Consider the following 56,955-nt stretch of genomic DNA (forward strand, 5'->3'; position numbering starts at 1 on the left):
GCACAACGACAAGACCGGCCGGCCCACCGCCCGATCCCTCACCGCCTACGACCATTGACGCTCAGCCGTACGGCTTGGAATCAGTCATCTAGACGGCGGGAACGGCCAGCCGCGCGCCGCGATCAGCCGCGCACTCCCGTCGGCAAGGTGGTAACCCAACCACACGACGGCAGCCCGGCTCGCCCTCACCCGCTCGGTCAGAACTGCGGCCGTTCAGCAGCAGATCGACGGTGTGCTCGACGTGTTCGGCCAAGATCTCCTCGGCCTGGAACCGCCCGGCCGCCCGCCGCCAACACGCTGGGAGTCACGCGTTCGACCACGTCCCGCACATAGCCGTCGGGAACCTGCCCCGCCGCGGTAGCCGTTCTCCGCGAACTCGAGGAGGGCGGTGGCGAGGATCCGCGTCCGCCGCGCGCGGAGCGCCGGTGGTCAGCTCGGGATTGCGCTGCCCTCGCAACCTTTGCCGATCCGGCCCGTCTCGAAGTACCGCACCACGTCGGCGGCGCACCTGGGCACCCGGATGGTCGACACGTGCACGTCGTCGGCGACCGTGTAGACGGTGCCGCCGATGGCGCGCCGCGTCTGCAGCGTCCAGTCGTAGACGGACATGAACTCGTGCAGGTGACCCGCCAGCACCAGTGACCCGCTGCTCCGCTTCAACGTGGCCTGCTGCACCGGCAGCGGCCAGCCGGGACACATGACAGGCAGTCCCCAGGACCGGCCGGTCGCCGGATGGCGCTTCACGAACTGCTCGTAGTCACGCCAGGCGGTGTCGAAACCGGCCCGGCTGCTGTCCTCGTTGCACGCGACGGCCCGGTTCATGGTCATGTTCAGTGTTTCGGGCGCGCCGGGCACGGGCGTCCCCATCATCGGAGCGCCGAGCAGCTCCTTGACGGTGGGCGGGGCGGTGGTGCCCGTCGCCGTCCGCAGTTCGGCCAGCGCCTTGCCCGCGCGCACCCACTCGGTCGAGTTGCGCCTGGCCAGGTCGGCCACGGCCGAGCCGTCGATGGGCCGCTGCAGGTCGGTGTAGATCTTGGGGCTCTTGTCGTACGTACTGACCAACTTCGCCACCTCCTCGCGCACCGTCCGTGCGGTGGCACCGAGACCGTAGGTCCCGTCGCGGCGGGCCAGCCAGGCGGCCATGCGCCCGAAGTTACGCTCGGCCGCCTCCGCGCTGTCCTTGGCGTGCTCGTCAATACGGGTCCACGGCGGCGCCACGCTGTCCAGGAAGGCCCGTCCGGTGTGCCCGGGGAACAGGCTGCGGTACACCATGCCCAGATAGGTGCCCCAGGAGAAGCCGAGCAGGTTGAGTTTGCTCTCACCCAGCGCGGTCCGTACCAGGTCCAGGTCCTTGGCCACGTGCTCGGTGGTGAGCTGTCCGAGGAAGGCGGGGTCAGAGCGTCCGCACTTCTGGTTGGCGGCGACCTGGGCATCGTATATCTTCCTGGCCGCCTCCTTGCTCAGCGTGCCGGGCTCCTGCGGGTCGTTTGGCGAGAAGGTGCAGGCGACCTTGGTGCTGTACCCGACCCCGCGCGGGTCGAAGCCGATGATGTCGTATCGCTCGTTGAGCCCCGCCATCTCCTCGTTCCTGAGCGAGGCCCGCAGGACCGGGTCCAGATATCCGCTGTTGCCCGGCCCGCCCGGCAGGACGGCGATGGCGCCGAGCCGGTGGGCCTCGTCCGTGGCGGCCAGCCGGGTCACCGCGAGGTCGATCTTCCGCCCGGCGGGGTCACGATGGTTCAGCGGGACGCTGACCGTGCCGCACTCCAGGCGCTTCATCAAGGAGCGGAACGCCGCAACCTTGTCCTCCGCCACGCCCAGACTGCGGATCACCTCATCGGAGTAGGCCGGGCAGGATGTCCACCGCACGGAAGACACGCCGGAGCTCGAGCTGGGGTTCGCGATGGCGCGAACGCTCGCGGCGACGGAAGCGGTGGCGCCCACCGCGGAAGGATGCGCCGCTAACCCCGCCAGCGCCAGGGCCAGCGCCGTCAGTGAAGTTCGGTACGTCATGTGGATCAGGAGTAGAGCAGCGGGTGTTTCCTAACCGTAAGGACCCGGGTTGGTGACCGCGGTGGGACGGTTGTCGTCCCTCAGCTTGTTCATCGCTCAGAAATTCCACCGGCACGAGCCGGACCATAGCCAGCCCCGGAGCAGGCCCGAAGGCGTTTCACCGAATCCCAGCGGCGAAGTGGATCACTGACGCGATCTCAGCGAATTGCCGGTAGGTAGTCGTGTTCGAAATGGGTGAGGACAAGTGCGGCGCGGGCGATGTCGCCGATTCTGCTGGGGCTGACCGTGATGTGCTGGAGGGTCCGCCAGCGGCCTTTGAGCAGGGCGAACCCGCGCTCGCCGAGGCAGCGCAGGGCGCGTAGGAGCCGGTTGTAGGTGCGGTTGTCCGGGCTGAGAACCTGGTTTCTGTCGGGTTGCTTGATCGGCGTGTGAATACCGATCCCGGCGCCGTCGTAGCCGCTGTCGGCGAGGGTGGGCAGGCCGGTTGCGGCTGCGGCGTACAGCGCGCCCAGCACCTGTGCGCGGGCGGCGGTGAGGTCGTGGACGGAGCCGGGCTCGACCTCGCCGATCCACAACGGCAGCCCACTGGGTGCCGACAGTGCTTGGAGGTTGCCGGCATGCTGGTGGGCCTTGCCGGAGTACCAGGCGTCGATGGGTTCGCCTTTGACGCTGATGGTCTGCTCGGCGCAGCGATCGATCGGGATCAGGGTGCCGTCCAGGATCACGTACGCCAGTCCCTCGGCGTGGGCGCGGTCAAGGGCTTGATGCAGATCTGGTGCTTGAGCTGCGAGAACGGCGATGCCTTCGTGGATGTAGCGTTAGGCGGTGGCCCGGGAGATGCGATGGTCACGGCCGAGCTTGGGCACGTCGTGCTCGCCGCGGAACCAGCGCACCACCATGACCGCCTGCCGGAAGGGGCTCAGAGCCCGGCTGCCTTGCGGGGTGCCACGCAGTCGGCGTTCTTGGTGCAGGAGTCGCGCGACGTATTGAACGAGTGCGCGGGAGACGTCGAGCGTGGCACGATGAGCAATCACGTGGAGCCTTTCGGCCTTGAGCGTTCTTGTGGTGAGAGCTCTTCTACCGGGGGCTCCACGTCTGTTTCCGGCCTTCGGCGACTCCTCTCGAAAGGCCTGGAACGCCCTCAGCGGCGTCCAAAAATCCCAATCGCCCGAACTATTTCGCTGAGATCACCTCACTGAACTACCGAAGTGGCTCTCGGCGTTCGGCGGCGTCGTTCGCCTGCCCTCGCGGGCAAGCAGGGTTAGCTTCTACGCAAGTATGCGAGCGATATCATTCGCCAGCTCTGCCTTGATCGCCTGCATGGCCTTCAGTTCCAGTTCGGACGACTCGGAAAGTATCGCCTCGTGAACTAGCGAAATATGGCCTGGCCAACGTTTGTTGGAAACTTCCACTGCACGTCTGTCCCACCACGTCAGGTGCTCCCAGCTTTTTTCCCAGGTGAGCACTACTACGAACGAGATGTGGAACATGGGTTTCAAACTCGTGCCTGGCTCTACGAACCCTATGTACTGCGCCCTACCGGTACGATATGCACGCTTTGCCGGTGGAGTAGGCAACAGCAAGCAGCCGTGGAAAACATAATTCCTGTGGTCGTAATCAAGCCCCCAAGGATAGGGTGTCTGTCTGAGGGGATCAAATCTAGATGGCCTCCACTCCGACTTGAGCCCGAAGTCTACGCTCCTTACCTCTTTGAGGGTGGATACACTTCCGGCACCTTTGTGTAGAATACTATTTGCGCCCTCTAGCATGGACCGGACTTCGCCGATAATACGGTCGGCAATAACCTGCATCCTCGCCATGGCGGCGTCGCTCTCCGCTTTCTGTTTGGCGAGCCGGGCGCTTTCGATACTCACGAGTGCCCGCAGTTCATCTTCGCGGTTCCTGTCGGCACACATATTTACATAATATGTGCGCCCACTTAGCCAATATAGCTAAATTGTGCAAAAAGGGTGCAGCGGTTTACCCGGGCGACCGGCACCAGTGCTCGGCTGTCTCCGATTGTCAGGCGCCGGGCGTCTGCCGGTAGAGCGGGATGCCGTGCTTGAGCAGCCATGCCCTGAGGGCGGTCTCCACCATGTCCTGCGGGCCGGTGGCGGTGCTCAGGCACGCGACGGTGAGCCGGTCGTCCGTTTGGCGGGTGATGCGCGGGCCGATGGGCACGTCGTCGACGTCTTCTTGCGACCGGCGGGTGCGTCTTTTCACGCTGCGTTCCCGCTTGGGGCGGCTGCCATCTGGGTTGAGGGGAAGTTGTGCATCGCGGGGGATGCCGAGGAAGTCGAGGTAGTCGACGAGGGCGGCTTCGACGATGCAGGAGACGCCGAGGCCGGTCTCCTCGTTGGCGTGGCTGAGGCGTTCGTTGGTGTGCTAGCTGATGCGGACGGCGAGGGTGGGTTTGTCCTGGCGGCTTTTGGTGCGCACGCGAGATGCCGCTTGCTGTTCCGCTTGCTTGACCTGCACGAGTTCCGCCACTCCTCCCTCACGCACCTGGGTGAGGCAGGGGCGAGCCTGCTGATGCTCATGGCCAAGTCCCGGCACAAGAAGCGGCCTCGCGCAAGATCCCAGGCCAGGGCGAGCGAGTCGTCTCCGCGCTCCCGGCGGCCTGTCATGCTCTGAACCTGCCGGGCATCGCGCGGCACCTGCTTGGTGGCTCGCTTCAGCATGCCGCCACCTCCAGGCTCGCCATCCGGGCCGCGATCGCCTCAGCGCCAGGGCCCGCGGGTGAGCTCGCCCACCACCCGCCGTCGGCCAGGAACAGCACCCGGTGCGCGAACGCGGCCGCGACCGGATCATGCGTCACCATGATCACCGTCTGACCCTGGTGATCCATGAGCCCACGCAGCAGCTTCAGCACCGACCGGGAGCTCGTGGTGTCCAGAGCGCCGGTCGGCTCGTCGGCGAAGATCACCGCAGGTTTGGAGACGAGCGCCCTGGCGATCGCCACGCGCTGCTGCTGGCCGCCGGACAGCTCCCCGGGCCGGTGCCGGGCCCGCTCGGCCAGCCCGACCTCGGCCAGCGCCGCACGCACCTGCGCCGCATCGGGCCGGCGCCCCGCCAGGCGTAGCGGAGGGCGACGTTCTGCTCCGCGGTCAGGGCGGAGACCAGGTTGAAGGACTGAAAGACGAACCCGACCCGCTCGCGGCGCAGCAGCGTCAGCTCGTTCTGCGTCAGCGGGCCGAGGTCGGTGCCGTCAATGACGACTTTGCCGTCGCTGGCCGATCCAGCCCGGCGGCGCAGTGCAGCAATGTGGACTTGCCCGAACCGGACGGGCCCATCACCGCGGTGAAGGTGCCTGGCGCGAACCCGTACTCACGTCGTCCAACGCTGCCACCGCCTGGTCTCCGGAGCCGTACACCCTGCTCACGCGCAGGTCACAGCGCAACTCCTGGACCGCTTCGACGTCCGACACCCCGTACAGGGCCTGCAGGACCAGCGCCGCGGCCAGCACCTGCGGTGGCATACTCGGCCGCCCGTTGGACGAGGGATACATGTCGGCGAACATCGCTGCCGGAAACAGTTCCTGGCGATGCTCAGCCAAGAACGCGAACACACTCCCTGACGGGATCAGCTCCCGGCAGGTCTGCCACACGTCTGGACCGACCAGTTCTCCAGCCCATTCACCCTGCACACAAGTGAGTCTGGCCTCGCATCATCTGAGGCGAGGCCACAACGCAAGATCTTCAGTGGTCTTCTAGGCCATGCTGTTCGAATTCATCTCCGACGAGCAGGTTGCTCGCTCCGGCCGCTTCCCCGAGGAGCCGTCGGTGGCCGAGCTCGAACAGTTCATCCGCCTGGAATCTGCGGCCCTGGACACCGGGGCCGACAAGCGCTCGCCCGCCACGCGGCTGGGCTGGGCGCCGCAGTGGGGCACGGTGCGCATGCTCGGGGTGTTCCTGACCGAGGCGCTACCCAGGGCCGTTGGGCCGAGAATCACGCAACGCCGCCATAGGCGCGCACCACTGATCGATCACAATATCGTGATCCATTACCAGGGGCAGCTCGATGCGGCGCGAAGGGTCCGCACGATAATCGACCTACACCCTTATGTCAAGACACGAGTTTTCGTGTCATGACGCTGCCCTCGTCATCTGGCTTACTTAGTACATGACTCGCTGGAACAAGTGAGCGGCCTTGGAATGCACGAATCACATGGAGCGATCTCCCGTGATCAACATCAAACGTACTCTTGTCCCTACCGCAATCGCCGCCAAGGGGATTTTCGCTGCGGTTGTTAAGTCGGAGGCGGCGGCGCGCTTTTCCTGCCCGCTTCACCGGAGGGCGGCACAGGTTTCGGCGCCGCGTTCGCGCACAGTGTCCTGCGATCGGGTAGGTCAATGCCGGTAGTTGTGGTCTACGACCAGGGCGCCGTCGGCCCGGCCGGAATTTTGCGGGTGGCCGAGGTGCGGCCCGTTGTCATCGTCCTGGCGCCGTCCGATCACGCGCAGCGAATGCGTCCGCTGTTCAATGAATCATGTGCCGCGGTCTATGGCCTGAATGACATGGGCCTCGTTCAGTCGCTCCTTCGCCACGATGTCACAGGAGTCGTCACGTTCAGCGAACCCATGCTGCGTTCGACGTCCGAACTCGCGACGGCGCTCAGCCTGCCATCTCATGACGCGACGGTGGTGGAGCGACTGACCCGCAAGGATATGCAGCGACGCGCACTGCGCGCGGCCGGTGTGGACGCCACCGCGACAGTGACGATCAGGTCTGTCCACGAGTGGGAAGCGGCCGTGCGGCGGGTTGGGTTGCCCGCCGTCGCCAAGCCGATCATGGGTGTGAGCAGCCGGAACACTGTCCTGATCGAGGACCTGGAGGCCGGCTGCGCGCTGCTGCCCAGGCTGCTCCGTGACGAGGGCGGCCTTGTGGTCGAGGAGTACCTGAGGGGCGCCGCCGTCCCGGAGCCCTTCGGGGATTATGTCTCGGTCGAGACAGTGGTGCACCGCGGCGCGTGCTGCCATTTCGCGGTGACGGGGAAGCTACGGCTCGCGCCGCCGTTCCGTGAATGCGGCCAGTTCTGGCCCGCCAGGCTCGATCCAGCCGCTCGGGAGAGCGTCCTGAAGCTGGCCGACAATGCCGTCAAGGCGTTGGACGTCAGGTCGGGAATCCTGCACACCGAAATGAAGCTGACCTCTGATGGGCCGCGCATTATCGAGGTTAACGGCCGAGTCGGAGGTTGGATTCCGGAACTCGCCCGAGAAGCGGCTCGGATCGATCTCGCGGACATTGCGATTGGAATCGCCAGGAACGAACGGATAGAGATGTCGCCGCTTGACTTGGATCGGGTCTTCTTTCAATTCACGACGCCCGCGCCAGTCGAATTCGGGATCGTAACCGCGATTACCGGCATGCTCAATGACGTTCCGGGCGTGACCCGTTACACCCCTCTGGTGCGGCCAGGCGCCGTGGTCGGCGGGGTGCATACGTACGACCTTGACCTGGTGGCGGGAGAGGCGCCGGATCATGAGTCTCTTGCGGAGATAGTCGAGTCCCTCATGGACCGAATTTCCTACCAATTCCAGGTTGCCGGACGGCGGATCGATCGCACTGCGCGCGATCTCGTCTATACCGATGGAGGCAAGTAATTGCGCAAGTCCTTCGACAACCCCTCCGGCGTGCCGCAGCCACCGGCGGGGCGCTACTCTCACATCGCCCGCTTGGAGATCGGTGACAGTGTCATCCTGCTGCTGTCGGGCCAGGTGGCCGTCGACGACGACCTCAACGTCGTCGCCCCTGGGGACATGCACGGCCAGTCCGCGTACATCTTCGACGTCATCGGCAAGATCCTCGACGCGCACGGCGCCACCTTCGGCGACATCGTCAACATCCGGACCTACCTGACCGACATGGATCGGCTCGCCGAGTACGGCGAGATCCGTCGCACATTCATGGCCGGCGACCAGCCGCCGACCAGCACCACGGTCGAGGTCTCACGCCTCTTCCTGCCTGAGGCGGTCATCGAGGTTGAGGTCGCGGCCGTCGTGCCGCGCCCGGCCCTGGGCGAAGGGGCGGGGGGTAACGGTGCACACCGCGGATGAGGGATTCCGCGCAGTCGTCGAGGCCCTGCGGGTCCCCGTGATGGGGACCGAGGCGGTCGCTCCGCTGCTTGCCGCGCTGCTCAAGGTGGTGCGCCCGCAGCGGGTGCTGGAGGTCGGCATGGGCTACACCACCCCGTTCCTGGCCAGGGCGCTCGCCGAGATCGCCGACGAGATCCGGGCCGAGTCGTCGGCGCTGGCTGCGAAGTCCAGGCCGTACCTCGATGGCGGCGCGCCGCTGGATGACGCGTGGCTGGAGGCCGACCCTGCGCTCTTGGCTCCCGGGTTCTACACCGAGTCGTACCGGCCGAGGCTCGTCGCCGTCGACGACCTGTCGGTTCCCGAGTCGTCCTCGGCAAAGGTCTGGGACGTCTTGTGCGATCTGGGGCTTGACCCTCTGGTGACGGTCGTCAACGCGGACCTGCGCGACTGCGTGGGGCATTTCCCCGCGGATTTCCGGCCCATCGACTTCGCCTGGGTCGACGCCTGGGAGTGCCTCTACTTCGTCGACAACTTCTGGGATCTGATCAACCCGGACGGCGGGCTGATCGTCATGCACTACCTGATGACCTACCCAGAGGGCGAGGCGTTCCTGAGCTACCTAGCGCACCGGCAGCCCGGGGAGTTCGAGCTGGTGAACCTGCTGGAGCCCCAGAAGCTCACCCAGAACAGTGTCACCATCCTGCGCCGGACCAGCGGCGTCGTGCCGCGCCGCTACGCCGAGCTGGGCGGCGGAATGATCTTCGATGAGTCGCTGCGGGCGCAGGCCGCCGCCCACGCCGCGACGGTATCCGAGCCGCAGCAACTGAGAAGAAGGAGCGAATTCTCATGACTGTCATGCATGACGATCTTGTGTTGCGGGTCCGTGAGGCCTGGGCCGACGTCCTGCGCAGCGATTCCGCCGAGAGTGTGCCGGTGGACGCCAACTTCCTTGAGGTGGGCGGCAACTCGCTCCTGCTTGTCATGCTGTGGGAGCAGCTACAGCCGCTGGCCGCGCATCCGCTCCGCCTGTCCGAGCTGTTCCAGCACGGAACGGTCCTGTCCCAGGCCGGCCTGCTGAGCCGTACGGCTGAGCAGGCGAGCGCCCACCCGGCGGAGCAGCGGCGATCTTTGCTGGGGCAGCGGCGGGCCGCCGCTCAGCCCGAGGGAACGGCATGAGCGAGACCGCGATCGCCGTCGTCGGCGTCGGCTGCCGCTTCCCGGACGCATGGACGCCCGAGACGTTCTGGTCCAACATCGACCATGGCGTGATCTCGCTCCGCCCGCTGCCGGAGGACGTGCTCCGCGCTTCCGGCGTCGCTGACACGACGCTCCACGGGGACGACTACGTTCGCATCGGCACCCGGCTGCCCGGCGTGGCCGAGTTCGCCGCCGACTTCTTCGGCTACACGCCGCGCGAGGCCGGGCTGATCGACCCACAGCACCGCGTCTTCCTGGAGGTCTGCTGGGAGGCACTGGAACGGGCCGGGCACATCGCCAGCACGGACACCGCGACGGTCGGTGTATTCGCGGGCAGCGGCAGCGGACCCTACTCCGCCGCGCTCTTCGTGGCGAAGGCCCGCGCCGAAGGGGTCGCCGCGGCGGTCGCCGACCTCGACCTGACCCTGGGCGGTGAAGTCGACTTCATGCCCTCCCGTACCGCCTATAAGCTCGGCCTGCGCGGGCCCGCACTGAGCGTCCAGTCGGGCTGCTCGTCGTCGCTGTACGCGCTGCACTACGCGGCGCTCAGCCTGCTGGCGGGCGAATGCGACATCGCTCTCGCTGGAGGCGCCGCCGTACAGGAGCCCTTGCTCGGTTACCGGCACATACCTGGCCACGCGCTCTCCACTGACGGGCAGTGCCGCTCCTTCGACCACCGGGCCGGCGGCACCAACCACGGCTCCGGCGTGGGCGTCGTCGTGCTCCGGCGACTGGCCGACGCGCTCGGTGATGGAGATCAGGTACTCGCCGTACTGCACGGCACCGCCGTCGGCAACGACGGCACCGACAAGATCGGGTACGTGGCACCGAGCCCCGCCGGCATCTCCCGGGTCGTGCGCACGGCGCTGCGGGTCGCCGGGGTCCGGGGGGACCGTCTGCGCTACGTTGAGGCCCACGGCACGGCCACCCCGCTCGGTGACCAAGTCGAGCTGGCGGCGCTGACGGAGGCGCTCCGGGAGACCGGCTCCGGCACCGGATACTGCCGTCTGGGCTCCGTCATGTCGAACATCGGGCACACCGGTCCGACCGCGGGCATCGCGGGATTCATCAAGGCCGTGCACATCGCCCGTACCGGAGCGCTGCCGCCGCACCCGTCGTTCGAACGGCCGCGCGATCCGGGCATGCTAATCGAGAGCCCGTTCACGATCTCGGCGGAGCCCGGCCTTAGCGCAGACGAGTGTTTCGTACTGATCAACTCGGTTGGCATGGGCGGCGCCAACGCGGCGGCCGTGTTGGGCCCGCCACCCGCGCCCACCCGGCCGGCCGCCGTACGCGAGGGGAGGCAGGTCCGGCTGCTGTTGTCAGCGCGGAACCGCACCGAGCTCGACAGGCTCTCCGGCAGCCTCGCCGACGCCCTGGAACGGGGTGACCTACCGGTGGCGGATGTGGCCCACACGCTCCGAGTCGGCCGGCGGAGCTTCCAGGAGCGCCGCGTGGTGACCGCCGAGCCGGGCCGCTTGGCCGCCGCGCTACGGTTGCCCCGCCCGCCCCTGGCCAGGACCGCCCGGGTGGATGGCGAACGGAAGGCCGTGCTCGTCATGCCGACCGACCTTGCCGTCCCGGAGGACATGCGGGCGCTGCTACGGGCTGCTCTGCCCGGCGCCGAGGTGTTCCCCGACGCCAGGCCGGTAGGCGAGGGTCGTTACATCGTCAATATCGGCGGGCCGGAGTTGGATGACTCACAGCTGCGGGACGCTGACCTTCACGAGCAGGTGAACGCGGCGCTCGCTGAAGCGTGGCTGCACGGAGTGAGGGTCGACTGGACGGCGCTCTGGCCGGACTCCGGCCGCCGGGTCGCCCTCCCGACCTACCCGTTCACCCGCCAGCGCTACTGGGCGCTCGACCGCCTCTCCCTCGCCGCTGAGGACAGCCCCACCGAGAAGGCAGTATCGGCGCCGGCGGGGCAGACCGAGGAGCCGACCGGGGACACCGTCGAGGTGGCGCTGCTCGCCATGTGGCGCGACCTGTTCGGGACCTCCGCGATCGGCCCGGACGACCAGTTCGGCGCGCTGGGCGGCACATCACTGCTGGCCGTACAGCTGGCCATGCAGATCAGCGACCGATTCGGTTGCACGGTCAACGTGCACCGCGCCGGCGGAAGCCAGGTCACCGTCCGCCGCCTGGCCGAGCTGATCCGAGCCGGCACCGGTACGCCGGACGCCGTCGACGACGCCCTCGACGTCGGCGACGACGCGCTCATCGACGCGGATCTGAGACTCCCCTTGGGTACGCCCGCCCGCGTGCGCTCGCGGGGGAAGGACGTGCTGCTGACCGGTGCGACCGGGTTCCTCGGCGCCTTCCTGCTTGCCGAGCTGCTGGAGCGGACCACGGGCCGGGTCTACTGCCCCGTCCGGGCCGAAGACGAGGCATCCGGCCTGGAACGGCTACGGGCGGCGGCCCGAAAGTTCTACCTGCCCGAGCCCGACCCGGAGCGGGTCTGCGCCGTCCCTGGCGACCTGCGGGACCTACCCAAGATGACGGCGGAGTTCCGCGACGGCGAGCTGGGCCGCAGGGTCGGTCATATCGTGCACTGCGCCGCGAAGGTGGTCTTCACCGAGTCCTACCGCACGCTCCGCGAGGAGAACGTCCGGCCCATGGCCAGGCTGCTGACCTGGGCCAGGGAACACGGCATCCGCGACTTCTCCTACGTGTCCTCGATCGCGGCGGCCGGGCCCGCGATGGGCGCCGGCAACCGCTACCTGGAGACCAGGGAGCAGGCGCTCGACCCGCAGGCGGGCAGCTACGGTGTGAGCAAATGGGTCTGTGAGCGGCTGCTCGCCCGGGCCGAGGAGGACGGCCTGCGGGTCCGCGTGTTCCGGCCCGGTCTGATCATGGCGTCCAGCCGGACCGGGGCCGGGAACGACAAGGACCTGATTTACTTCGCGCTGATCAGCGGCCTGGCGGTGGGCGCGCACCCCGAGGACGACCGGACGCTGATCATGGCGCCCGTCGACCTGGTGGCGCGGGCCATCGCCGAGCTGGCGCTCATCCCCGGCTCGGTGGGCCGCGCCTACCACCTGGTCGCAGAGCGGGGGATCAGCCTACGTGGCCTCTTCGGGCTGCTCAGCGCGGCAGGCCTGCCCACCGATCCGGTGCCGTTGCCGCAGTGGCAGGAACGGGTCCGCACGCTCGCCCTCGCCAAGGGCAACCCGATCCTGTCCGCGGCCGCCCTATTGGAGCTCGAAGGACACGACGACTCGCATGCCGTACAGGCCGCCGGCTGGCAACCATGGTTGCGCCGTACCGCGTTGGACCCGCAGCTGACGGGCGAGACGCTGCGCCGGGGCGTCGAGTTCCTGGCCGGTCGTGACGACCTGGCCCGGGATCTGATCGGTCACCTGATGGGGGAGGGGCGATGATCACCGTTCTGGGTGCCGGGGTGATGGGCACCGGCATCGCCGCGCTGGCCGCCGGCTGCGGCTTCCCGGTCGTCCTGGTCGACGTCGACGAGGAGGTACTCGCCGCCGCCCGGGCAGGCGTCGCCCAGCAGGTACGGCTCGGCAGGCTCATGGGGTCGCTGCCGAACGACACCCCGGCAGGGGAGCTGGAGACCACCACGGGGCTGGACCGGGTCGCGGGCGCGACCGCCCTGGTCGAGGCGGTTCCCGAACACCTCGACATGAAGGCCAGGGCACTGGCCGCGGCGACCGGCCGGGTCCCCCCGGGGACGCTGATCGTTTCCAACACTTCGGCTATTCCCATCGACGAGTTGGCCGGGTACGTCGCCCGCCCCGAGGACCTCGTCGGCATCCATTTCATGAACCCGCCCTACCTGATCCGCACGGTCGAGCTGATCCGCGGCCCGCGCACGGGCGACGCGGCGATCCACGCGGCGGAGCGGCTCCTCGCCGACCTGGGCCAGACCCCGGTGCTGGTTGGCGACGGCCCCGGGTTCGTGATCAACCGCATCCTGCAGCGGGCGATCAACGAGGCTGGCCGGATCGTCCAGGACGGCGTCGCCACCCCCGCTGCCGTCGACGCCGCGTTCACCGGCTGTCTCGGTCACCGGACCGGCCCGCTGGCCACCGCCGACCTGATCGGCCTGGACAACGTCGCCGACTCGCTGCGGGTGCTCTGGGAGCGTACAGGCGACGACGGTTACCGCCCCTGCGAGCTGCTGCTGGAGAAGGTGAAGGCCGGCGAGTTCGGCCGCAAGTCCGGTCGAGGGTTCTTCGACTACGAGGGAGCACGATGAACACGTCAGCCTTCGCCGAGGCGATCCGCGCCGATCTCGCGGAGGTCATCCGGAGGCAGACCAGGGCGGAGGTCTCGGCCGACCTCGACCTGTTCGAGTCCGGCCTGGTCTCCTCGCTGTTCGCGCTGGAGCTCGTAGTGCACGTGGAGAGCACGTTCGGGGTCACTGTGGAAGGCCCGGATCTCACGCTCGGCAACTTCCGCACCATCGACGCCATCGCCGCCCTCGTCCTACGGCTCAGCGGAGGCGGCGATGGCTGATCGTTTCGCGATCGCCGCGGAGGCGGTCACCGACGCCGTGGGAGACCGCGCCGACGCGTGGGACCGGGCCGGGCGCATGCCGGCGGACGTGGTGCGGCGGCTTGCATCGAGCGGCGTGCTCTGCCCCGACGTCCCAGCCGAGTTCGGCGGGCTTGACCTGGCCGGTGTCGAGGTGGGGGCCCTGACCGCGCACACCGGCAGCCTCTGCTCCTCGCTGCGAAGCCTGATGACCTCGCAGGGCATGGCGGCCTGGGCCGTACGCCGGTTCGGCGACCGGCTGCAGCAGGAGGCCTGGCTGCCGCAGCTGACCTCGGGGATGACGGCGGCGGTCGCGTTCAGTGAGCCGCAGGCCGGCAGCGACCTGGCCGCCATGTCGACGAAGATCACCCGGGAGGGCGACCAGGTCACTGTCTCCGGGACGAAGGTCTGGGTCACCGGCGCCGCCTACGCCGGGCTCATCGTCGTGTTCGGCCGGTACGGCGAAGGCCGCCTCGCTGAGGGCGGTGCGGCGCTTCTCGTCCCGACGGACGCGCCGGGTGTCACGGTCAGCCCGGTCACCGACCTGCTCGGCTGCCGGGCCGCCGGGCACGCCAGGGTCGAGCTGGACGGCGTGACGCTCCCCGCCGGGCATCTGCTCGGCGGGGCGGGCCTGCCGCTCGACTGGCTTGTCACCGCGATCCTCACGCACGGGCGGCTCTCGGTCGCCTGGGGCTGCGTCGGCATCCTGCGGGCCTGCGTGGCCGCCGCCGTACGGTATGCGAGCTCCCGGGAGCAGTTCGGACAGCCGCTCGCCGAGCATCAGCTGGTGGCGCGGCGCCTGGCCGAGCTGCACGTCGCGGAGCAGGCGGCGACGCGGATGTGCGAACACGCGAGCCGCGCCTGGGCGGACGGATCGCGTGGGCACGCCGGCGCGGCGGTCGCGGCCAAGCACTTCGCGGCCACCCAAGCGGCCGCGGGAGCCGCCAGCGCCGTCCAGGTCCTCGCGTCCGCGGCCGCCCGCGACGGACACGTCGTGGCACGCGCCTACCGGGACGCCAAGCTGATGGAGATCATCGAGGGCAGCAGTGAGATCAGCCAGCTCCTGCTGGCCCGGCACGCCCGGGAGAGATGGACATGAGCCCGGATATCGGCATCGGCGCGATCCGCTGCGTGCTGCCGCCGCAGCGGCGGGAGGTCGCAGCGCTGCCTGAGGTGGAGCTGCTCGGCCACGAGGAGGCCGCCTTCGCCCGGGAGTGCGGCATTCGGACGATCAGTGTCTTCCCGAAGGGCTCGTCGAACGCCGCGCCGGCTGCCCAGGCCTGCCGCGAGCTGCTCGACCGAGTCCCGGGCGAGCCTGATGTGCTGCTGATGGTCGGGCCGCGAGCCCCTGACGTGCTGCTCGGCTCCGACGTGTGCCAGGTGCAGGCGGAGATCGAGCTGCCGTCGGCGTTCGCGTTCACCGTGGACGGCCTGGGCTGCGCCGGGTCAAGCGCGGCCTGGGGGCTCGCCCGCGACCTCCTGCTGGCGGACCCGCGCCGGGACAGCGTGCTGATCACGCACGCCAGCCTCCCGGTCGGGGTGGACCGGGTTCGATACCCGGTCACGGTCATCGGCGACGGCGCCTACGCGATGACGATCGTCCGCGGCGGGCGGCCGGTACTGCGGGCGCACCGGATGGAGACCAACGGCGGCTTTCACGATCTGTTCCGGGTCGACTACCGCACCGCGCCCTGGTACGAGTGGCGCGAAGTCTGCGCCTCGCCCGACCGGTACCGGTTCGAGCTCGCTCTGCACAGCCGGGAGCGGCTCGGGCGCATGGTTGGCGAAGTCCTCGCCGAGGCCGGCATCGGCAAGGAGCAGGTCGCTGCCACGCTGATGCAGAACGTCACCGCGTCGGCCTACCGGTTCTACGAGACCCTGCTTGGTCTCCCCGTCCACCCGGTGTGCGGCGCCCATCTGGCCGGCCTCGGACACCTGGGCGCGATGGACGTGGTCCTCAATCTGGACCGCCTGCTCACGGGTGGTGACGTGAAATCCGGTGACCACGTGCTGGTCCTCAACAACAGCCCGGTCGCTGCCTGGGCCGCGACCCTCTGGGAGGTCTGACCATGATCCCTACGACGATCAAATGTCTGGTCTGGGACCTGGACGACACCCTCTGGCAGGGCGTACTGCTCGAAGACCGGGAGGTACGGCTCGGCGACGACATCCGGCGGGTCATCGCCGCGCTGGACGAGCGGGGCATCCTGCAGTCGGTGGCCAGCCGCAACGATCACGACTACGCGTGGGAGCGGCTGGAGAAGCTCGGTGTCGCCAAGTACTTCGTGCTGCCGCAGATCGGCTGGGGCGCGAAGTCCGCCTCGGTCGCGGCGATCGCCGACCGGCTCCAGTTCGCCCACCGCGCCATCGCCTTCATCGACGACCAGCCCGCCGAGCGCGCGGAAGTCGCCCACCATCTGCCCGAGGTCCGCTGCTACCCAGCCGAGCAGGCCGCCCGCCTGCTCGACCTGCCTGAGTTCTCCCCCGCCACCGTGACCGAGGACTCCAGGAACCGACGCGTGATGTATCAGGCAGGGTTCGCCCGCGACACCGCGCGCGCCGGGTTCGCGGGGCCGGAGGAGGAGTTTCTGCGCGGTCTCGGCATGGAGATGCGGGTCGTCAGGGCGAACGAGACCGACCTGCGCCGGGTCGAGGAGCTCACCCTGCGCACCAGCCAGATGAACGCGACTGGCGTGCACTACCCGGACGCGGCGCTACGGGCGCTGCTGACCGACCCCGGGCACGAGGTGCTGGTGGTCTCGATGAGCGACCGGTTCGGCCCGCACGGCGCGATCGGTGTCGTGCTGCTCGCACGGCACGCGGATGTGTGGTATCTCAAGCTGCTCGCGACCTCGTGCCGGGTGGTCGCCTTCGGCGCGGGCGCGGTGCTGCTGCGCTGGCTCTCCGGACAGACCGCCGCGGCCGGGGCGCACCTGGTGGCGGATCTCCGGCGCACCGCGCGCAACCGCATGATGGAGGTCGCCTACCGGTTCGCCGGGTTCACCGAGACATGCTGCCCGTGCGCGGCGGTGCTTCCCCCGGCGGAGGGTGGCGTGGACCGCCTCCACCTGGTCCCGGAGCGCCAGGCGCCACCCACCACGATGCGGGTCCACGCCGTCGACCTGGCCGCCTCGGGCAGCAGGGAGGCGTCGTGATGCCCACGCTGTACGACTGGTTCGCGCGATCCGCCCAGCGATTCCCGGATACGCCGGCGCTCCAGGTCGCCGGCGAGGTGCTGAGCTACCGGGAGCTTCACCGCCGCGCCGAGGCGCTCGCCGCGATCGTCCTTGCGGCCCACGGCGTCCCACCCGCCCGCGTGGCGCTCCTGGCCGACCGCAGCGTGACGGCGTTCACCGGATACCTGGCCGCGCTCCGGCTCGGGGCCGCGGTCGTGCCGCTCAATCCTGGCCACCCCGTCTACCGCAACGAGCTGATCTGCCGTGCCGTCCGCTGCGACGTGCTGCTCGCCGACGAGTACGGCACGGCGCAGCTGGCGAGCACGGGACATCCCGGCGTTGACGCCCCGACGGTGTTGCGGCTCCGCGACGCCGACGTGGCCTGCCCGCGCCCGGGCATGTTGCCCGAGATGCTGCCCGAGCCCACGGCCGGTGACGTTGCCTACATCCTGTTCACCTCCGGCTCGACCGGCACACCCAAGGGCGTGCCGATCACCCACGGCAACGCCGCGCCGTACGTCGCCCGGAACATCGCCCGGTTCGGCATCGGCCCGGGGTGCCGAGCCTCCCACACCTTCGACCTGACCTTCGACCCGTCGATCTTCGACCTCTTCGTCACCTGGGGCGGCGGCGGAACACTGATCTCGCCGAGCCGTACGGAGCTGCTCAGCCCGGTGGACTACCTGAGCGACAACGCCATCACGCACTGGTTCTCTGTGCCGTCGATCGTGTCGGTCAGCGAGAACCTCGGCAGCCTGCGAGCGGGCCGGCCGTTGGCGCTGCGGCAGAGCGTCTTCATCGGAGAGCAGCTCACCTATCGGCAGGCCGCCGCCTGGCGCGCCGTCGCGCCGAACGCGCGCATCGACAACGTGTACGGCCCGACGGAGCTGACCGTGGCGTGCACGGAGTACCGCCTGCCCGCCGACCCGCGCGCGTGGCCGGAGACGTCCAACGACACGGTGCCGATCGGGCCGGTCTACGAGAACCTCGACCATGTGATCGCCGGCGAGAGCGGACGGCCCGCCGCCGAGGGAGAGCTGTGCGTTCGGGGCGTGCAGCGCTTCGCCGGCTACCTCAACCCGGAGGACAACAGAGGCCGGTTCCTGGTCTGGGCGGACGACGGGCTCGTGCCGTACGACGGGGTGGTACCGGGACCGGAGGCGTTCTACCGGACGGGAGACCGGGTGCGGTGGGAGGGAGGCCAGCTCGTCCACCTTGGCAGACTCGATCACCAGCTGAAGATCTGGGGCTACCGGGTGGAGTTGGGCGAGATCGAGGCCGTCATGGCGCGCCACCCCCGTGTGACCCAAGCCGTGGTCGTCGCCGTGGGGGAGGCCCCGGAGCTGGTCGGCTTCTACACGGGCACACCCGTGCCGGAGCGGGAATTCGTCGGGTGGCTGCGGGCCTACCTGCCGCTGCACATGGTGCCGCGGAGACTGCACCACCGCAGCGCGCTGCCGCTCAATCCCAACGGCAAGATCGACCGGCCCGCCTTGCTCGCGGCTCAGGGGAACGCACATGTCGTTTCTCCGTGACATCATCCCGCCTGCCGGCATCATCCGACTGCTGGCGCTCAGCAACCTGGCCAAGACCACGGCCCACGGCATCGTCATGACCATCAGCGTGCTCTACTTCACCCGGGTGATCGGCATCGCGCCCGAACGGGTGGGGCTCGCGCTCACGATCGGGGCCGCCGTCGGGATGTGGGCGGGCGTCCCGGCCGGGCGGCTCGCCGACGTCAGGGGAGCGCGCCAGGTGACCATCGTGCTGCTCGTCCTCCTAGGCGTCGCAGCCTGCGGATACGCGCTGGTCACCGGGTTCCCCGGGCTGCTCGGCGCGACCGTCGTGGTGCTCGGGGCCGAGTCCGCGGCGCATGCGGCGCGCGGCGCGCTGCTGGGCGGTCTGTTGCCGTCCGGGGAGCGGTCGCGCGCGCTGGCGCACATGCGCTCCACCGCCAACATCGGCGTCGCCCTCGGCGCCCTCGCGGGCGGGCTCGGTCTGCTGCTCGACACGCACGCCGCCTACCTCACCCTGATCCTCGTGGCCGGTGCGCTGTTCGCCGCGTCCGGGCTGGCCTTCCTGAGGGTCCCGGCGGTGCCCGCCGTGCCATCGACAGGGGACGGGCCGCGCTGGACGGTGCTGCGCGACCTGCCGTACGCGGCGGTAGCGCTGGTCAACAGCGTCCTGGTACTGAGCGACGCCGTACTCATCGTCGCCATGCCGGTCTGGATCAGCACACACACCACGGCCCCACCTGCCTTCTTCACGGTGCTGCTGCTGGTCAACACCGTGACCGTGATCCTTTTCCAGGTCCGGGTCAGCCGGGGCAGCGAGGACGTCGCCGGGGGAGCGCGCGCCTGGCGCCGGGCCGGACTGGCCCTCGCCGCTTGCTGCGCGATCTCCGCCATCTCAGCCGGGCAACCGCTCTGGGCGGCCTGTGGAATTCTTCTGGCCGGGACGCTCGTCCACGTGCTCGGCGAGATGTTGCACAGCGCCGGCGCCTGGTCGCTCAGCTACGGCCTCGCCCCCGACGGCGCCCAGGGCCAGTACCAGGGTTTGTTCGAGACGTCGACCCAGCTCGGCACCGTGCTCGCGCCGCTGGCCATCACCACGGTGCTCGCGGCCCTCGGCGGCGCGGGCTGGATCATCTGGGGCGCCGTCTTCCTGGCGGCGGCCATCGTCGCGCAGCCGCTCACCCGCTGGGCGGAGCGCACCCGAAAGCCGGTCGGCCCCGCCGTACCGGCCGATTCCTAAGTGAGGTCAACAGTGGACTTCAGCGTGTTCTACTTCGCCGACGACAGCGCCGCCGGCCGGGACAGCCGCTACCGGCTGCTGCTGGAGGGCGCCCGGTTCGCCGACGCGAACGGATTCACCGCCGTCTGGACCCCTGAGCGGCACTTCCACCCGTTCGGCGGCCTCTACCCCAACCCCGCCGTGACCGGCGCGGCGATCGCGGCCATCACGGAGCGGGTGCAGATCCGCGCCGGCAGCGTCGTCGCGCCGCTGCACCACCCGATCCGCATCGCCGAGGAATGGTCGGTGGTCGACAACCTCTCCGGCGGCCGGGCCGGCGTCTCGTTCGCCTCCGGCTGGCATGCCGGCGACTTCGCGCTCCGGCCGGAGAACTACCCCGACCGCAGGCGGCTGCTCGGGGAGTATGTGGAGACCGTCCGGGCACTCTGGCGTGGCGACTCCGTGCCGGCGACTAACGGCGTCGGGCAGACCCAGCAGGTGCGGATCTATCCGCCGCCGGTCCAGGGGGAGCTTCCGATCTGGGTCACCAGCGCGGGCGGGGCTGAGACCTTCCGCCTGGCCGGACGGCTCGGCGCCGGGGTCCTCACCCACCTGCTCGACCAGGACCTCGACGGCCTCGCCGAGAAGATCGCCGAATATCGGGTGGCGCTGCCGACCGGGACGCAGGGCCACGTGGCCCTGATGATTCACACCTATCTGGACGAGGACGAGGAGACCGCACGGGAGCTGGTCCGCGCGCCCCTCACCGGATACATGCGCAGCTCACTCGAGCTGTTCCTGGGGGCACACCTGGACGGGCGGGCACTCACGCAGCTGCCGGAGGAGGACATCGAGTTCCTCGTCGGCCGGGCCTTCGACGACTACTTCGGCTTCGGCCTGCTCGGCACCGTGACCAAGGCCAAGGACACGGTCGAGCGGTTCCGCGCCATCGGGGTTGACGAGGTGGCCTGCCTCATTGACTTCGGCGTCCCAGCCGACGCCGTGCTCTCCGGCCTGGCCAGGCTGAACCAGGTGCGGCAGGGGGTGGGATGACCATGGCCGGACTCATCGACTTCGAGGTCGTGTTCCCCCCAGGCCGGATCACCGTCGAGCAGATTCACCAGACGTCCGGTGTCTCTGTGCCGGAGATCCTGGGGATCACCCACTGCCGGGAGTTCCCCGCGCTGGGCCCCGGCGAACAGGCGTGGGAACTGGCCGTTGACGCCGCCATCACCGTCCTGGACCGCACCGGCACCGACCCCGACGACATCACCAGGGTGATCTACGCGGGCGCAGGCTTCTGGGACGCACCCGCCTGGTCGCCCGCCGCCAAGGTCGCCGACGAGCTGGGAATCACGCAGGCGCACTGCTTCGAGGTCGCCAACTTTTGCAACGCGCTCACTCTCGGCATCCGGCTCGCCATCGAAGGGCTGGCGCCCGGATCGATGGAAAAGGCGCTGGTGATTGCCGCAGAGCAGTTCGCCCGGGCCGTGGACCGCCGCGACCCCGATGCCAAAGCTCTGTTCAACTTCGGTGACGCCGGCGCCGCCGTACTCGTTGGCGCCGACAGCTTGTTCGCCTACCTGGACGGGACGGCCAGAACCGATCCAGTCTGGTGTGACTACTTCGTCGGCGATTATCACGAGACCGGCGTCCACATGCGGCGGCGAGGCCGCCGCAAAGGCCTCGGCGAGGCGTACGTCGAGAACCTGGTGGCGCTCACCGAGCAGACCCTGGGCAAGATCGGCCGGAAGCTGCCCGACGTACGCTTCCTGCTCTTCAACCAGAACGACAAGAACATCCAGGACCGGGTCCTGGCCGCGCTCGGCCTCTCGGTCGAACGTAGCGTCTATCAGCATGCCCAGCTCGGCCACATGGGTTGCGCGGACACCCTGATCGCTCTGCGCAGGCTTCAGGACGAGCGGGTGCTCGTGGACGGGGACCTGGTGCTGCTCGCCGGCAGCGGCGCCGGGTTCAGCTGGTCGGTCACCGCGCTCGAATACCACGCTCTCGAACAGGGGGGCCGGTGATGGCACTCACGGTGCGGCTGACCGAGAGCCTCGACGGCGTCGGGGAAGATGAAGTCTTCGACCTCGACCCCCACCTAGGCGCGCTTGGCTGCCACGGTCGGCTGACGCAGCACTCGGTCGATCCCCGCTGGGAGCCACGCTACGTCGTCGTTCGCGACGGCGCCCGGCTCCGCGCCGCCGTACCGGTCTTCCTGGGGCACGGCACCCAGTGGTCGGACCAGATCCACTCGCCCCGGGACTGGGGTCTTCCGGTGGCGCCGGACCCGGATCGGAGTGCCCTGGTGGGCGGGCGGCTGGAGATCCGGGGCAGCCTGCGCTGCGCCGGTGATCCGGACGTGGTGGCCGCGGTCGCCGACGTGCTGGTGCCCGAGCTGCGCGGCCGGGACGTCTTCCTCGGCTTCCTCGGCGAGCGGCAGCAGCGACTCGCCGAGGCCATCTTCGGGCCGGTCCGGTGGCTGGCCGAGTTCGAGGACTTCGCCTACCCGGAGCAGGTCGTCCTCGGTTCGCTCGACTCGCTGACCCGACCCGTGCGGCAGACGATCCGGCAGGGTGAGCGCCAGATCGACGCCCACGCAATCAAGGCGGAGACCGTGCGCTGGCGCGAGTACCGCGGTGCCGGGCCGGACCTGATCGCCGCGCACAACCGGCGCATGGGCATGGTGGATCACTCGGAACTCGTCCGTTACCGGATGGATCAGTGGGAAGCTCTGCCGGACGTGACGGTGCTGGTCGCGCACGCGGTCACCAGTGACGGGGTCGAGGGCGCGGTCACCCTGCTGGCCTACCGGGACGAGCTGGAGGTCTACGAGATCGGCCTTCCGGACGGCGAGAGCCCCGCACGCCGGGCGCTCTACGCCTGCCTGACCTTCCACCAGCCCCGGCGGCTCGCACAGGCCCACGGACTGACAACGATCCGGGCGGGCCTTGGCTCCGCCCGGCCGAAACGCCTCCGCGGCGCCGAGGCCACGATCCGCCGCTGCGGCGTCGCATGGACACCATGAGGTCAGAGGTGACACTCCTGATCGAGCGGCTGTTGCCCGCCGGCCGCCGGCGAACTTGTTCTAGGTAGGCGCGGGCGGCGGCCTGGTCGAAAGAGGCGCGTAGTGGTGTCCAGCGTTCGACGTCGCCGCGACCTAACCCGCAGTCGGGGAATTCTTGCGCCTTGCGCGAGCAAGCCTTCAGCGCCTAAGTTTGCAACTAACTAATTACTTTCATTTTCAGGAGGAACACCATGGCGAGACCCAGGCGACCTCACGACTCGGCCGCGACCCGGCAGGCCATCCTGGCGGCGGCCGCGCAGGAGTTCGCCGAGCACGGTTTCGACGGAGCCCGCATCGACCTGATCGCCGAGGCATCCGACTGCAACAAGGCCCTGATCTTCCGGTACTTCGGCGACAAGCTCGGCCTGTACACCGAGGTGCTGCAGCGCATGGACCAGGACGTCGCCGAGCTCAGCAGCCAGGTAATGCCGCCTCCCGGCGAGCTCGAGGCATCTGCGGCGGATCGCGAGCGGCTGTCGATGTTGCTGCGGTCGGTGCTGGGCACGTTGGTCGATCACATGCTGGCCCGTCCCCAGATGGCGCGGATGCTGTGCTGGGAGCAGGCCGAAGGCTGGCAGACCTACGCCAAGATCGCAGGCCGCTTCGACACCGACGACCTGGCCCGGTTGACCGCCGTGCTGGCAGCCGCACGCCAGGCGGGCACCGTCCGGCCGGACCTCGAGGCCGGCCTGGTCGCCGTCCTGGCCCTGCAAATGTGCTGGTCGGCGCCCTCGGCCCTGGCCCTGCACCAACAGCTGACCGGTGCCGAGCCCGCCCTTGACCGGACGCGCGATCAGGTGGTCGCCTTCCTGCTCGCCGCGATCATGCACGATCCCCACTACGAGAGGCAGACAACCCCGTGAACAATCGCGACATCCTCATCTGCGGCGCCGGCGTCGCCGGCCCGACCTTGGCCTACTGGCTGTCCGCCTACGGCTTTCGCCCCACCCTGGTCGAACGCGCGCCCGCTTTGCGCACCGGCGGCTACCTGCTGGACTTCTCCGGCGCCGGATACGACGTCGCCAAGCGCATGGATCTGCTGCCCGCGCTGTCCCGGCACGCCGTGCGCGTCGATGAGACGCAGCTGATCGGCCAGGACGGCCAGGTCAAGCAGCGCATCGACATGCGCCGTACGCTCGGTGCCTCCAGCGACCGGTACATGACCATCGCCCGCAGCGACCTGGCCAAGGTGATCTACGAGGCGCTGGATGACCGCGTGGAGACCCTTTTCGACGACCGGGTCCTTGCCCTGCGGCAGGACCACGACGGCGTCGAGGTCGACTTCGCGCGCTCGCCCAGCCGACGCTTCGACCTGGTGATCGGTTGCGATGGGCTGCATTCGCACACCCGGCGGCTGGTGTTCGGCGATGAGCAGCCGTTCATCCGCTACCTCGGCTATTGCGTGGCCGCGTTCATCGTGCCGGACTACCCCGACAGCAGCAACGGCGTTTACCTCGGCTACCTCGAGCCTGGCCGGCAGATCTGGTGCTACGGCCTGGACGACGGCCGGACCGCCTTCTCAATGATCTTCGCCGCCTCACTCGCCCCGCGCTTCCAATCCCGCGACAAAGCGGCTGCGCGACCAGCTGGACCAGATCCACCGGCAGGCCGCCGAACAGACCACCGCCGCGGCGGTCGCGCTCGCCCGCGCCGAGGCCGAACGCGACGCCGCCCGACGCGAGGCAGGGGCCGCCCGCGCCGAACTCGCGGCCATCCGACAGGAGCTGGCCCGGAGGCCAGTCGAGAGTTCGGGGGACGACGCCTAACGCAGGACCATTCTGCGAGAGGCGTTTGCGAGAGGCAGAGAGAACTAAGCTGCGAGAGAAATCGGACACGCGGCGGACACGGGGGTCAGAGAGATTTGGAACGGAATCCGGCGTTAACGGGGTTCCCGCTGGTCAGCGAGCCCTTGTCGTTACGGTTCTCCGCACGTGGTTAACGCCGGATTCCGTTCCATCGCACAGAAGGCTGGCGCCGATAATGATCACGGCGTGGGAGGCAGTTCAGGGTCTCGATGTGGTGAGGGTGCAGCGGGCGGCTGGTGGGGGTCTGGGCCGATCTGAGGCATGGCGCGTGGTGATGGTGGCGGCAGGGGCGAGCCCGAGTGGCGGCCGATGATCGACGTGGACATGATGACCGCGGTCGTCCTGGAGCAGCTGGGTGCCAACCGTGATCAGTTGCGGACTCTGGAGCCGGCGCGGCGCGCTCGGCATCTGCTGGACGACCACACCGTCGGGCGGATCAAGCAGGGTGTTCGGGGAGCAGCGCGATGACCTGTGGCTGTGGGTCGAGACCGGCGAGCGCTGGCATGCCCAGGACCTGACCAGGGTTACGACTGGTGGGAGTCGTTGATCAAGTGGTCTGTATTCGAGCCACTCGCGTTGAGGACGTTCACTGTGAGTGGTCGTTCGGGGTGTAGCGGTTCCAGGTGTCCCTGCGTCAGCAGCGATTCGGGTGGTGGTCTTGTTGTGGAAGCCGATGGCCCTGGCAATGACGGGTGTGGGGCCTGGAGGCCACGTACAGCTTCGATCTGACCGGGGCGCCACCCACCCCGGCATTGTCGGGAATGCGCGCCGGGCGCGGGGCTTGAGTAGCGCGGCCATCGCCGCCAAAAAGGTCCTGGCGGGTACCGCCGTCGGGATGATGAGGTGGCACGGTGATCAACTACGATGAGGCGGCGGTCCGACCGTTGACACTGGCCTGGGTGAGCCGGCACCTGGAGGTCGGCGAACGGATCGTCAGAACCGAGGTGCTGCACGGCGGCATCACGGCCGAGATGCGGAAGCTGAGCATCGGCACGCAGGAAGGAGACACCCGTGACCTGGTGCTGCGGAGCTTCGTCGACCCGTTCTACGTGAGGGGCGCCGAGGACGGGCTGAACGGGGAGGCCGGCGCTCTGTCCCTGCTCGCCGGGACCGGCGTGCCGGCTCCTGAGCTGGTCGCGGTTGATCCGACCGCCGCGCATTGCGAGTATCCATCGCTCCTGATGACACATCTGGCAGGCCGGACGGTCCTCGACGATGAGGGATTGGAGACGCGCCTCCCACTGCTGGCCCGTCAACTCGTGGCCATCCATGCGCTGCGGCCCGCCGAGCGGCCCCGGAAGTATGTGACGCTGACGACCGCCGACACCGTCGTGACTCCGAAGGGCGCCGACGCGGCGGCCTGGGCCGCGGCGATCGACGTGATCCGCAAGCCCGCGCCGCCCTATGAAGGGCGGTGCCTGCACCGGGACTTCCAACCCGGCAACGTGTTGTTCGACGTGCCGCCCTCAACGCCGGCAGGCGCCCGGATCACCGGCGTCGTCGACTGGGCGGCGGCCTGTTGGGGCCCGGCGGACCTCGATGTGGCGCACTGCTCCACCAACCTCGCGCTGCTGCACGGACCGGCGTGGGGTCTGCGGTTCGCTGAGGCGTACGAGGAGGCCGGCGGGGTGCTGGCCGCGGCCGCGAGCGAGCGGCTGTACTGGCAGGTGCGGGACGCGCTGGCCTGCTCAGAAGAAGTAACGTTCGTGTCGCAGCCATGGCGTGAGGCAGGCAGGACAGAGCTGACGACGCGAGCCGTGGAGGAGCGGCTGGATGCCTATGTCACCGCCCTGATGGACGCGCTGGGCTGAGCCCAGGAGAGGTCCGGGTGCCGGCGTCAGACTGGTACTGGGAACAGCCGTTGGCGCCCCGCGCCGAGATTGATCTTGGTTGTGTGTAGTGACGTGTGGAGCAGTGCAGGTCAGCGGCGGTCGCGGCGTCGGCGGGCGGCTCGGATCTCGGTGTCTGCGACGTCGTCGGCGAGGAGGGTGTACAGCTGGGTGGTTTCGGTGGAGGCGTGGCCGAGCCGCCGGCGGACGACCTCGATGGAGACGTCGGCGTTGATGAGTTCGGTGGCGTGGGCGTGCCGTAGCTGGTGGATCTCGATGTCGACTCCGGCCGCCTCGCAGTAGCCCTGCCACCGGTGGTGGGCGGCGTCGTAGGACAGCGGTCCGCCGGTCCCGTTGATGCTGGCGCGGAAGACGGGGCAGAACCGGTAGCCGGCGCGACTCAGGTTGAGCTTGAGGAGGGCGACGTAGCCGTGGTCGTCCAGCAGGACGGTGCGGACGGTGCCGCCCTTGCCGTGGATGCGGACGTGCTCGTCGTCTTGGTCACCATTGTCACGCAGAGCTACTTTGCCTCTGATGGCGCCGACCCGAGTGGGGAGCCTCCATCGGTGCGGAGCTCGGTCGTTAGGGGCGAGTTTCCAGCCCTGGATGACTACGGCTCTGTCTCAAGCTGCGGGAACTGGTCGTATTCACATCGATCGAGCGCGCGATCTCGTTCCCAGGAAGCAATCTCAACTCTGCCGAGCCGATAGGGGGTTCTGCCGCATCGAATTCAAGGCGGCAACCAAGGCGGACCGGTAGCTTTACCTGTCCAAAAAGCCGATCATCCAGATCTTTGAGCTCGATCTCCCGCTGCCCGCCAGCATCCTTCAGGTAGGGCCGCGGGGCGGGAGAGCCGTCCACCAAAGCCGCCGCGCCGGCCGGTGAGCGCCACCAGCTCCCGGCGCAGAGTGACGGCTTCCTCGCTGACCCCCACCGCCTCGCCCCGCAGCCCCACCTCCGCCAGCCGGATCGCGTGGTTGTTCACCGAGGCGGCCAGGTCGGGCAGGTAGGCGTCCCGGTTGAGCACGGCGAGGCGGCGCCAGAGCTGGAGGGCGTCGCGGCTTTCGTCCAGGGCGGCTGCAATCCGGCGTAAGACAGGCGGGTAGCCAGGGCGTCGTGGATGCGGGCGCGTTTACAAGCGAAATGATCCGTGCCGGCTCCCATCCAAGTGTGTCAGCGAGCACCCGTTGGCGCGGACGGAACAGGACTTGCTGAAGACTCTGCCCCCTTCCCGGAAGAAGCTGGCCGAGTCTCGCCCTACGGCGAATCGTTGCCCTGCTCTTCTGCGTAGGCGAACTTCTCTACAGTCCAGTCTTCACTTGGGCTGTTTCTCCAGGCCATGTACCCGAGAGGAAGAGACGCCGTCGCCTCAATAGAGGGGTCTTGGTCAACAATGTGGCGCAAGTGAAAAAGGCCAGAAGCTTCGTAAGAATTTGGATCATTCACACCGTCACCGATCAACCAGTCGTTGTCGGCATCGTGGATCACAATAAGCGCTGGAAGTTCTCCGCTTGCAACAGTGCGCTGTACCACGCCGCCCAAACCTTCCGGAAAACGGTCACCGGGGAAAGGGTGTGGCAAGTCACGCAGAAGCTCGCCCATATACTGGCACTCCTCTTTATCTTTGATCGCTAGTCACTGAGGCGGCTCGGCCGCTACCAGGCTATCTTAGCAGTCGCATGCAAACGCTACTTTTCGGAAGTTGCGGACGGTCCACGTGTGACATTTTGACATATTTCCGATCGGGCGGGATCGGAAGAATGTGCATAGACTCAAAATTCTTCATGGCTGGGGAGTGGGGCGGGCCCCGCATCGCTCACACCGGAAGACCCGCCCCAAAGCCGTATTACTCTCTCAGTGCCGCGAAGCAGGAGCTAAAAATGCGACCAAGCTCGCCGCTCGGCACCGTCGCTTGACACTCTAAACTGCACGCTGTTGATGGCTATTTGGTGAAGTGTTCCTATTCTTTGAGCTCCTGGTTGTTGACGTCGACTTCGTGGTCGGCGTCTTGTTGCTTTTGTTGCGATTGCAGACTCGACAGAGCACCTGACCGTTTTCTGGCGTTCCTGACCCGTTCTTGCTCTTTGGGTGCTTGTGGTCGATCTGAGATTCATTCTTTGGCGGAGTTACGCCGGTGCTACTCTTCTTGGGCTTTACGGTTTCCACATTGCATTGTTCGCACCTATTAACCCCTCCGTTTTTGGCGGCGTTCTTTTCGTAAACCTCTTGTTTTCCCCTGGGGGTGAAATTCTTACCGGGGCGGCTACCCGGCTCTTGCGACCAGGCGAAGGTGGGCGGATTCCTGCGGTAGTGGTCGGCGGCAGCGATGATCAGAAGCCCGCAGATGATCACCGCTCCGATGATCAGATCGTCAACTAGGACGACCTGTCCGTCCAGATCGGTGTTGTTGACGGGATCGGCTCCCGCGTACTCATAGTCGTTGGCGCTTCCGCCCTTCTGGGGATCGGTTTGGAGGAAGCGGCCAGTGGCGGGGTTGTACAGGCGGGCGCCCATGAGTAGGACACCGGCGAGGGGGTCGGTGGCGCGTTGTTCGCTGCCAAGCCAGCCATATCGGGGGGCATTGCCGCCCGAGCTTCTGGCGATGCCGTACTCGGTCTGCTCGGAATAGTTGTCTATTCCGCTGGTAGTCGCTGCATCGGCAGTGGCGACCACATCACCGTGCGGGTTGGCGAGTTGGAGGCTGACTCTGCCGGTGGAGGATTGCAGCGCCGCCAGATCGCCGGTCAGGCCATCGATGTTGCGGGTCCACCCGCCGTCGGCCTCTGCGGTCCAGATAGGCCGATCACTGTCATCGCCATAGTGGTGGACCGTGGTGCCCGGGGCGCTGCCGCCAGCTTGTGTGATGGTTCGGACCCGAAGCTTGGGGTCAACCGCGAACGTGCGGCTGATGCCGCCAGCCGTCATGGAGGAGACCAGGTCGTTGGCGTAGTAGCCGATCGTGAGATCGGCCGTGCCTGCGGTGTCGACAGCGGGCAGGACGGCTGTGCGGCCGAAGGCGTCGTAGGTGTACCCGGAGCTAGTCAGTCGGTCAGCTTGGTCATAGCTGTAGGTTCGGCTGGTGGGGGTGCTTGAAGTGGTGCATCTGCCATCGCCTGCATCCTTGTAGGAATCGAGGCGGCTGCGGTTGCTGTTGAGTGTGAAGCTGTAAACCCGTGTGATGCAGGTTCCGTTGACGAGATCGGCCACCTTGAGCAAGCGGCCCGCATTGTCGTAGGTGTAATCCTGCTGGCTGCCTGGCCCTCGTGCCTGGGCGACACCGCCGGCAGCCGCGGGTAGCGTCGTGAAGGACAGCCACGATGTGTCCGCTTTGGCGTACGACAGCCCAATGAGGGCGTTGTTGTTGTCGTAGCGCCACCTAGCCGTAAGGCCGCCGGGGTAGATCTGGGCGATCAGAGCAGCGTCGGCGTCGTAGGCGCCGACCATCGTGCCGACTCCGGATACGTCGATCCTGGTGAGCAAGCCGCGCCGTTCGGCCTTGCCGTTCGCGTCGACGCCGTCGTAGGTGTAGGTCGTGGTGCCCTTGCCGTCGGCGACGGTGGCAATGTTGCCGTCAAGGTCATAGGTGTAGGTCGAGGTATTGGCGTCAGCGTCGGTATAGGTGAGGGCGCGGCCGAAGGTGTCGTAGCCGACGCTAATGCTCGTCTGGCCTGCGCTGTTCTTGGTGAGCAGGCCGGTGGCCGGGTCGTAGTCAGCGGTGAACTCGGGCAGGGCAGTCCCGCCTTCGGCGGCCGGAGTGACCGTCGTGCTTTCGCCCACACGGCGGGCAGCTGCGTCGTAGCGCGACGTTGTGGTGCGAACGACTGAACCGGCGGTGTCGGTCGTGACCAGCGGCTGGCCCATCTGGGTGTAGCTGGTGATCTCTACGGCAGATAGCGGTTTGCCGGTGCCTGGTTGCGCTTTGGGCTCGGTGCGGCAGGGCAGACCTGCCCAAGCAGGTCGACGGCACTGCTCGGGTCCGCTGGCCTCGGCGGTGTAGTACCAGTTGACCGTGGTTCCGGCATCACTGCCGCTGCTTTCCGGCATGCGTGATTCGATCACTCGGCCGGACGCGTCGTAGCGGGTTTTCCTGGTGATGTCGACGGCGCCGTCGAGCACGGTGGTGATGCTGGTGGGGACGCGCAGTTCCCAGCCGGAGTGGTCACCGCTGGCGATCGGGTCATAGCCGGTCTTGACAGTGCGTCGATCGGCGGCATCGGGTGTGGCGGTGCCATCAACTACGGTCGGTGCTGTCACCGTGGTGGTGGCCAGGTGGTAGTTCACGCCGGCGAGCGGCTTGCCCTCGTCGTATGTCGTTCTGATGGTGCTGCGGGCGGAGGCCACCGTGCCCGCGTTCAGCTTGACGGTGTGGGTAGGGCCTTGGCGGCTGATCAGGTCACTATCAGCGTTGTAGGTGCTGGTGGTCGCCAGCAGCTCGGCTCGTTCGGCGGTGTCAGCGCGGGCCGCGACGTAGGGATCGGTATCGGCCGTTGGCGTCAGTGCCTGGGCGCGGTTGTCGGCTGTCAGTGCCCAAACGACATTGCCCTTGGCGTCATGGCGTGCTGCGCCGAACTGCCAGGCGCCCGCACCGAAATCAGCTCTATTGACTGGACGCCCGTTGATGTCGAGGTAGGTGAGCTCCCCGTAGGGCCAATCGGCGGTGATTGGGTGATAGGCGCCATCGCCGCCTCGCGCGGGAACATGGGAAGCCGGGAAGATGGCAGTGCCGGTGACGGGCAGGTCAGTCGTTTGCCCCCACTTGGCGGTCTGTGCTGCGGTGAGGTCGACTGGTGCGTCGCTGCCCCCGATCGGCACGTCGTAGGCGATAGGCCAAGTGGGATCAGTGTCCCCACCCTCACGTTGGACATGGGCCAGACGGCCGAGGGCGTCGTATTCCATCCGCCACGGGGCAAGTCCGGGTGGGGTGACCTGGGAGATCCGGCCCTGTCCGTTGTAGTAGTACAGCGTGGCCAGGTTGGTGCGCGGATCGCTGACTTGCCGCAGATGGCCGGTGGAGTCATAGGCGTAAGTTGCCAGCACGGTCGACTTCATCGCGTTCGACCCTGGGTCGAACGCGGTGACCGATATGGTTTTCACCTGCCCGGTGAAGTCACCCCACCCGGAGGCCTGACCGGTGGCCGTAGTCCGCGCCCGCGCCGACGCCGAGCGCATCCAGCGCGAGACCGAGACCCGCGTGGTGGCCGCCGAACGCCGCCAGGCCGCCGCCGAGGTCGCCCGTCAGGCCGCCGAAGACGTTCGCGACCGCCAGGCCGACGAGCTGCGCACCCTGCGCCGCCAGCTCGCCGACCAGGCCGAGCTCGCCGAGGCCCAGGCCACCGCGCTGGGCAAGACGCAGACCCGGCTCGGCGAGGCCGAGACGAAGCTGGCCGCCGAACGCGCCGAGGCCCGCCGCCTGTCCGACCAGCTGACCGGCTCCCGCCAGCGTCTGGCCGAGGCCGCCGAGCAGATCGGCGCGCTGAAGGCGGCCGTGGCCGAGGCGCGCGCCGAGACAGCCGGCGTACGCGAGGAGCTCACCGCCGAACGCCACCGCCACGAGCGCGACGTGGGGCGGCTGCGCGAGGACCTGACCCAGACACGCCGGCAGGCCACCGAGGGCGCGACCGCCGCGGCGGTCGCGCTCGCTCGCACCGAGGCCGAACGCGACGCCGCGCGGCGCGAAGCGGAGACAACCCGCGCCGAACTCGTGGCCATCAGACAGGAGCCTGCGCATCGGCTCGCCGAGGGCGCCGGGGAGGAGCCGGGCTCGGCCACCGCCGATACGGAGCGTCCGTCATGAGCCCGGCAGCGGGGCCGGGCAGCAGGCGGTGATGACGGTGGGGTGTTCACGAGTGCTTCCACCTGCGACGTGACGTAGGTAGTGGAGATCGCTTCCCACCGTCAGGATGATCGTTTCCCAGACGTCCTCTGTTCAGAAGATGAGCGCGATCTTCCCGTTCAGGCTCCCCCGCTGGAAATGCTCATGTGCGGTTTTCACGTTCTGCACGCCGTATTGCGCGTCGACCCGGATCTTCAGTCGCCCGCCGTCCACGGCTGCGGCGAGTTCGGCGAGTCCGCGACCGTCTTCGCGTACCTGGTTGACCGTGGTGCGCACCCGACGATGCGACAGGTCGGGTACGGGCCCGGCTTGAGTAGCGATCGAGGCGTACCTGCCGCCATCGGCCACGGCGTCGGTGACAAAGGCGCCGAAGGTGTCGAAGATGGCGTCGTAGCCGCCCGCCCGCAGCGTGGTCCGGTCGATGGTGGCGTGGTCGGCTCCCAGTTCTTGCACCACCTGGATCTGCGCCTGCCTGGACACCAGCGCGTCCACCTGCGCCCCGCGAGCTGCACTGCGAGGCCGCCGACGGCTCCTGCCGCGCCTGCCACCAGCAGCTTGTCTCCCTGGCCGACCTGCAACCAGTCCAGGGTCTGCAACGCGGTCAGTCCCGGCAGGGGCAGGGCCGCCGCCTCCGCCAGGCTGACCGACGTGGGCGCCTGGGCGATAGAGGCAGCCGGGATGGCGACGAGGTCGGCCCATGAGCCGCGCCCGGTCGCCAACTGATGCGACATGCCGAACACCCGCTCGCCGACGGGCAACCCACTCGTGCCTGAGTTGACGACGATCCCCGCCAGTTCCCAGCCCAGCGTCATCGGCAACGGCGGCGCGCCCTCACCGATGGCCCCCTCCCGGGTCTTGTCATCAACCGGGTTGATGGCCGAGGCGATGACCCGCACCAGCACCTCGCCATCGGCAGGATGCGGTTCCGGCACGTCGACCAGCGCCAGCACATCAAGATCTCCAAAGTGGTCGATCTGTAGAGCACGCATACCCAACTCCCAAAATATTCGATGAGCGTCCAACATTAACGGTGGCCCACTTCGTGCCGGTCAGCCGGTCAGCCGGTCGCAGTGACCGCTTCTCCGGGCGGCCGGTCCGTAAGCGCTGTCGCGCTGCCAGCCCGATGCAACTGGAGATGCCTGCTGGCCGGGCAGTTGTCGCGCGGCATCGGCGTCAGCCGACAAGGTGAACGATCAGCGGATGACCTTCTACCGGCGGGAGGCGGTAGACCGGCGCCCCGTCTGGTGGGGACTCGAGGGCTGCGTGTGACCGGCCAGCCCCGGCAGAGCGCGTCCGGCTCTGCGCGTTAGCGAGCCGGCCTGGCAAGCGCCTACACGCATGTGTTGATCTTGATTGTGGTAGTGACTGCCAGCACTTCCCCGCTTACAGTGTGGAGTTGTTGGACCACATGGCGTGAAGCGGATCGGATGGGCGCGTCCGCGCTCTTTCGTGAAGGGCGACGTGACGTCACTGCTGGAACGTTTGGCCCAGGCCGAGGCGGCTGCCACCGAGAAAGCGGCCGAACTGCGTGAGCAACTGGCCGCGTCGGAGGACCAGCTCCGGCGCCTGTCCATTACCCGCGAGACGCTGGTGGCCTTGTCGGCCCAGAACGAGCAGGTGGGGGGTGTTCACGAGTGGTCCTGACCTGCGGACGAGTCAGGGAATCGTTGATTGCTTCCCAGGATGGGAATGATCGTTTCCCGGCCAATCCTGCATTCAAGGTCTGGGTGGGTGCCAGGAGGGGTCGCCGATGCGCGAGTGCCGCGCCTGGAACCAATCGGCGGCGATGTCGGTTTCGGTGATCCGTCCGATCAGCGCCAAGGCTGAGCTAACGCCCTCGTCCGCTTCCACAGGGTCAACGTCGTCATCGGTGACCTGGAAGCGCAGTCCCTCCATCAGGTGATCGAGCGCGTGCGGATCGTCACCGAACCTCCGATCAGGCTTGGACACGAAAGAGACGATCATGCGCCCGTCACGGGCGTACTTGAAGTACTCCCTGCCGTGGATGTCCATGCTGAAGCTGAGGGCCTGACGGCCGCCCTGGGTGACGGACATCAGGGACGCGTCATCGTCGAAGAGCGCCGGCACGATGCCGATCCAGCCGTTGACCTCGGCCACCCAGCGGGAGCCGTCGTCGAGGTGGTGGTCGAGGATCTCGCTCAGGTAGCAGGGGGTGCGGGTGGCGAGGTCCAGGTGGAAGGCCGGGGCGAGGGTGTCGAGGTTCGTACCCTTGATCCACAGGGCGTTGAATCCCAGCGCCCACAGGTCGTCCTCATCGAGTCCCTCGGTGAAGATCGTCGAGACCAGAAGGTCGTACAGGTAGGTCCGTGACTGCATGGCCGCCTCTCGGAGAGAGGGGGCATCCCGCAAGAGGCCCCCTTTGGGGTCTTCGCAAATAGGGCTTGCCTGGGGTGCAAGAGGGATTGAGGAGATCGCTTCCCGAGAAGAGGATGATCACTTCCCGCCTGCACAACCCGGGCGCTGGCCGTTCAGGGATCAGCGGACCGCGTCCGGCATGCGGACCGTCACGTAGGGATGCGGCTGCTTCAGCCACTCGCCGGTCAGCCGCGCCCCCGTGGTCTGGTCGATGACCGCGAGCATGGCGGCTTGCCAGTCGTAGTCGGCGCGGCTGTCCAGGTCGTCCTCGTCCTCGTCCTCATCGAGATCCTCGGGCGCGGGTTCGGCGAAGAAGTCCGTCATCGCCTGCAGCTCAGGCCAGCGGGCCAGGCCGGCATGGTCTTCCTGCTGCCCGGGGAAGAGCCCGTTGATCGCCAGGACGTGCTCGCCTCCGGCCGCGAAGCTCAGCAGATTGTTGACGTTGACGTTCCACCAGGCGCTGTAGACGCGTGCTCCCTGACTGAGCCGTTGGAGCACGGTGGGGCTCGTCCCGAGGTAGTCCCACTCGAAGAGAACGGTGGTCGAGCCGTACCAATCGACGAGCACGGGGTAGGCGTCTTGTTCGAGCGGCCCGATGGCCTCGAACGGCGCCGGTTCGTGCAGCCGGTACGGCGTGTTCCCGGCGAGCCGGGCGGCGACCTGGTCCAGGGTGAGCGCTCGTCCATCGTCGGGGACCACCGCCGTCCAGCACATGCCCACGTCGAGCCACTGCGTGCTGTTCATCAGTCGCCGGTAGTACTCGCGCAGGTCGGCGGTCGGCGGCTGTCCGGTGTTCAAGCTGGACCCTTTCGCTCGGCGGGAACAGATCGTCGAGATCATCCCAGAGATGCGGCGGAACCGGCCAGGCCATGCGCACCCATGGCTTTCCACTGACTCTGCGGGGCCCAGTAAAGGATCTTGCAGTCTTGGGGTCAGCAATGCCATTGCTGGCTACAGTATGGATTTGCATATACGCGGTTAGTGATGACGCCGGTTCCATGGCTGCTACGAAGGAGGAGATGGTGGCGGCGCTGCTGGCAAGGCTGGAGGGAGCCGAGGAGGCCGCACGGCAGCAATGCGCCGAGCTGTCCAGGCAGCTGGAGGAGCTGCAGGAGCGGCTGACCGCCGCACAGCGGCGCATGGAGCGGCTGTCCATCGCGCGTGAGGAACTGGCCGCGTTGGCGGCCGACGACGAGCCGGACGATGCAAAGCCCGGCGATTCCGTCGGCTCCGGCGGCCGCCACAACGACGTCGCCGCGCACAGTGCCGGGCACGGAGAGGCTCCCGGACCGACTCGTCCAGCCCTGCGGGGGTTGCGCAAGGAAACGGTGGTGTTGCTGGCCAGTTCCGACAAGCCGCTGCGGGCGCGCGATGTGGTGCGGGCGCTGGGCCAGCAGGACGTCCGCGGTCGAGTTGAGGGGATGCGCGCGCGGCTCAAGCGGCTGGTGAGCGATGGCTGGCTGGTCGAGCGTGAGCAGGGCCTGTTCACGATCGCATCCGGAGTGAACGGGTTCGCCGGCGAGGGGAACACCGCCACGGACTGAACCGACGTGCCGGTCTGGTGACCGGATCGAAAAGTGGTGCCGCCGAGTAGCAGCTCGACGGCACCGGGTTGCATGAGCGCCCAGAAGACCTAACTCTTTGAAGGCTCGCGCCTTCCGAGCGTAACGCGCTAGGCGATCGCTTGGAGGCTGTCGAGCCAAACGACGGCCGCTTATGCCCGGATGTCCGGGTTTCCGGGGCGGCGGAGGGAAGGCTCGACCATGCCGTCGAGGTCATCACGGCGTTCGACGCCGTCATCGGGGCGCCGAGATGCCCTCCGGCCACAGCCGGACCGCGAGCGCGGTCTCCAGCAGGGCGATGGTGGCCACGTCCGGCCAGGACCGCCCGGCCAGCAGGTCGGCGATGGCCTGGCGATTGACACCGGAGGCGGCGGCCAGGCCGCGCAGGCTCAGTCGGCGTTCGGCCAGAATGCCGGCCAGGGTGGCGGCGATGGCCTGAACAACGGCGGCGGCGGGATGAGGGGTCAGGTCCGCATGGGGCCAGGCCTGCGGGTCCTCGGCCAACTCCCGCGGAGCCGCCGAGCGCGCATGTCCTCCGACCATCACGAAGTTCTCCTATCGGTGAATGTCACCCGCGACTGTAACGGCTGCTTGTCCAGCCACTATGGATGGAGTGTGACCTTCGACCCCGACACCTCGGCGAAGATCACGAGCTATCGGCCACGCCATGCCCCGCCCGGCTGGGAGGCGGTGGCCGACCAGGTCCGCGCCACCGTCGCCGCGTCCGCGCCGTGGGTCGGCTACCGCATCGAGCGGCTGCTGCACGTGGTCGGCCGATTGGCGATCTGGTGCCACGGGCGCGGGCTGCCCGCTGACCCGGAGGTGTGGCTGCGGCACGAGACGATCGACGCGTTCGTGCTGGCCGGATGCGCCGACCTGGCCCCGCGCACCGCACAGACCTACCGGTCCTGGCTGCGGCAGGTACGCGCCGCGCTCGCCTGGGCACAGCGTGGGGAAAGCACCCCGGTCGCACTCAGCGCCCCCAATGAGCGCACCGCCCCCTACACACCGACCGAACTGGCCCGGCTGCGCGGGTGGGCCGCCCACCTTCGCAGCCAGGCCCGCAGCGATGCCCTCGCGCTGATCGCCCTGGCCGCCGGGTGCGGACTGACCTCGGCCGAACTCGCCGCCGTCCGCGGCAGCCACGTGCGCGTCCTCGATGACGGAACGGTCATCGTCGCCGCGCCGGGCACGACCCGGCTGATCGTCGCCCGCGCGGCCTTCGAACACGACCTGGCCGTCGCCGCGGACACCGCGCTCACCGGCGGGGACCGGTATCTGTTCCGGCCCGGCCGGACGGCCGCCTACGCCAAGAACCTCGTGGCCTCGTGGACCTGGACGCACCGCCCGACCGGGACCCTTCCCCCGCTGTCGGCGCGGCGGCTGCGCGCCGGCTGGATCGTCGAGTTGCTGAGTGCGCGGATCGACCTGACCGTGGTCGCCGCGGCGGCCGGGCTCGCCCCGAGCGCGCTGGCCCGCTGCCGAGCAGCACGGTGTGGACCGGCATCCCGGGCGGCCCGGGCCGATGCGCGAGCTCGGCTTCGATCACCTCGATGAGCCCGGTGTCGGTGAGCAGGTCATCGAGGTGGGCCGCCATCGCGTCCGGGATCAGCAGGGGCGCTTCGCTGACCGGCCGGGGACGGCAGGCGGCCACCCGCGCCGTGCGGGGACGCGCCCCGTCCGGCATCAGCGGCCGCGCAGCAGCTCGGTGGCGGTGCGGGTATCCAGAGGCGGGACGAAATGGCTGCCCACCGGCACACTCGCTGTCGACCGCGCCTACACCGACCAGACCGCCGACCACTTCGCGCGGCCCGCCCGAGGTCGCGGCTACCGACTCGCCCTGGATTACAAAGCCGAGCAGCGCCGCCTGCAAGGCTCCGTGCACGGCGCACTCCTGGTCGACGGCACCTTGGCCTGTCCCCTGATGCCCGCCCCGCTCCTGCACGCCACGACCGGCCTCGACGACGCCGCCATCCGCGCTCCCGACGACGAGCTCACCGCGTTGATCCACGCGCGCCAGCCGTACTTCCTCAAGGTCAAGCAGACCCCCGACGCCGAGGGGAAGCTCCGCCTGCAGTGCCCGGTGCCGCCGGGACCGCCCCGTCGGTGAACTGCCCTCGTTTCAACCAGGCCAGAGCAGCAGCACGTGGCCCGCGGACCCGGGTCGACCTCACCGACGCACGGCAGCGGGCCGCGCACGCCGCCGCCAAGCCCACCGTCCTGCTGCCGAAGACCAGCAGCGACGACGGGTGTCTGCCGACGATCTGCACCCAGCAGACCATCACCCTGCACCCGGGCGACCTCGGCCACAAGGACAAGCTCCGCCAGGACCTGCCCTACCTGAGCCCGGCCTGGAAATGCGCATTCAAGGCCATCCGGGCCAATACCGAAGGGATTAACGGCAGGTTGAAGGGCCAGGTCATCGACCTGGCCGACCCGACCAACCGGCTCGCCCACGGCCGCGTCGCCCAAACCATCCTGGTCGCCCTCATGGTCTGCATCGCCAACCAGAAGATCCTGCTGTCCTGGCGCCAGATCCACGACCACGAACCCCGGCCGTCGTCCACCACCGGGGACGACCTCCCGACCGAGCCGGACATCGACGACACCACCAGCAACAGCGGAAGACCCCCGCCCGCCCGGCCCTGAACAGATCGTTACCCCGGCCCGTCCCGACAGCACATCCCCACAAGTCGGCGCGAGCATGCCCACCGGCCGGTTCGCCCTGCCCTCGACGCGACCGGACACCACCCGAGCCCTTCGCCACAACCGCCGCACCGGCCTCGAACCGCCCGGCGAGCACGGTTACGAGCCCGGAAACGAAGAGAGCCCGCCCGATCCACACGATCAGACGAGCACTCGTGACACATGATCAGGCCATCTCAAGAACAGCCCGACGGTGGTGATCTGGGTGTTCAGGTCATCGATCTCTGCGGTGAGGTGCAGGATCCGCCGGACCAATGACCTCAGCGTGTAGGCAGGCGGTGATCGGTGCTGGTGGTCGTGGGAGCGGTCGGGTCAGGTCGGTGCGGTGAGAAGCGAACGCAGGGCGAAGCCGTAGAGGCCCGCATCGCCCGCCGCGTACAGCGCGCCGCGTGGTGACCAGGCGCAGCCGTGGAGCTCGCCGTCCATCCTGATCATGGAGACGCATCGTCGGGTAGCCACGTCCCACACGCGCAGCGTGCCGTCGTCGGCCGTGGCGGCCAGGTGCTCGCCCGACGCGCTCACCGCGAGGCCCGTGTAGAGCACCTCGTCGCCGGGCAATGTCGCGACCGCGTCGCCTGTCCTGTCCCAGAGCGCGATGCCGCCGTCCCAGTGCACGGCAGCCACCCACCCACCGTCGGGCGCCATGGCCAGGCCACCGACGAACGAGGGCGTCTCCAGCGTGGGAGCCAGCCGCCTGCCCTGCGCGTCCCACAGGTCCATCCGGTCGGAGCCTGCCGTGGCCATCCAGGTGCCTTCGGGGGCGATGGCCAGGTGCTTCACGGCCTCCACCGACGTCTTGATGGTGGTCAGTGGGGTGCCGTCGGCGTACCACAGCCTGGCGCGGCCGTCGCGGCCGCCGGCCGCCAGCCACGAGCCGTCGGGGGCGATGGCCACCGTGTCGGCCCAGTCGTCGCACACCTTGAGCGTCCTGATGGGCGTGCCGTCCCGCTCGAAGAGCCGGACCAGGCCGTCGGAGTCGGCGGTCGCGAGCCAGCGGCCGGCGGGCGAGATCGCCACCGAGGTGAAGAAGGTGTCCTCCGCCACGGTCGCGGGACGGCCGCCCGCCGGATCCCAGAAGGACAACCCGATGCCCGCGGTGGCCAGCCAGGTGCCGTCCCTGGCCACCGCCACGGCGTTGGCGATCGTGCGACGGTGGTCCTCGCCCCTGGCAGGGAATCCGGCGGGGTCCCAGACCTGGATCGTGCTGGGCTCGATCGCGGTCACCAGCAGCGTGCCGTCCCGGCTGACGGCCAGGTCGTTCACAAGGGCGTGGCGGGCGACGAACCCCATCTCCTCTCGCGGCCGGTCGAGCCTGGCCGTGACGAATCCCTCGGGGCGGTCGGCGGACGCGGCAAGCCACCGGCCGTCGGACGACATCGCCATGTCGGAACAGTCGTCGAGAGCGGGTTCCACCACGCCCTCCATCGCCCCCTCCGGACTCCAGCAGCGCGCGCGGGAGTCCATGTGGAGTGCCACGATCGCGTCCCGAAGCGGATGGGCCACGACCTCTGCGACCTGCAGATCCTCTGACAGCGGGATGGCGCACCGCTGCGTGCCGTCCCTGTTCCAGACGCGGATGCCATCCTCGCAGGGATGCGCCACCCACGCGCTGCCGGCACCGATGGCGATCTTCGAGTGCTCGTCGGCCTGCGCCTGCACGCGCCACAGCGGATTGCCCGTGTCGCTCCACGCCATCAGGCTGCCGTCGTCGGTCACCGCGGCGATCCAGGTGCCGTCGGGGGCGATCGCGACCTGCTGCACCTCGCCGTGGGCCGCCTCCATGACCGCGATCGGCGTGCCGTCGGCCAGCCAGGTGCGTACCGTCCGGTCCCAGCTCGCGGTGGCCAGCCACGTCCCGTCGGCGGAGATCGCGACCGAGGAGACGGCGTCCTCGTGACCGCTGAGGGTCGCGCGCAGGCTGCCGTCGAGGTTCCAGATCCTGGCCTTGCCCTCCCAGCTCGCGCCGGCTATCCAGGTGGAGTCCGGGCTGATGGCCACCTGGGTCACCCGCTCGTCGTTGAGCCGCATCGTCCGGACGAGCGCCGGATGGGGCAGGTCAGGCGGCGCCCACAGGCAGTCCAGCCACGGCTCGCCGACCGCGTGGAGCATCTCGCGCAGCTCGCCGGCGTCGCCGTACAGGCGGGCCGCGAGGGTGGGCAGGAGCGCGCCGCGGTCGCCGTGGGTGAACAGATGCGCGTTCCTGGCCAGCGTACGGCGCAGCCGTTCCGCCTCGGGAGCGCCTGCCCTGGCCAGGTCACGGTCGACGGCGGCGATGCCTAGGGAGGCGAGCTTGGACGCGATCCAGCCCGTCTGGGTCACCAGCTCGGCCAGGTCCTCCCCGGCCGCCACGTAGTGGTCGGGCAGGTGGGCGAGGCAGTACATGACGGCCTCGTCCGTGACCGTCTCCTCGACGTCCGTGAAGGTGCCGATCAGCGCCATGGCGGTGCGGGAGACGGCCTCCCCGCTCGATGCCTGGCGCAGGTAGTCACGGACCACGTCGGGTACGAGCAGCAGGTCGCGGTCGGGGCGGAGATCCGCCAGCCCGGCCTCGCACAGCTCGGCCAGCAGCCGCTCGGACGCCCCCTTCGACAGGCCCGCCGTCCGCTGCCACACGGCGGGAACGACGCTCGCGGGGATGTCGCTGTCCGCGGCGAAGGCGCCGAGCTCCAGCAGACGCGGCAGCGCCCCCGGCGAGAGCGACGGCAGCCCGGCGTCCAGGACCTTCCGTACGGCGTAGGCCCTGGCGGCCGGATCGGCGAGGTCGAACGCGTCGTCCACCGATGTCCCCAGCGACCCGGACAGCCTGGCGAGCAGGGGCCAGCCCCCCTCAGGGACCTTGAGCCGGATGATCGACGGCAGTCCGGGCAGGATGTCCGCGGTCCTGGCGGTCACCAGCACGGTGACATCCGAGGTCAGGCTCAAGCAGGCGCGCAACTGCTCGGCGGTCCGCACCCCGTCGAGCACGAGCAGGCCGCTGCCGGGCTCCTCGAACTCGGGCTCGGCGTCCGCCGTTATCCACGGGACGCCGAAGGACTCCAGCCGGTCGCGTACGAGGGACTCGACGACGTGGGGCGGGGCCACGCCGACGGTGAGCCAGTCGATGCCGTCGCCGAAATGCTCGGCCACCTCCGGGATATGGCAGGCGGCGGCGGCCAGCGCGGTGGTGCCGAACCCCTCGACGCCGTCTAGTCCGGGGAGGACGGCGACGAAGCCGTGCTCATCGGAGGTGAGCCGCGCGACCAACTCCGTCAAACCAGGAATCTCGTCCATCACCGAGCCCAACGCGCCGGACGGAGATCGGGTTCCGTCACGGGCGCGTCTTCACCAGCCCGCGCCTATCGTTAGCAGCATCACGATGGCCACGATGAGGGCGCCGAAACGGGGATCCTGCCGCCACTTGCGCCGGAAGAGGCAGATCGCAGCCCACGACCGCGCGCACCGAGGCCGAACGTGACGCCGCCCGACGCGAGGCAGAAGCCGCCCGGGCCGAAGTCGCGGCCGTCAGACAGGAGCTGGCCCGGCGGCCAGTCGAGAGTACGGGGGACGATGCCTAGCGCACGACCTGCTGCGAGAGGTGTTGTACGAGCGGTAGTGAGAGCGAAGCTGCGAGACGAGATCGGACGCGCGGCGGATCAGTTGATTTCCGCGGCAACCGTGCAGAACTTGGTGTTGACGTTGAGCGTGGTGTTCTGCAGGTCGTTGATCACCAGTCGTCGGTGATGAGGTGCTTGGGCGGGGCCGTGATCGTGACGGGTTTCCCCCATCCTCGATACCTGCCGCCGCATGTGGCGCATAGCCATGGTGAGCAAGGCGGCGTCGGCGGATAAGCATGTGCCGGAGGCACCTACTTTACGGCTGCTAGCGAGAGACTGGCATCCGCGAAGAGCTTACTCTCCAGACGGCTGCTGGCGATCCAGGATGATCTGACGCAGCAGCGGCCCTACATATTTAATCTCTTGTCGCCAGCGCCTGATCACATCTTTAGCGACAAGGTCTTCTACTATCTCTGCAAGATAATCATTGCCGTGAGCGAGAAGCGCCTCACAAGCATCAAAGAAGCGCTTGAGTTCCTCTTCGTTATGTGAGATTAGTGCTCTCTCCAGGATAGTAGACGACACCTCGAGTATGTACTGGTACGGCCCTACCGTGGCGTCATCGGCCCGAGCGTCTTCCTCTAGGGCCAGCAGTGCGGGGCGACAATCAGGAATCTGCTCCCACAGGATACCCCTCGTCTTCAGAGGGAGATCTTGAAATTTTCGCTCACCCTTAGCATACTCGCTCTCTGCCATTGAATACCTCCCTTCCCTTAACGCGTGGCCTTAATCTGATCATCTGTGGCCCGCAGGCCCTCGTCGCCCGGAACCCTCAGCCCTGCCTGGGCTCGCTCCTCGGCTGCGCGGGTTCAGGCAGGGCGATCTCATGGCGCGCGAGTAGACGTGCGAAGAATTCTCTGGTGATGTGCGTTCCCTTGGAACCCGTCAACTCCTGGCCGCCGAAGCGATAGACCTCGTAGCCTTCCAAGCGAAGGCGTCGGTCTTCGGTGACCATCTCGGAGTATTTGCGTGTGTCGGGACGTCGAATCTCAGGGTCCATCTCGAAATAGCCAGGCGAGTCTGGAGGCGGCGCATCTGAGGCCAGCCTGGAGTAGTGCTGAACTCCGTCGATCTCGATGACCACCCAGTTGCGGTTGGGCAGCAACAGAAGGAAGTCCATGCGCTGACGAGGGAGAGGGCCCGGAGTTGAGGCCGCGCGCCGCAGGTAAGGGTCGTAGTGGAGATAAACCTGAGGAATCAAGGTAGGCAGGTCAGCGCCGCCAGGTCGTGTATGGAACTCGGCATAGATGCTGAAGAGAAGCTGCTCGGGGGGCGATTCAAGAGAAGCTTTCAGCCGTGCATAAAGGCGACGCGAGACCTGAATCTCGTCAGCGTCCCGCAGTTCAGGGACGGTCGCCTTCCACCAATCGGTGAGATCACGCCAGGTGAGGCCCGCGGTCCCGAGGGGACGTGAGTAGATGAGGCAGTGCTCTGCGTTCTTGGTGATCTCCAGGTCGTTGATGATGGCGTTGCGCAGCACGAATTCAGGCTTAGGACCGATGGACGCGAAGATCAGGTTCTTGAATTCGCCGTCGACCCCACTGGCGCCGAGCGTGGCCAAGATCGACTCCAGGGCAGGGTCGTCGTGCTCATCGATATGCTCGCGCGCGATGCTGATCAACTCAGGCATCCCCAACGGGCGCAGGCGAGTCATGACGTAATTGAACTTGCTGCGAAAGGACTCCTCCTCCGTTCCAGGTGCAAGGCCGAGAGCTTCGCAGGCTGCTGGCAAGTGGTAAGCGCTGATTTCGGCGAGCGAGCTGGCGATCGCTCTGCGCACGCTGTCAGCTTTGACGGGGGGCCGCATGGGGCGAGGTTATCCGTCGGCGCCGACAATGAGCCGAACTCCCAAGGTCATGTCATGGCAGGCCGTGGTGACCCCGCTCGTCGGCCCCGCCATCCTGGTCACCGCCCTTGCCCCGGACAGCCTGCGCCTGCGCGGCCCGAAGCTGGCCGAGGAACGGGAGCTGACCGCGCGCATCGACCTCGAGCGGATCAGCCGGAAGGTCGAAGACCGCATCGCCCGCGCCGAGCGGGCCCGCGGGGCTGCGGAAGCTGCCAAGGACGCCGCCGGGCTGGTCCGCGACCGCCAGGCCGACGAGCTGCGCAGCCTGCGCCGCCAGCTCGCCGAGCAGGCCGAGTGCGTCGCGGCCCAGGCCGCCGAGCTGGCCGGGGACCTCGCCTCGGTGGACGAGCTGGGCGAGCACGATATGGAAGTCGCCTGCAGGGCCGGTGAAGAAGCCAGCGAGCTTGCTGGCGCACTCGGCGAGGTTCGGCGGGGGCGCTCCGTTCACCGGCCCTCACCCGCCGCGGCTCGTCCCACCTCGCACGCTTTACGCATCACGTCGGTGACCAATGCACAACCTGCATCCAGGTCGGCGAGAGTGCGATCCGCCACCGGTCTTGCCGGTCGTAGGCGACTCCCAGCTCGTCGAACGCGGCCATGATGGTGCGGACGTTCCGATCGACCGCTAGGCGCACCAGCTCCCGGCGGGCGCACCAGGTGAGGCACGGGCACTGCATGAGGGCGGCGAAACGCTCGGCCGTGTTGCCGCCCATCAGTCGGTCACCTGCCGGAAGACGATCGTCGCCCGATAGGAGCCGTGCCTCTCCGCGTCCGGGTCCGACACCACGTGGGTACTCAGCACGTGCACGCCGGTGTGGTCCAGCGTGGGTCCGTAGAAGTTGCGGGCCTCGTCGAGCGCCAGGTACCGGCGGCGATTCCAGCCGAGCGAAGGTATGTATGTCTCCACGGCGGTGCTGTAGTCGCGGGGATGACGCGATCAAAGGCGTGAACGGTCACGAGTTGCTCCCCGTCGTGAGAGGGGACCCATTGGTGGGGCCGTCAGGGCCAGAGAGCCCGTCGTCGCGCTGGTAGGTCCGCCCAGGATCGCTGAAAGGGTTGCCGGATGGACCGATCGGATGTCCGGTGGAGCCCTTGGCGTAGTGGGTCTCTTGAAAGATCCAGTAGTGCAGATCCACCAAGTCGGGCGGCCACAGCGCCACGCCCGCGCCGCCGACGAGACCATGCGCGTTGGTGCGGGCAAGTTCCTTCAGCCACTTCGCCAGCTTCGTCCCGGCCGGCTGCCCGGCGACCGCCGCGGTGGTGGCCGCGGTGACGAGGTCTGCCAGCTGCAGGTGCGGGACGTGATGGGACGGTGCGGTCAGGATCGGCGAGACGACACGATCGGGTGTGGCGAAGCGAGTGCCTTCCCGGGTCAGGCCGAGGGTGTCGGCCAGCCATTTCACTTCGTCCTTGCGGCCGCCGCCCGGCTGGTCGGCGATGATGATGCCGACTTCGTCCCGCTCGCGCAGGTACGACGTGATCCGCTCATAGAGGTACTTGAGGATCTCGGGTTCTACGCGGGCCTTCTCCCACGGCACATGACCGCGGTCCCACACCACGACGGCCGACTTGATGCCGTTATCGATGGCGGCCTGAAGCATCCGCTGGCGCAGTTCGGTGATCAGCGGGCCGGTCGCCTTCGCCTGGAAGGTGTTCTTGGGTGGCTTCCATTTGAGTTCCTCCCCCTCGGGGATCTCGAACTCCACGCGGATGCCGTCGAGCGCGGTCGCGAATCCGGCGACTGCGGGTTCGGGGACGATCACGCCGCCGACCGAGACAAGCTCGCCCATGTGCCGGCGGCGGACCTCTTTCTGCCCGCTGTCGTCGATGTAGATCATGTACACGATGACGCTCCACGATCGTTGACGCAGTAAATGCGTACACCTCGACTCGCGGACGGAGGGTCACGTGTTGGGGGACGCTCCAGGCTGAATGAGGCGCGTGTTGATGATCGTATCGGGGGTGCCCCAGTAAATCCGACATTTACTGCGGCAAGACGCCTGTCCTTCGTCCCTAGGCGGCCACTGCGCCATCCCCGACCTGGCAGCAGCGGACCAAATTGTCGGCGGCGTCTGCGAACCTGCCAGGCATCGGCAATCCCGTGCTCCTGGAGGCACCTGTGCCAGCCTCCCTCGACCCCCACGTCGCCGAGGCCCTCATGCTAGCCAAAGGGTGGATTCCGACCGTTCCCTTTCCCGGCGCGGACAAGCCCTGGCCGGGCTACTGCGCAACGTGCGGGCAGCCGAGATCTCCGCGATACAGCAACGTGTGCTCACCAAGCTCAACGCAGGGGCCGTGCCGTTCCTGCAGTGGTTCGGAGAAGAAGACGGAGGCGGAGGCGCGTGCGGTGATGGCGCTTCGAGGCCTCGCGCCGACCGTCCCCTACGTGGACAACCGGACGCCCTGGGAGTCGGTGTGCGGGAACTGTAAGGGGACGACGTCTCCCACGTTGTCCAGCGTGAAGAAAGCGATCAAACAGGGCCAGCCGAAGTGCTGCGACCTGTGCCGGCGAAACGGGCCCATCAGGCCCGAGCAGGCGGAAGACATGCTCCGGCTGGCCGGCGGAGAACCACTTGTCCCGTTCCCTGGCGTGAAGACGCGATGGCTGTCGCGGTGCCTTAATCCGGACTGCCGCAGAGAGATCAAGCCCACTTCGACAGCATCAAGCACGCCGGAACCGGGGCCTGTGTCTATTGCGGCGATTACGGCATCAAGGCCGACGATGATGCCCTGGTGTACCTCATGCTGCACCAGCAGCTCGATGCCGCGAAGATCGGGATAGCCAAGGTCGGCAGCCGGCGGATCGAACTTCACCGAAGCACGGGGTGGACGTTGGGCACTTCGGTCTCGATGAAAGGTGCCCGGGCCAGGTTCGTCGAAGGGCAGGTCTTGAAGCTGTGGTCGTCACTTGCGCTGCCCTACGGCGTGCGCCCCGAGGACATGCCATATGCCGGATACACGGAAACGGTGAGCTTGGCGGCGAGGTCACTCCAGGAAGTGGAACGGGACCTTCAGCAAGCGCTCGTTGAAGGCCAGGCAGCGGCGGGTAGCGCATCGTGAAAGGCATGGGGCGAGCGGAGACCTCACGCGCATGCCCTTGGTGAGGCCCATCGAGGCGCAATCCGACAAACACTCCTACAATATGTGACCTTCCTGTCACCTTCCGATATGGCGGGCGTGTTGGCATCACCGTCTGCCAGGGCAGGTCGTTGAGCCCGATGCGGGGAGGCCGCCATGTCAGCGCGAGTCGATCCTGACAAGCGACGGGCCACCGTAGCCTGGTTGGAGCAACTGCGCTCGACCGGGAATGTGACGAGTGAGCATGTCCGGCTGGCCCCCATGGGCTGGGCGTCGCCGAACGCACCGTGTGGAGATGGATCAGCCCGGACAGGTGCGGTGACCACGCGGGCCATCCCGGCAGGCAGCCCCCCTATGCGAGACCGATTGCGAGGCCTACGCCTACTTCCGGGGCCGCCGTGCATCGAGCCCGTGCTGCGGCGGTAGCCGGTGACGGTCTGGCTGCGGGTGCCCCAGTGCCGGACTTCCTGCGCCAGGGCTGGGCTGAAGCGCGGCCACTGGCGCTACGCACGCTGCAGGAAGCCTTCGCCCGGGCTATTGCGCACCGCTCCGTGATCGGGTTCGCTGATCGTGAGTTTGCGCTTACCTGTTGCAAGGAAGGTGGAATGGACGCTCGTCGTGGCGGGTGACGCTGTTTCAAGAGCCGGGCGGAAGCACAGGGTCGTCGACCTGAGCGGTCAGCTCGAGCTGGACCTCTTTCGGCGGCCGGCCGAGGACGCGGGCGCGCCGACCCAGGGCAACTACCACTACCAGACCGAGATCATCGCCTCGTACTGTCTGAGCCTGCACACCGACACGTCGATCGTGAAGATCATCTGTGAGTGGCAGGAAGACTTCATTATCGTGCGGGACAGGCCGCCCCTGCTGGAGCTGGTGTCGGTCAAGCACCACGACCGGACGCTGTACACCACGATGAAGTCGCTGTGTGACCACGGCGGGATCGCGCACCTGTTCGACCGGTGGCTCGGCTACACCAGCCGGCCGGTCGTACGGCTGGCCAGCAACACGCAATTGGGCGGCAGACCGGGTGACTACACGCCGCGTGCACTGCTGGACGTGTGCCGGTCCGGTGAGCTGGACACGCCGCGGGGAACCGCGCTGATCGCGCACCTGGCATGGGCCATGATGGAAATGGCGGCGAAGTCCACCGCCCTGGACAACATCCCCAAACCCGCCGCACCAGTGCCGCCCAAACCGAAACGGCACGACCCGGCCGGTCTGCCGGCAGGGCTGTTCGAGATGCTCCTGCGGTTCGTGCGCAGCTGCCAGTTCGACTGCGAGCGGCCAGCCAAGCGTGACATCCGGGACGTCAACATCCGGCAGATTGTGGAACCAGCGGCCGGCACGCTTGGCTTCGCGCCATCGGCAGCCGCTGACGTCTACAAAGCGGTTGTCGATCTCGTCGCGGAAGCGAGCCGGGACGACAGCGGCCGGCCCGTCGACCTGGCCCAATATCTGACCAGCCCCGGCGCCTACGACCCGCGGTCGGAGATCGCGCAGACGGTCCAGCGGCGGACCGTCTCCCGTGACGCGGTCCTGGACGCGATCCGGCTCGGCACGCGGCGCGCCGTCGGCGACCCGGTGTCGCTGCTGCGGTCCGGGCAGACGCCGCCACGCGCCCCCGGCGGTCATCGCCTCATCGAAAAGATGCGCGATGCCCTGATGGGCGATGACGAACGGGACAACGCCTTAGGCCTGCGAGACCTGTGGCTGCACATCTGGCCGCAGGCGAGGACCGGGTTTCCGGAGGACATCGAGACGCAGTTCCGGTTGGAGATGGAGATCCTCGACATCGTCCGCCGGATCCGTGCCCAGCTGATCGGCAAGAGCGGTCACCACGGCATCCAGTTCCAGGCGCTGCTGCATGCTGAACTGCGCCGGGCGGAGCTCAGCAAGAAGATCAGCGTGCCACTCGACGACTTCCACATCCTCGGGTACGCCTACGAGTTGAGCGACATGTGCAAGTTCGGGTTCTCGCGACCGGGGAGCGGATGATGGCCGCTCCGCTGCCTGCTGCCGCTGTCCTGGCGATCCGCCAGGAGAGTCTCTATCACGAGGCCCGGGTCCTCATCCTCGTCTGCCAGTTCACTCAGCCGGGCGAACCATTCCGCGGCCTGACCAAATTGGCGAAGATCGATTTCCTGCTCCGGTATCCGGTCATGGCCGAACGCCTCCTGCCGGCCGGCGCCGCCGGGCCGGGGATCGCCCCGACCGACGACGAGCGACAGGCGGTGGAGAGCCGCATGATCCGCTACAAGTACGGGCCGTGGGACGACCGCTACTACCCCATCCTCGGCGCGTTGGTCGGTAAACGCCTCGCGACGTTCGCCCGGGTCGACGGCTCCACCGAGATCACCCTGACCGATGCCGGACGTGACCTCGGCACGGCCTTGGAGAGCACCAGCCCGTGGGCGGTCGTGGCCGAACGGGCCCGATTCCTCCGCTCACACTTCGACCTGCCCGGCCGGGATCTGAAAGACCTCATCTACGAACAGTTGCCGGACGTCGTCGCGCTCCCGCTCAGAAGCGAGATTTAGATGGCCACCCACCTGCGTATCCGGTCCCTGACCGTGTCGACCAACCGTGCGTCGCACACGTTCGACTTCACCTCCCCGCTGACGTTCGTCACCGGCACGACGACGATGGGCAAGTCGACGCTGCTGATGCTGATCAAGCATGCGTTCGGCGGGAACGCAGCCCTAACCCCTGCGGTGGTCCAGCACGTCACCTATGTCGATCTCGCCATCCAGGCGGGGGAGTCGTCGCTGATCCTGCGCCGCAGAATTGGCGCCGACTCCGGCGTGGTGGAGATCATCGAACCGGGCTCGCATCTGGTGCAACACACCTGGGCCGTCAGTCCCAAGCCCGCCGACGGGCCGTCCATCTCGCGGTTCCTGCTCGAGGCGTTGGGGATCCCGGTCGAACGGGTGCCGACGTCCCGGGCTGGTGTCAATTCCCGCACTGTCGCCCTGACCTTCAACGACGTCTTCCGGTACTGCTTTTTGCAGGCCAAGGAGATCGACCGGTCGGTCGTGGGGCACCTCGAAACCACGAGCATCAACCCGAAACGCATCGCCGCGTTCGAGTTGATGTTCGGCCTCATCGACCCGGAACTTGTCGAGTTGAAACGCCAGCGAGGAATCGCCCGCGACCTCGCCAAACAACTGGACAAGGACGCCGCCGCAATCGATCGGTTCATCCGCGACGCCGGCATCGCCGATGTCGACGAGCTGCGGGCCCGCCGCCTGTATCTGGTGCAGCAACTCGCGGCGGAGGAGGACAAGCTGCGAGCGACCCGTGACGAAGTCGCCGCGCTGACCAGCGCGGAAGAAGACCGCCGCGCCGAACTATCCGAGGCCCTGACCACATCGAAGAAGCGGCACGAAGAAGCCGACCTGCTCGCGGTCACCGTTCGCGGCCGCGAGGCCGCCCTCGCCCAGCTGCGCCTAGACCTGGCCAAAGCCGAACGGCGCAGTACCGCGATCGGGCTGCTCGCGCCCTTCGAATTCGTCACCTGTCCGCGCTGCATGCAGGACCTCGACGGCCGCGAGGTCGCCGAGACGGACTGCCGCCTGTGCTGCCAGCCGCTCGCCCCGGTCGACATCGAAGACGTCCACGCCTCCGACCAGAACGCCGACCGAATCCGGGCACAGATAGTCGAAACGGAAACCCTGCTCCACGCCGACGTCACCGCGCTCGAACAGGCCCGGCTGACGGCCCGCCACACGGACCTGCACCTGGACACCCTCCACCGCGAGTACGACCAGGCGACCGCCAGCGCGGCTTCCCCACGGATCGAGGCGGTCGCCCAGCTGAGCCGGCAGGCGGAATCCCTGCGCCACGGCATCGACGAGACCGGCCGGCACATGCAGATGTGGCGGCGGCTCGACCAGGTCCGCGCCGAGGCCGCTGCCCACCGTAAGAGGGACCGGCAGCTCAAGGTCGACATCACCGAACGGGAGAAGGCCCTCCGCGCCCGCGGCGCCCAGCTCGAGGACATCAGCGCGGCGTTCACCGACGAGGTCAATCTGATCGGCATCCCCACCGACGGCACCGCCCGGATCGATCCGGACACCTTCCTGCCGCTGGTGGGAGACACCGCGTTCGAAGACCTACAGGCCAGCGGAGGCGGCGCCAGCACCGCGCTCAACATCGCTTACCACCTGACCCTGCTCACCACCGCGCTCGACCATCCCGACGTCCTGCTGCCGAACCTGCTGATCATCGACTCCCCGCGTAAAGCGATCGGCACCGTCGATCGGGACCGCGAACTCGGCCGCCGTATCTACAGCCGCCTGGCCACCCTCACCGAGGCATACAAGGACCGAATCCAGCTGATCGTGGCCGACAACGACATCCCTGCCGAGCTCGTGACCACGCGCAACACGATCGTGCTCACCTCCGAGCGCTCGGCCGTTCCCGGTGTCACCAACACCGGCGTTGGCGAAGGCCAGCGAGTCGAGGACCTGTAGACGCCAGAAAACGTCAGTTCACGGCCGGACGATGGTGGAGCCTCGATCGCCGAGAACGGGGCTTCTGGCCGCCGCTGATCGCGGCCGAGCGTAGGTGAGATGACTGTTGGCAAGTGGCGGGCGGCCACCCCCAGCCACGATTGTCTGCGGCTGAGGTGCTGGCGAGCGGCGATCACCGCCCAGCACGCGGCCAGATAGTGCCACAGCGCCTGATAGCGGCGGATCTCCGGGCCGCCGCTGAGAGCATCCACCGCGACACGGGCCTGCTCAATGGCGCGCTCCCAGTCGCCCTGCCATGCCGCTTCGACGGCGGCGACCTCGGCCGGCGCGCTGGCGGCGAGCTTGTCGGTTCCGGCAGCTGGATGCGCTGCCGCTCGTCGCGGTCCTGCCTGATGTCCTCTTCGGCCTCCTGCCATGAGGAGTCCTGGCGGCGGAAGTGGCTCAGGTTCTCGCTCACGCCGTCGGAGGTGATGTTGGTGGAGTTGTTCAGGCCGAAGCGCATCTCGGCCCGCAGCTCTGGATGCACCGCCTCCTGCACCTCGCGTTGGGAGCAGAAGTTGACCAGTTCCGGTGATAGCACCATCACGGCGGCGTAGTCGCTGCCGGCGCGGGTAGCACGGCCCGATCCCTGTGTCAGCCGGGTGCGGATGCGCTCGTGGAGTGCGCCGACCGCACCCAGGCTCTCATGGATTTTACCGACCGATCATGATCGGGTTCGAGGGCTGAGCTGGCCGGTCACGTGGCGTGCATGTTCGCGACGGAAAGCCTGGTGCGCGGCTGCTGAAGACGCGGCTAGTGTGTCGTTCCCCCGCGCCGAGGAGGTTCGAGCCGATGACCACGCCCGCCCTTGATGCCCCGACCATGGAACGGTTGTCCTTCATCCGGCTGCTGCATCAGCAGGGCATCGAACAGTCGCGGGCGCCCCGGCCCTTCAGCTTCACCTGCGTGCTGACCTTCCACGACGCCATCGAGTTGTTCCTCATACTCGCCGTCGAACACCTGGGGATGAGCGTGAAGGAGAAGGCGTTCGTCCCTAAGTACTTCGACGGGTTGCACCCGAGCAACAACAACGGCCAAGGGGTCGAACTCGCCGGCAGGAACGGAGTCAAGAGGCTCACCGATCGGCGCAACGCCTTCAAGCACGCCAATACGTGGCCCGATGCTCAGGGGATCGAGCAGTCCCGCGCTGACACGGCGACCTTCTTCGAGGAGAACACTCCGAAGGTGTTCGGCATCGAGTATGCCGAGATCAACATGGCAGACCTTGTCCCTCAAGAATCGGTTCGCGACCTGGTGAAGGCAGCGGCGGCAGCCGAGTCCGCCGGCGAGCGCATCGAAGCAATGGCGTTCCTGGTGGACGCGGCGAACGCAGTGTCGCACGAACACGTCGGCGAAACCTTCGAGCCGTCACCATTCAGCTTCGGCCCCGACTTGTCCTGGCCGATGCGCGAGAACGAGATCGCCAATGTGCTCAGATCAGAGCAGGACTTCAGGGGTGATGGAAGCAAGCTGGCCAAGCAGATCACGACGTTGACCGAGATCACGCTGGCCACGCAGCGCGCTCTCCGGGTCACCACCCTCGGCATCGATTACGCCGCATTTCACAAGTTTCGGATACTCACGCCGATCGTTGACCACTCTGTCAACGGTGAGCGGTCAATCCATCACCCGTTCGACTATGCGCCCACCGCCGAGCATTACGCATACTGCCTGCATGTGGTGATCACTATGGCGCTGCGGCTGGCCGACATCCAAAGCCACCTGAGTGCGCCGTCCTGAGATGTGGGCAAGCCTTCAGTCGATGGAGCTTAAGGCAGGTCGTCCGGCGGTTCTTAAGATGGTTCCTCCTCACTCGTGAACTCGCTGCCGTCGGAGCGTCCCCTCGGTTCGTTGTGCAGGCTGGCGAAGATCTGGCCCTTGTGCTGACGCAAGACAATTCGTCCGCGGCAGCCCTGCTCGCACCAGTATCCGATCGACACCATCTCACCGCGGTTCTGTCCCGCGTGCAGGGTAGTTGCCTCGTCGCTGCCAGATGCTGTGGCCAGGTGAGGGTTGATCTCCAGCCCGGGCCCCGGCGTGTAACCGCCCTTCACCGTGCCGGCGACGTGGATGACGTCGAGGTGCAGGTAATTGAATGCGCACTGCGGGCAGGCCAGGGTGGCGCTGTCGCCCGCTGTCATGAACCCGGGGCGATTCACCTGCTCAGCTGGGATGGAGAAGGCCACGTGCGTGGAGTTGGCGGATCGCTTCGGCCCGCCGTTGCTTGGACTGTTCCTGCCAGGTCCTGTAGATCTTGGCCGCGTACGACCGCGACGGTGCCCGACCGAACAATGCGATCATGCGCTCGCAGGCGGCGGGTACCGAGCCGCCCACCGAAGTGAGCGCGACCTTGAAGGCCGGGCCTAGGTCGCCGTGCCGCAAACCCTGTCGGGCGAGGGCAGCGGTGTAGACCGCGACCTTCGACCAGTCGATCACCCTCACAAGGCCCGCCCGTTCCAGGACATCGGTCATGGCATCGCCAGTCAGGCGGCTACGGACGGCGATGACCTCCTCGAAGGAGAACGGCCGATCCTCGCCGCCGGTGAGCTGAAGGTGCTCATGCAGACTCGGCATGTATCGGTCTCGGTCACCTCGCAGACGCTCCACCGCTCATCTCCTCCTTCTCTTTCTGGTCGTTGATCCAGTCAGCGAACCGGTCAGGCCACAGGATTGCGATGCCGTGGTCATGACATGTCCGGACGAGGTTGCCGTCGGCTGGTTCACGTTCGCAGGCGATGACGGGATGGACTCGCCGCCCTGGAGTGGCGAGTCCCGTCGCGTAGTGAAGCACCTGGCCGATGGCCAGTCGCACCTGCTGGATCTCGTTGGCGTCGGTAAGGCTCTTGACTTCGGTGACGTAGAGGTCGTTGGCGCCCAAGAGCCAGCCGAGGTCGTACTGATTCTCGTGCGGGGCGGGGCGCAGTGGGGTCAGACCGGCCGCCAGCAATGCCTCGGCGAGCTGGTTCTGGACGCGGTTGTGGGCGCGCAGTCCCCGTCCGGACAGATCAGGATCGCGCCCGCTTCCTTCCCAGGTGGTTGCTGCGAGTTCGGCGTGCTCGTCGACCGGTTCGTAGACTCGCCCCACGCGAGCGTCGTCAGCGGCGGGGTGGACACGGTAGCTGGAATGAACTTCGCCCTGCTCTGCCTTGCCGCGCTGGTGCTCGTTCCACCAGTACTGGCCTGACAGCTTGCCGAACAGGGGCGCCTCGTGCCGATAGGTCTTGAAGTGGCCACGGCAGATGTGAAGTGCGGTGCCCAATCCGTCGGTGCTGGCCTTCCCGTCGCGCTCCAGCGCCCGGGTCACCGGATGGATGTCCAAGACGGAGTACCGGGTCAGGGAGACACCTCGACGCCTGAGATGCGCTCGCGACTGTTTCTCGGCCGGGACCTGCAGTTCGACGTCGACGTTCTTGCTATGCATCAGCCCGAACGTCATGGCCAGGGTGGCTGGGGCGATGCCGTAACGCATGAACAGAGACTCGCAGAGGTTTTCGACGATTCCCGGGTGATCGGGATCCATGGGATAGGACATCCTGGTGTACGGGCCGGGGGCGGGCAGTCCAGCCTCTGGGATATAACGGCCATCTTCTTCCAGAAGCCACGTCATCAGGGCAAGGACGAAAGGCTTTCCCTTGTCCCATTCAATGAACAGCGTCGCATCCATCACCCAGCCGCCCTCGGCACGAGGCTGGCGGTACACCCCCCAGCCGAAGGAGTGATAGCCCATCCAGTTGTCGATGCCCTGCGCCTCCACGAACGTGAACTCGTGCGGCGGCACGACCTTCACCGTCGACAGCATCGTGTAGAGGTCGTGAGGGGAGGAGTAGGTCTCAGTGAGGTAGCGGGCGACGTTCTCAGCCGCGATAACCTTGGCCTTGCCGACCATGTCCGTACGGAGACCCTTGCCGGTTTTTGGCCGGATGCTGCGAGCAGTACGCTCACCCCCGGGCCTGCCTAGAAGATCATGGAAGGGCTCAAGGCCCCCTTCCCCACCGAGAATTCGGCTCGTTGCCATCGCTAGGTCGTAATAGCTGGGCGCCGATGCGCTTGCCGCCATGATCCGATCACGTAGCCGAGTCACTGATCCCTACCTTCGTCCAGACGGCCAAGGGGACACCTCAGCATGTCGTCGGGCTACGACACTTCTTCTTAGCCAGCTCACAGGAGCCCTCTGGCCTCGCGCATCGTCCATCGACCCGATGGTCCTGCAGAGACGGCTGTTGTTGTGTGTGAACGGACTGGGACGTATGTCGGGATCAAACGGGTCGCCTGGTAATCGGCCCGCAGCACTTCGGCCTGTCGCACCCACAGGTCCTGCGGCGCTGACGGATCAGCTGGCAGCGCGGAAAACAGCGCTTCTGGGGAAGCCACCGCTGGAGGGGAGGGCTTGCGCCTGTTGAACGCCACGCGCGAAGCCAACCATCAGCCAGCCAGGGGCCGCGCGTCATCACTGGCTCCATCAGCGGGCAGTTCTGGCGCACCGTGGCGACCACACTTGTGATCGGCAGGGATTCCAACTGTTTCGACTGCGCAGCATCTCCCATCGGTGACCCATGGCCTGGCGCAGGCCGAGTGGGAGCAGGCTGCCGAGGCCTCCACCGCGCAGCTCCGACGCGCCCAGGTTCCTGGTGCCCGTCGACGGGTTGCCCACGGCGCCAGCCGGGCCGTACGACAACACGGGCGAGATCGCCCGGCGTACTCTCGCGGCGCTGGTCCCTGTGGTCGATGGGTGGGTCGCGCTGATCATCGGTCAGATCGAGGCGCGGTAGCTCTTGCCCGGCTCGGGCACCTGAGCGCGGCTGTAGGCGGGGGCGGCGATCCGGCGTTACAAACGAGAGGGCCGCTGCCTCTAGCGTTGATCGTGAGGCCCGCCCACCCCCGGAGCCTCCGGCCGTACGCCGCCGCCCCAAAGTAGAGGTCCTACTTGACCTACAAGTTCTCCAACAGCCGCGCCACGCTGAAGCGCGCCGAGTACTTCGCCGCCGAGCTGATGAAGGCGTCCGACGCGCTCATCGACGCAGGCAACGTCTCCGTCTTGTACGACCACCGGCCCGTGTTTCCGACCATGTACGGCTGGTGGCGGCTGGTGAACCGCAGC

Annotated in this window: 54 protein-coding genes and 3 pseudogenes (1 of these 57 only partly in view); 33 read left to right on the forward strand and 24 right to left on the reverse strand. The window is 67.9% G+C overall.

The annotated features are described in order from the left end of the window. Positions 1-429: 429 nt before the first annotated feature. The 4 genes and pseudogenes from ACWENQ_RS40690 to ACWENQ_RS40705 form a co-directional block, all read right to left on the reverse strand. Positions 430-1,833 carry an alpha/beta fold hydrolase gene (locus ACWENQ_RS40690; protein ID WP_452419068.1) on the reverse strand — a complete coding sequence of 468 codons (1,404 nt, stop codon included), beginning with the start codon at positions 1,831-1,833 and terminating at the stop codon, positions 430-432. 377 nt (positions 1,834-2,210) lie between these two features. Further along, a pseudogene (locus tag ACWENQ_RS40695) lies at positions 2,211-3,047 on the reverse strand (HARBI1 family protein). 234 nt (positions 3,048-3,281) lie between these two features. Beyond that, entirely contained in the window at positions 3,282-3,929 is a 648-nt protein-coding gene (locus ACWENQ_RS40700) for a hypothetical protein (RefSeq protein ID WP_452419070.1), read from the reverse strand. A 106-nt stretch (positions 3,930-4,035) separates the two neighbouring features. Continuing rightward, positions 4,036-4,236, reverse strand: a complete 201-nt coding sequence (locus ACWENQ_RS40705) for a hypothetical protein (RefSeq protein ID WP_452419072.1) — start codon at positions 4,234-4,236, stop codon at positions 4,036-4,038. A 240-nt stretch (positions 4,237-4,476) separates the two neighbouring features. Between ACWENQ_RS40705 and ACWENQ_RS40710 the strand changes: the two genes are divergently transcribed. Beyond that, positions 4,477-4,647: a hypothetical protein gene (locus ACWENQ_RS40710; protein ID WP_452419074.1), complete on the forward strand. Its 171-nt coding sequence runs from the start codon at positions 4,477-4,479 to the stop codon at positions 4,645-4,647. Positions 4,648-4,687: 40 nt separating this feature from the next. Here ACWENQ_RS40710 and ACWENQ_RS40715 read toward each other — a convergent pair. Further along, positions 4,688-5,533: pseudogene (locus ACWENQ_RS40715) on the reverse strand (ABC transporter ATP-binding protein). 196 nt (positions 5,534-5,729) lie between these two features. Here ACWENQ_RS40715 and ACWENQ_RS40720 point away from each other — a divergent pair. The 20 genes from ACWENQ_RS40720 to ACWENQ_RS40815 all read left to right on the forward strand — a co-directional run bounded on the left by ACWENQ_RS40720 (position 5,730) and on the right by ACWENQ_RS40815 (position 26,334). Next, entirely contained in the window at positions 5,730-6,104 is a 375-nt protein-coding gene (locus ACWENQ_RS40720; protein ID WP_452419076.1) for a DUF4158 domain-containing protein, read from the forward strand. 273 nt (positions 6,105-6,377) lie between these two features. Beyond that, positions 6,378-7,616, forward strand: a complete 1,239-nt coding sequence (locus ACWENQ_RS40725; RefSeq protein ID WP_452419078.1) for an ATP-grasp domain-containing protein — start codon at positions 6,378-6,380, stop codon at positions 7,614-7,616. After that, positions 7,617-8,069 carry a RidA family protein gene (locus ACWENQ_RS40730; RefSeq protein WP_452419080.1) on the forward strand — a complete coding sequence of 151 codons (453 nt, stop codon included), beginning with the start codon at positions 7,617-7,619 and terminating at the stop codon, positions 8,067-8,069. Further along, on the forward strand, positions 8,053-8,898 hold the full coding sequence (locus ACWENQ_RS40735; protein ID WP_452419082.1) for a hypothetical protein: 846 nt from the start codon (positions 8,053-8,055) through the stop codon (positions 8,896-8,898). Before ACWENQ_RS40730 ends, ACWENQ_RS40735 begins: the two co-directional genes overlap by 17 nt. A 5-nt stretch (positions 8,899-8,903) precedes the next feature. Next, the gene (locus tag ACWENQ_RS40740; RefSeq protein WP_452419083.1) at positions 8,904-9,224 is read left to right on the forward strand and encodes an acyl carrier protein; all 321 of its coding nucleotides are present in this window, start codon (positions 8,904-8,906) and stop codon (positions 9,222-9,224) included. After that, a complete protein-coding gene (locus ACWENQ_RS40745; RefSeq protein WP_452419085.1) occupies positions 9,221-12,625 on the forward strand; it encodes a thioester reductase domain-containing protein in 3,405 nt (1,134 codons plus the stop codon). The genes ACWENQ_RS40740 and ACWENQ_RS40745 overlap by 4 nt, the downstream gene beginning before the upstream one ends. Next, a complete protein-coding gene (locus tag ACWENQ_RS40750) occupies positions 12,622-13,461 on the forward strand; it encodes a 3-hydroxyacyl-CoA dehydrogenase family protein (protein ID WP_452419087.1) in 840 nt (279 codons plus the stop codon). Before ACWENQ_RS40745 ends, ACWENQ_RS40750 begins: the two co-directional genes overlap by 4 nt. Continuing rightward, on the forward strand, positions 13,458-13,721 hold the full coding sequence (locus ACWENQ_RS40755; protein WP_452419089.1) for an acyl carrier protein: 264 nt from the start codon (positions 13,458-13,460) through the stop codon (positions 13,719-13,721). Before ACWENQ_RS40750 ends, ACWENQ_RS40755 begins: the two co-directional genes overlap by 4 nt. Further along, a complete protein-coding gene (locus tag ACWENQ_RS40760) occupies positions 13,714-14,838 on the forward strand; it encodes an acyl-CoA dehydrogenase family protein (protein WP_452419091.1) in 1,125 nt (374 codons plus the stop codon). The genes ACWENQ_RS40755 and ACWENQ_RS40760 overlap by 8 nt, the downstream gene beginning before the upstream one ends. Next, positions 14,829-15,806: a 3-oxoacyl-[acyl-carrier-protein] synthase III C-terminal domain-containing protein gene (locus ACWENQ_RS40765; RefSeq protein WP_452419092.1), complete on the forward strand. Its 978-nt coding sequence runs from the start codon at positions 14,829-14,831 to the stop codon at positions 15,804-15,806. The genes ACWENQ_RS40760 and ACWENQ_RS40765 overlap by 10 nt, the downstream gene beginning before the upstream one ends. Positions 15,807-15,808: 2 nt before the next feature. Next, positions 15,809-16,894 (forward strand): HAD-IIIC family phosphatase, encoded by a 1,086-nt coding sequence (locus ACWENQ_RS40770; RefSeq protein ID WP_452419094.1) that lies wholly within the window; start codon positions 15,809-15,811, stop codon positions 16,892-16,894. Further along, on the forward strand, positions 16,894-18,450 hold the full coding sequence (locus tag ACWENQ_RS40775) for an AMP-binding protein (protein WP_452419183.1): 1,557 nt from the start codon (positions 16,894-16,896) through the stop codon (positions 18,448-18,450). The genes ACWENQ_RS40770 and ACWENQ_RS40775 overlap by 1 nt, the downstream gene beginning before the upstream one ends. Next, entirely contained in the window at positions 18,434-19,669 is a 1,236-nt protein-coding gene (locus ACWENQ_RS40780; RefSeq protein WP_452419096.1) for an MFS transporter, read from the forward strand. Before ACWENQ_RS40775 ends, ACWENQ_RS40780 begins: the two co-directional genes overlap by 17 nt. A 12-nt stretch (positions 19,670-19,681) precedes the next feature. Continuing rightward, the gene (locus ACWENQ_RS40785; RefSeq protein WP_452419097.1) at positions 19,682-20,701 is read left to right on the forward strand and encodes a MupA/Atu3671 family FMN-dependent luciferase-like monooxygenase; all 1,020 of its coding nucleotides are present in this window, start codon (positions 19,682-19,684) and stop codon (positions 20,699-20,701) included. A gap of 2 nt (positions 20,702-20,703) precedes the next feature. After that, a complete protein-coding gene (locus tag ACWENQ_RS40790; protein WP_452419099.1) occupies positions 20,704-21,678 on the forward strand; it encodes a 3-oxoacyl-ACP synthase III family protein in 975 nt (324 codons plus the stop codon). Next, entirely contained in the window at positions 21,678-22,679 is a 1,002-nt protein-coding gene (locus ACWENQ_RS40795; RefSeq protein WP_452419101.1) for a hypothetical protein, read from the forward strand. Before ACWENQ_RS40790 ends, ACWENQ_RS40795 begins: the two co-directional genes overlap by 1 nt. 230 nt (positions 22,680-22,909) lie before the next feature. After that, positions 22,910-23,581, forward strand: a complete 672-nt coding sequence (locus ACWENQ_RS40800) for a TetR/AcrR family transcriptional regulator (RefSeq protein WP_452419102.1) — start codon at positions 22,910-22,912, stop codon at positions 23,579-23,581. Beyond that, a complete protein-coding gene (locus ACWENQ_RS40805; RefSeq protein ID WP_452419104.1) occupies positions 23,578-24,657 on the forward strand; it encodes an FAD-dependent monooxygenase in 1,080 nt (359 codons plus the stop codon). Before ACWENQ_RS40800 ends, ACWENQ_RS40805 begins: the two co-directional genes overlap by 4 nt. Positions 24,658-24,784: 127 nt before the next feature. Further along, positions 24,785-24,991: a hypothetical protein gene (locus ACWENQ_RS40810; protein ID WP_452419105.1), complete on the forward strand. Its 207-nt coding sequence runs from the start codon at positions 24,785-24,787 to the stop codon at positions 24,989-24,991. 383 nt (positions 24,992-25,374) lie between these two features. Beyond that, positions 25,375-26,334: a phosphotransferase family protein gene (locus tag ACWENQ_RS40815; protein WP_452419107.1), complete on the forward strand. Its 960-nt coding sequence runs from the start codon at positions 25,375-25,377 to the stop codon at positions 26,332-26,334. 110 nt (positions 26,335-26,444) lie between these two features. On the opposite strand, the gene ACWENQ_RS40820 is transcribed toward ACWENQ_RS40815, so the two are convergent. The 3 genes from ACWENQ_RS40820 to ACWENQ_RS40830 all read right to left on the reverse strand — a co-directional run bounded on the left by ACWENQ_RS40820 (position 26,445) and on the right by ACWENQ_RS40830 (position 31,401). Beyond that, positions 26,445-26,960 carry a tyrosine-type recombinase/integrase gene (locus tag ACWENQ_RS40820; protein WP_452419184.1) on the reverse strand — a complete coding sequence of 172 codons (516 nt, stop codon included), beginning with the start codon at positions 26,958-26,960 and terminating at the stop codon, positions 26,445-26,447. A 649-nt stretch (positions 26,961-27,609) separates the two neighbouring features. Beyond that, entirely contained in the window at positions 27,610-27,954 is a 345-nt protein-coding gene (locus ACWENQ_RS40825; protein WP_449931761.1) for a hypothetical protein, read from the reverse strand. A gap of 318 nt (positions 27,955-28,272) precedes the next feature. Next, positions 28,273-31,401 carry an RHS repeat-associated core domain-containing protein gene (locus tag ACWENQ_RS40830; protein WP_452419109.1) on the reverse strand — a complete coding sequence of 1,043 codons (3,129 nt, stop codon included), beginning with the start codon at positions 31,399-31,401 and terminating at the stop codon, positions 28,273-28,275. 82 nt (positions 31,402-31,483) lie between these two features. Here ACWENQ_RS40830 and ACWENQ_RS40835 point away from each other — a divergent pair, with 82 nt between their 5' ends. Further along, positions 31,484-32,146 carry a hypothetical protein gene (locus ACWENQ_RS40835; protein ID WP_452419111.1) on the forward strand — a complete coding sequence of 221 codons (663 nt, stop codon included), beginning with the start codon at positions 31,484-31,486 and terminating at the stop codon, positions 32,144-32,146. Between the two features lie 132 nt (positions 32,147-32,278). On the opposite strand, the gene ACWENQ_RS40840 is transcribed toward ACWENQ_RS40835, so the two are convergent. Next, positions 32,279-32,677: a zinc-binding dehydrogenase gene (locus ACWENQ_RS40840; RefSeq protein WP_452419113.1), complete on the reverse strand. Its 399-nt coding sequence runs from the start codon at positions 32,675-32,677 to the stop codon at positions 32,279-32,281. A gap of 218 nt (positions 32,678-32,895) precedes the next feature. Further along, a pseudogene (locus ACWENQ_RS40845) lies at positions 32,896-33,210 on the reverse strand (alcohol dehydrogenase catalytic domain-containing protein); the annotation flags it as partial. Between the two features lie 388 nt (positions 33,211-33,598). Here ACWENQ_RS40845 and ACWENQ_RS40850 point away from each other — a divergent pair. Continuing rightward, positions 33,599-33,829 carry a hypothetical protein gene (locus tag ACWENQ_RS40850; protein WP_449931375.1) on the forward strand — a complete coding sequence of 77 codons (231 nt, stop codon included), beginning with the start codon at positions 33,599-33,601 and terminating at the stop codon, positions 33,827-33,829. Between the two features lie 72 nt (positions 33,830-33,901). Here ACWENQ_RS40850 and ACWENQ_RS40855 read toward each other — a convergent pair whose 3' ends face one another. Continuing rightward, a complete protein-coding gene (locus tag ACWENQ_RS40855) occupies positions 33,902-34,522 on the reverse strand; it encodes a DUF6461 domain-containing protein (RefSeq protein ID WP_449931377.1) in 621 nt (206 codons plus the stop codon). Between the two features lie 159 nt (positions 34,523-34,681). Beyond that, positions 34,682-35,359: a DUF6461 domain-containing protein gene (locus tag ACWENQ_RS40860; RefSeq protein ID WP_452419114.1), complete on the reverse strand. Its 678-nt coding sequence runs from the start codon at positions 35,357-35,359 to the stop codon at positions 34,682-34,684. A gap of 221 nt (positions 35,360-35,580) precedes the next feature. Here ACWENQ_RS40860 and ACWENQ_RS40865 point away from each other — a divergent pair, with 221 nt between their 5' ends. Further along, complete coding sequence (locus ACWENQ_RS40865; protein WP_449931381.1) at positions 35,581-36,105, forward strand: hypothetical protein; 525 nt, start codon at positions 35,581-35,583, stop codon at positions 36,103-36,105. A gap of 252 nt (positions 36,106-36,357) precedes the next feature. Here the strand turns inward: ACWENQ_RS40865 and ACWENQ_RS40870 are convergent, their stop codons facing one another. Then, complete coding sequence (locus ACWENQ_RS40870) at positions 36,358-36,666, reverse strand: helix-turn-helix domain-containing protein (protein WP_449931461.1); 309 nt, start codon at positions 36,664-36,666, stop codon at positions 36,358-36,360. Between the two features lie 72 nt (positions 36,667-36,738). Between ACWENQ_RS40870 and ACWENQ_RS40875 the strand changes: the two genes are divergently transcribed. The 3 genes from ACWENQ_RS40875 to ACWENQ_RS40885 all read left to right on the forward strand — a co-directional run bounded on the left by ACWENQ_RS40875 (position 36,739) and on the right by ACWENQ_RS40885 (position 38,772). After that, on the forward strand, positions 36,739-37,680 hold the full coding sequence (locus ACWENQ_RS40875; RefSeq protein ID WP_449931383.1) for a hypothetical protein: 942 nt from the start codon (positions 36,739-36,741) through the stop codon (positions 37,678-37,680). Positions 37,681-37,837: 157 nt separating this feature from the next. Beyond that, entirely contained in the window at positions 37,838-38,233 is a 396-nt protein-coding gene (locus ACWENQ_RS40880) for a hypothetical protein (RefSeq protein WP_449931385.1), read from the forward strand. Beyond that, positions 38,230-38,772 (forward strand): hypothetical protein, encoded by a 543-nt coding sequence (locus ACWENQ_RS40885; RefSeq protein WP_452419115.1) that lies wholly within the window; start codon positions 38,230-38,232, stop codon positions 38,770-38,772. Before ACWENQ_RS40880 ends, ACWENQ_RS40885 begins: the two co-directional genes overlap by 4 nt. 369 nt (positions 38,773-39,141) lie before the next feature. Here the strand turns inward: ACWENQ_RS40885 and ACWENQ_RS40890 are convergent, their stop codons facing one another. The 8 genes from ACWENQ_RS40890 to ACWENQ_RS40925 all read right to left on the reverse strand — a co-directional run bounded on the left by ACWENQ_RS40890 (position 39,142) and on the right by ACWENQ_RS40925 (position 46,106). Next, positions 39,142-42,081 carry a WD40 repeat domain-containing protein gene (locus ACWENQ_RS40890; RefSeq protein ID WP_452419117.1) on the reverse strand — a complete coding sequence of 980 codons (2,940 nt, stop codon included), beginning with the start codon at positions 42,079-42,081 and terminating at the stop codon, positions 39,142-39,144. Positions 42,082-42,461: 380 nt separating this feature from the next. Next, positions 42,462-42,623: a hypothetical protein gene (locus ACWENQ_RS40895; RefSeq protein WP_452419119.1), complete on the reverse strand. Its 162-nt coding sequence runs from the start codon at positions 42,621-42,623 to the stop codon at positions 42,462-42,464. A gap of 93 nt (positions 42,624-42,716) precedes the next feature. After that, a complete protein-coding gene (locus tag ACWENQ_RS40900; protein WP_449931391.1) occupies positions 42,717-43,118 on the reverse strand; it encodes a DUF7674 family protein in 402 nt (133 codons plus the stop codon). A gap of 76 nt (positions 43,119-43,194) precedes the next feature. Continuing rightward, positions 43,195-44,202: a hypothetical protein gene (locus tag ACWENQ_RS40905; protein ID WP_452419120.1), complete on the reverse strand. Its 1,008-nt coding sequence runs from the start codon at positions 44,200-44,202 to the stop codon at positions 43,195-43,197. A 79-nt stretch (positions 44,203-44,281) separates the two neighbouring features. Continuing rightward, positions 44,282-44,716 (reverse strand): hypothetical protein, encoded by a 435-nt coding sequence (locus ACWENQ_RS40910; protein WP_449931395.1) that lies wholly within the window; start codon positions 44,714-44,716, stop codon positions 44,282-44,284. Positions 44,717-44,762: 46 nt separating this feature from the next. Further along, entirely contained in the window at positions 44,763-44,981 is a 219-nt protein-coding gene (locus ACWENQ_RS40915; protein ID WP_449931397.1) for a hypothetical protein, read from the reverse strand. Next, positions 44,981-45,175, reverse strand: a complete 195-nt coding sequence (locus ACWENQ_RS40920; RefSeq protein WP_449931399.1) for a hypothetical protein — start codon at positions 45,173-45,175, stop codon at positions 44,981-44,983. The genes ACWENQ_RS40915 and ACWENQ_RS40920 overlap by 1 nt, the downstream gene beginning before the upstream one ends. Positions 45,176-45,221: 46 nt before the next feature. Continuing rightward, the gene (locus tag ACWENQ_RS40925) at positions 45,222-46,106 is read right to left on the reverse strand and encodes a DUF3800 domain-containing protein (RefSeq protein ID WP_449931400.1); all 885 of its coding nucleotides are present in this window, start codon (positions 46,104-46,106) and stop codon (positions 45,222-45,224) included. Positions 46,107-47,001: 895 nt separating this feature from the next. On the opposite strand from ACWENQ_RS40925, the gene ACWENQ_RS40930 reads away from it, so the two are divergent. The 5 genes from ACWENQ_RS40930 to ACWENQ_RS40950 all read left to right on the forward strand — a co-directional run bounded on the left by ACWENQ_RS40930 (position 47,002) and on the right by ACWENQ_RS40950 (position 53,597). Further along, positions 47,002-47,328, forward strand: a complete 327-nt coding sequence (locus ACWENQ_RS40930) for a hypothetical protein (protein ID WP_452419122.1) — start codon at positions 47,002-47,004, stop codon at positions 47,326-47,328. Positions 47,329-47,946: 618 nt separating this feature from the next. After that, a complete protein-coding gene (locus ACWENQ_RS40935) occupies positions 47,947-49,341 on the forward strand; it encodes a dsDNA nuclease domain-containing protein (protein ID WP_452419123.1) in 1,395 nt (464 codons plus the stop codon). Next, positions 49,341-49,883: a hypothetical protein gene (locus ACWENQ_RS40940; RefSeq protein ID WP_452419124.1), complete on the forward strand. Its 543-nt coding sequence runs from the start codon at positions 49,341-49,343 to the stop codon at positions 49,881-49,883. Before ACWENQ_RS40935 ends, ACWENQ_RS40940 begins: the two co-directional genes overlap by 1 nt. Then, positions 49,884-51,818, forward strand: a complete 1,935-nt coding sequence (locus ACWENQ_RS40945; protein WP_452419126.1) for a hypothetical protein — start codon at positions 49,884-49,886, stop codon at positions 51,816-51,818. It abuts the gene before it with no gap. A gap of 831 nt (positions 51,819-52,649) precedes the next feature. Then, positions 52,650-53,597 carry a hypothetical protein gene (locus ACWENQ_RS40950; protein WP_452419127.1) on the forward strand — a complete coding sequence of 316 codons (948 nt, stop codon included), beginning with the start codon at positions 52,650-52,652 and terminating at the stop codon, positions 53,595-53,597. Positions 53,598-53,650: 53 nt separating this feature from the next. On the opposite strand, the gene ACWENQ_RS40955 is transcribed toward ACWENQ_RS40950, so the two are convergent. From ACWENQ_RS40955 to ACWENQ_RS40965, 3 genes are read right to left on the reverse strand one after another with little or no spacing between them, the layout of a single operon-like run. Continuing rightward, complete coding sequence (locus tag ACWENQ_RS40955; protein WP_452419129.1) at positions 53,651-54,043, reverse strand: hypothetical protein; 393 nt, start codon at positions 54,041-54,043, stop codon at positions 53,651-53,653. Continuing rightward, on the reverse strand, positions 54,021-54,431 hold the full coding sequence (locus ACWENQ_RS40960; protein WP_449931411.1) for a hypothetical protein: 411 nt from the start codon (positions 54,429-54,431) through the stop codon (positions 54,021-54,023). The genes ACWENQ_RS40955 and ACWENQ_RS40960 overlap by 23 nt, the downstream gene beginning before the upstream one ends. A 13-nt stretch (positions 54,432-54,444) precedes the next feature. Then, positions 54,445-55,743 carry a hypothetical protein gene (locus ACWENQ_RS40965; protein WP_449931413.1) on the reverse strand — a complete coding sequence of 433 codons (1,299 nt, stop codon included), beginning with the start codon at positions 55,741-55,743 and terminating at the stop codon, positions 54,445-54,447. 1,038 nt (positions 55,744-56,781) lie between these two features. Here ACWENQ_RS40965 and ACWENQ_RS40970 point away from each other — a divergent pair. Then, positions 56,782-56,955, forward strand: partial view of a DUF5677 domain-containing protein gene (locus tag ACWENQ_RS40970; RefSeq protein WP_449931415.1) — the 5' end (the start) only. It continues 618 nt past the right edge of the window; the window shows 174 of its 792 coding nt (coding positions 1-174); its start codon is at positions 56,782-56,784; its stop codon lies beyond the right edge, outside the window.

This window comes from Nonomuraea sp. NPDC004354 (genome assembly GCF_053602555.1).

Bases quoted from the DNA above. Each gene is read 5' to 3' on its own strand.
- ACWENQ_RS40700 (WP_452419070.1), bottom strand. From the start codon at position 3,929: ATGTGTGCCGACAGGAACCGCGAAGATGAACTGCGGGCACTCGTGAGT.
- ACWENQ_RS40720 (WP_452419076.1), top strand. From the start codon at position 5,730: ATGCTGTTCGAATTCATCTCCGACGAGCAGGTTGCTCGCTCCGGCCGC.
- ACWENQ_RS40740 (WP_452419083.1), top strand. From the start codon at position 8,904: ATGCATGACGATCTTGTGTTGCGGGTCCGTGAGGCCTGGGCCGACGTC.
- ACWENQ_RS40745 (WP_452419085.1), top strand. From the start codon at position 9,221: ATGAGCGAGACCGCGATCGCCGTCGTCGGCGTCGGCTGCCGCTTCCCG.
- ACWENQ_RS40750 (WP_452419087.1), top strand. From the start codon at position 12,622: ATGATCACCGTTCTGGGTGCCGGGGTGATGGGCACCGGCATCGCCGCG.
- ACWENQ_RS40755 (WP_452419089.1), top strand. From the start codon at position 13,458: ATGAACACGTCAGCCTTCGCCGAGGCGATCCGCGCCGATCTCGCGGAG.
- ACWENQ_RS40760 (WP_452419091.1), top strand. From the start codon at position 13,714: ATGGCTGATCGTTTCGCGATCGCCGCGGAGGCGGTCACCGACGCCGTG.
- ACWENQ_RS40765 (WP_452419092.1), top strand. From the start codon at position 14,829: ATGGACATGAGCCCGGATATCGGCATCGGCGCGATCCGCTGCGTGCTG.
- ACWENQ_RS40770 (WP_452419094.1), top strand. From the start codon at position 15,809: ATGATCCCTACGACGATCAAATGTCTGGTCTGGGACCTGGACGACACC.
- ACWENQ_RS40775 (WP_452419183.1), top strand. From the start codon at position 16,894: ATGCCCACGCTGTACGACTGGTTCGCGCGATCCGCCCAGCGATTCCCG.
- ACWENQ_RS40780 (WP_452419096.1), top strand. From the start codon at position 18,434: ATGTCGTTTCTCCGTGACATCATCCCGCCTGCCGGCATCATCCGACTG.
- ACWENQ_RS40790 (WP_452419099.1), top strand. From the start codon at position 20,704: ATGGCCGGACTCATCGACTTCGAGGTCGTGTTCCCCCCAGGCCGGATC.
- ACWENQ_RS40795 (WP_452419101.1), top strand. From the start codon at position 21,678: ATGGCACTCACGGTGCGGCTGACCGAGAGCCTCGACGGCGTCGGGGAA.
- ACWENQ_RS40800 (WP_452419102.1), top strand. From the start codon at position 22,910: ATGGCGAGACCCAGGCGACCTCACGACTCGGCCGCGACCCGGCAGGCC.
- ACWENQ_RS40810 (WP_452419105.1), top strand. From the start codon at position 24,785: ATGGCGCGTGGTGATGGTGGCGGCAGGGGCGAGCCCGAGTGGCGGCCG.
- ACWENQ_RS40825 (WP_449931761.1), bottom strand. From the start codon at position 27,954: ATGGGCGAGCTTCTGCGTGACTTGCCACACCCTTTCCCCGGTGACCGT.
- ACWENQ_RS40830 (WP_452419109.1), bottom strand. From the start codon at position 31,401: ATGAAGTCGACCGTGCTGGCAACTTACGCCTATGACTCCACCGGCCAT.
- ACWENQ_RS40855 (WP_449931377.1), bottom strand. From the start codon at position 34,522: ATGCAGTCACGGACCTACCTGTACGACCTTCTGGTCTCGACGATCTTC.
- ACWENQ_RS40865 (WP_449931381.1), top strand. From the start codon at position 35,581: ATGGTGGCGGCGCTGCTGGCAAGGCTGGAGGGAGCCGAGGAGGCCGCA.
- ACWENQ_RS40870 (WP_449931461.1), bottom strand. From the start codon at position 36,666: ATGGTCGGAGGACATGCGCGCTCGGCGGCTCCGCGGGAGTTGGCCGAG.
- ACWENQ_RS40895 (WP_452419119.1), bottom strand. From the start codon at position 42,623: ATGCGCCACATGCGGCGGCAGGTATCGAGGATGGGGGAAACCCGTCAC.
- ACWENQ_RS40900 (WP_449931391.1), bottom strand. From the start codon at position 43,118: ATGGCAGAGAGCGAGTATGCTAAGGGTGAGCGAAAATTTCAAGATCTC.
- ACWENQ_RS40915 (WP_449931397.1), bottom strand. From the start codon at position 44,981: ATGGGCGGCAACACGGCCGAGCGTTTCGCCGCCCTCATGCAGTGCCCG.
- ACWENQ_RS40925 (WP_449931400.1), bottom strand. From the start codon at position 46,106: ATGATCTACATCGACGACAGCGGGCAGAAAGAGGTCCGCCGCCGGCAC.
- ACWENQ_RS40940 (WP_452419124.1), top strand. From the start codon at position 49,341: ATGGCCGCTCCGCTGCCTGCTGCCGCTGTCCTGGCGATCCGCCAGGAG.
- ACWENQ_RS40945 (WP_452419126.1), top strand. From the start codon at position 49,884: ATGGCCACCCACCTGCGTATCCGGTCCCTGACCGTGTCGACCAACCGT.
- ACWENQ_RS40950 (WP_452419127.1), top strand. From the start codon at position 52,650: ATGACCACGCCCGCCCTTGATGCCCCGACCATGGAACGGTTGTCCTTC.
- ACWENQ_RS40960 (WP_449931411.1), bottom strand. From the start codon at position 54,431: ATGCCGAGTCTGCATGAGCACCTTCAGCTCACCGGCGGCGAGGATCGG.
- ACWENQ_RS40965 (WP_449931413.1), bottom strand. From the start codon at position 55,743: ATGGTCGGCAAGGCCAAGGTTATCGCGGCTGAGAACGTCGCCCGCTAC.